Here is a 56467-nt window from a genome sequence, read left to right as displayed (position 1 = left end):
AAATAATCTCGAAGTAAAACGGAAATGTTTAAAGCGATCTCTTTTTCAAGAACTTCTCCATCACCAACCGCACCACCGTCAGCTCCGCCATGACCTGGGTCAATTACGATAATCTTTCCAGAGAGCGGCATGTTCCACGAGCGCCACGAATCATCATCTAAAAAATGATAGGTGAAAATAAAGATAAGGACTGCGCATCCAAGTGCAAATGCGGCTCCCTTCACCCACTTCTTCATGTTTTGTCCCCCTATACAAGCCATATAACATTATGTATATGGGACAAGAAGAAATTTATAACTGATTATTGCAGCTTCATGCGGTAGCGTTTTTCACCGTTTTTATAGCCTTCCATCCACCAAATATGAACGAATGCCTCACAGCAAAGATGAAGGGATTCCATCATCATCTCTGTACCCCAGCACCAGAACTGCCAATATTCAAAAAGACCGTCAGCGATTGCCTTTTGTTTGGCATATGCCCTTTCTTTGATCTTTTCTAACGTTTCCCCATGATAAGCAAACCGGCTATAGCCTGCGCCTAAAAGATAAGAATCGATCGCCATGTCGATGCATGCATCTTCAATGTCATTTTGATAAAGAAGCGAGTATTGAAAAAATGGTTGAAACAAACGCTGAAATTCTTTTTTTATGGTAGCAAGGGATAAGTCCCGAAGTACTTTCCGCTCGAACGTTTCTTTTTTGAAGCGTTGCTTTTCTTTAAAGTTGTTTAAAACGATTGCCATTATTACCTCCCCTTTCATCAAGTTGTGTTTTCCATATCTATATTTTCTCCAGAGATGGCTTCACGACACTTCATAAAAGATGGGAATAAACTTACTGCGAGAAGATGTAATGGTGAGGGGTTGGTAAATATACAGGATTTGCGAAAGACTTAATTTTTCTTTTCTAGACTTAATTATTTGTGATCAGACTAATTATTTAAAATCAGATTCAATTTTCTCGAATCAGGCTTAATGATTGGGAATTAGACTCAATCTTCCTAAATCAGAGGTAAATCACATATAAAAAACCCCGCTCTCGAAAAGAGAACAGGGTTTTGATAAACGTAATAAGAATTAACGTTTTGAGAACTGAGGTGCACGACGAGCGCCTTTAAGTCCGTACTTCTTACGCTCTTTCATACGAGCGTCACGAGTAAGGAATCCAGCTGCTTTAAGAGAACCGCGGTACTCAGGATCTGCTTCTAGAAGCGCACGAGAGATACCGTGACGGATAGCTCCTGCTTGTCCAGTGTATCCACCGCCATGAACAGTAACTAATACGTCATACTTGTCAGTTGTTTCAGTTGTGTTAAGTGGTTGCTTAACGATAAGCTTTAAAGTTTCTAATCCGAAAAATTCGTCAATGTCACGTCCGTTGATTACGATACGGCCTTCACCAGGAACTAATCGTACACGCGCTACGGAGTGCTTACGACGTCCAGTGCCATAATATTGTACTTGTGCCACGTAAATACCCTCCTTTTTATCCGCGTAACTCGTAGTTTTCAGGTTTTTGTGCTTGGTTGTTGTGCTCAGCTCCAGCGTAAACGTGAAGCTTTTTGAACATTTGGCGACCAAGGCTGTTCTTTGGAAGCATACCTTTGATTGCTAGCTCAAGCATTTGAACTGGACGAGTTGTACGCATTTCTAATGCAGTTCTCGTACGCAGTCCACCTGGGTGACCAGTGTGGCGGTAGTAAATTTTGTCTGTTAATTTCTTACCTGTTAATTCAATCTTCTCAGCGTTGATGATGATTACATGATCACCAGTGTCAACGTGTGGTGTATAAATAGGCTTATGCTTACCGCGAAGGATAGATGCAACTTCACTGGATAGACGTCCAAGTGTTTTGCCTTCAGCGTCGATCACAAACCATTTACGTTCTACTTCAGAAGCTTTCGCCATGAAAGTCGTACGCATGTGTTTTCCCTCCTGTATCTTCAATCAAATTTCATTATATTCATGTGAACATTTCCCGAGATATCTACACGGGGCATGTGGACGATATCTGTAGAAATACCAAATAATATCTTATAATATATAAACAACGATGTCAAGCGTATCCTAAATATTATTCCGTTTTATCTTCGTAATCTACATGAAAGAGATAGAGTCCGTTTGCCGGTGCTGTTTTTCCAGCCAGCGCTCGGTCCTTGCTTTTTATAATCGCTGAGATCTCATGGGGTTTGAGCTTCCCCTGTCCCACTTCTAATAGTGTACCAACAAGAATGCGAACCATGTTATATAAAAATCCACTGCCTCTTACCTTCAGCGTTAGGACATTTCCCTCTTCTTCAACATCAAAAGCAAAGATCGTACGAATTTTGTCTTCCACTTCCGACTTCGCTGATGAAAAAGAAGTAAAGTCATGTGTACCTAAAAATAACGATGCAGCTTGTTTCATATCCTCTATGTTTAAAGGATAGGGAAAATGAAACATATGATTTCTTTGGAACACGTCTGGTTGCTTACTTCGTAGAATTTTATAGTGATACTCTTTGCCTGTTGCAGAGAAACGAGAGTGAAACGAATCGCTGACCATCTCAATGTCTTTTATTAGAATATCATTTGGAAGCATCGCATTCAATGCCTTACCCCAAGCTTCTACAGCTAAGTCCATAGGTGTATTAAAATGAAACACTTGACCGATGGCATGAACACCCGCATCTGTTCGACCTGAGGCATAAATCCCTACAGGTTTCCCTTTATGCATCTTTTGCAGGACGGTCTGAATCGTTCCTTGCACCGTTCTGCCACTAGGCTGTATTTGGTATCCGGCAAACTCAGTACCATCATAGGCCACGGTTACTTTCATACGAGCCATGTCCAATCTCCTTTTAATTGCGTAATAAGAATAGCGAAAGTGTCAGCAATGCTAATAACAGCAGTGCAAACGTATCACGCTGATGCCACTCTAGAGCACGAAGTCTCGTTCTTCCTTCACCACCGCGGTATCCTCTCGCTTCCATCGCAAGAGCGAGTTCTTCAGCCCTCTTAAACGAAGAAACAAATAACGGTACCAACAGCGGTACAAAAGCCTTTGCTCGTTCTTTGATCGGTCCGCTCGTGAAATCAGCACCACGTGCCATCTGTGCCTTCATGATCTTTTCCGTCTCTTGTAAGAGCGTTGGAATAAACCGGAGTGAGATCGACATCATTAACGCGAATTCATGTACAGGGAGTTTCCACTTCTTCAAAGGTCCTAATAGATGCTCCAACCCGTCGGTAATATCAATCGGTGTTGTCGTTAATGTCAAAAGTGACGTCATCATTACAAGGAGCAAAAGCCTTAGTGCGATGAATATCCCTTGAATCACTCCGCCTTCGTAAATTTCAAGAAAGCCTGCTTTATAAAGCAGATCGCCTTCCTTCGTTAAGAAAATATGCAATAGCATCGTAAACACGACGAGTAAAAGGATCGGCTTTAATCCTTTATACAAAAAGCGTAGTGGCACTTTTGATAAACGGATCGTTACAAACGTAAAAGCGATCAGTACACCATAAGTCACCCAGTTGTTCGCCAAAAAGACGATAAACAAATAAAAGAAAGCAGCAATAAGCTTCGAACGTGAATCCATTCGATGAAGTGGAGAGGAAGCTGGATAATACTGCCCGATGATTACATTCTGCAGCATATTAGTTCCCCCTCTTCTTCAGACTCTGACTAACTTGTTTAGCCAGCTCTTCCACTGTAAACTTCGATAATGCAAGATTCAGTCCAGACTTCTCGTTCCACTTTTGTAAAAATTGAACGGTCTCTGGCACATCTAATCCTGCTTTCTGGAGAGCTTCTCGCTCACTAAAGATGTCAGTCGGTTTACCATGCAGATATAGTTCACCTTTATGCATCACAGCGATCTCATCGGCGTACCTCGACGCATCCTCCATACTGTGAGTAACAAGTATCGTAGTGAGGTTGTTTCTTTCATGAAGTGAATAGAACAACTCCATAATTTCAACACGCCCCGCTGGATCTAGTCCTGCTGTAGGCTCGTCCAAAATCAGCACTTCAGGATTCATAGCGAGAACACCTGCAATCGCCACACGGCGCATCTGGCCACCGCTTAAATCAAAAGGAGACTTACTTAAAACACTCTCAGGAAGTCCTACCATCTCAATTACTTTAGCAGCTGTGCGTTTCGCTGTTTCCTCTGACACACCAAAATTCCGCGGACCGAACATGATATCTTTTTCAACCGTTTCTTCAAAAAGCTGATGCTCAGGATATTGAAAGACGATTCCCGCTTTTTTTCGAAGTGATTTTAAATCTTGCTTCTTTCCGCCAGCTTTAAGTTCAGTACTGCCCATCTTTATCGAGCCTGCTGAAGGCTTTAACAGTCCATTAAGATGCTGAATAAGCGTCGACTTTCCAGAGCCGGTATGTCCGATCAAAGCAAGGAATGTACCATCCGGGATATCGAGGTTAATATCATGTAGCGCCCGTCTCTCGAACGGTGTTCCCTCCATGTATTTATGCTCTAGACGGTTTATGCTAATTTCCATAATGCATTCACCAGCTCTTCCTGCGTTAAATAGCTTTTATCGAGCTCCACACCTTGTTGGCGAAGAGCCTCACTTAACTTTAGTGAAAACGGTAAATCCAGACCGGCCGATTTCAACAGTTCACGCTGTTGAAAAATGTCTTCAGGTACGCCCTCAGCTGCCTTCTCTCCCATTTTCATAACGACAACTCTGTCTGCACTTAGCGCTTCCTCTAAATCATGAGTGATGGAAATGACAGTGATGCCCTCTTTTTTATTCAGTTCGCGCACGGTCTCGATAACTTCAATCCGACCGATCGGATCAAGCATCGATGTCGCCTCATCCAAAACGATTACAGAAGGTTTCTGCGCCAATATTCCAGCGATCGCGACTCTTTGCTTCTGACCACCGGATAACTGATGAGGTTCTTGGTTTAAGAAAGCTTCCATTCCCACTCTTGCTACACTTTCATTGATACGCTTAACCATCTCTTCACGCGGTACGCCGAAATTTTCAAGCCCAAACGCAATATCATCTTGTACGCTTGTGCCTACGAACTGATTATCAGGATTTTGAAAGACCATCCCTACAAGTCTTCTTACTTCCCAAATGTCATTTGGAAGGCCTGTCGTGTACTGTGAGACATAAACAGTCCCTTCGCTAGGCAACAACAGTCCGTTAAGCATTTTTGCCAACGTGGACTTCCCAGAGCCGTTATGACCCACAATCGAAAGCCACTCCCCTTTGTGTACGTCTAGCGTTACACCTTTAAGTGTGGGTGTCTCTTCTCCTGGATAATTAAAGGTCACATCTTTAACGGTAATGATGTTTTCCATGTGACATCCTCCTCTTAACTGCTGCTCATTCTAAGCTGCTCTCTGCTCAATATTAGTCTTATAGCATTGTTACTTTGTTACTTTTAGCGAGGTTTTCTCAACAAACCTCTTTTCCATCGGAGGCTTGAAATCCGCTAATTTCTTTCTGTGGATTCAATTCTGCTATTTTTCCTTAAAAAAATTCCGACTCGGCTCTTATAACTAGTTATCACTTATACCAAATGGGGTATTTTAGCCATTAATTCGAGATTTTTTCGGAATAATCCTAGAAATTTCATAATTAATCCCGCGAGTTTTGGCTATATTCCCGCGAGTTAGGCTCATATATCGGCGAGTCGACACAACACGACAACACTCAAACACTGTATACCCTCAACCTCAATACAAATACCCAATCCACTCACACATTTCTAACATTCCTGATACAACTTAAATGTTCAGGATAAAATAAAAAAGGGCAAGATTGTCATTGAAGACTTGATCCCGCCCTTTCATACGTTTTATTAAACTAATTCAATGATAACCATTGGTGCACCATCACCACGGCGAGGGCCGATTTTTGCGATGCGAGTGTAACCACCGTTACGCTCTGCATAGCGAGGTGCAAGATCACTGAAAAGCTTTTGTAGAGATCTTTGTCCAGACTCAGCGTCTGCTACTTCGTTACGAAGGAACGATGCAGCTTGACGGCGAGCATGAAGGTCTCCACGCTTACCAAGCGTAATCATTTTCTCAGCAAATTTACGAACTTCTTTTGCACGTGCTTCTGTAGTTTCAATACGCTCGTTGATGATTAAATCAGTAGCTAAATCACGAAGCATTGCTTTACGAACCGCAGATACACGACCTAACTTTTGGTATCCCATGCTTGTATTCCCTCCTCTGCGCGTTTCTCTCTCGTCTTGAAAAAGCGCGTATTACGAATTAATCGTCAGCGCGTAATGAAAGACCTAGCTCTTCAAGTTTCTCTTGAACTTCTTCAAGAGATTTCTTTCCAAGGTTGCGTACTTTCATCATGTCTTCTTCAGACTTATTCGCAAGTTCTTGAACTGTATTAATGCCAGCACGCTTTAGGCAGTTATAAGAACGAACAGAAAGATCAAGTTCTTCGATCGTCATCTCAAGTACTTTTTCTTTTTGGTCTTCTTCTTTTTCTACCATAATCTCAGCGTTCTGAGCTTGATCTGTTAAGCCAACAAAAATGTTTAAATGTTCGCTAATGATCTTCGCACCAAGAGAAACTGCTTCCTCTGGACGAATGCTCCCATCTGTCCATACATCAAGCGTTAGCTTATCATAGTTTGTTACTTGTCCTACACGAGTGTTTTCCACTTGATAGTTTACACGAGAAATTGGCGTGTAAATGGAATCAACAGGAATTACTCCGATCGGCAGGTCTTCGCGTTTATTGCCTTCTGCCTGTACATAACCACGACCACGTTTAGCATGAAGCTTCATTTGGAAATGAGCTCCTTTTGCTAGTGTTGCGATATGAAGATCCGGGTTAAGGACTTCAACATCGCTGTCATGCGTAATGTCGCCAGCTGTTACAACACCGTCACCTTGTACATCGATTTCAAGTGTCTTCTCTTCATCAGAGTAAATCTTCATTGCAAGTTTCTTTAGGTTTAAGATGATGGTTGTAACATCTTCAACTACACCTTCAACTGTAGAGAACTCATGCAATACGCCATTAATCTGAATAGATGTAACTGCTGCACCAGGTAGTGAGGACAACAAGATACGACGCAAGGAGTTGCCTAGTGTAGTCCCGTATCCACGTTCAAGTGGTTCAACAACAAACTTTCCGTATGTGGCATCGTCGCTGATTTCAACCGTCTCAATTCTTGGCTTTTCGATTTCGATCATTCAACTGAACCCTCCTTCAAACGTCGAATCTCGGCTGGAGATTTCCAGCCGAAATTCCCCATAGGCATTCCGACTTATCATTTACCAAAACTTTCACTATAACCATTATAGACAAGTTATAGAAATATATACCGTGTATATTGTTACACGCGACGGCGTTTTGGCGGGCGGCAACCGTTGTGAGGTACAGGAGTAACGTCACGAATAGCTGTTACTTCTAAGCCTACCGCTTGAAGGGCACGGATTGCTGCTTCACGTCCAGCACCAGGTCCTTTAACGGATACTTCCAACGTTTTCATACCATGTTCCATTGCAGTTTTACCAGCTGTTTCAGCTGCCATTTGTGCTGCGAACGGAGTAGACTTACGAGAACCTTTAAATCCTAGGTGACCAGCAGTCGCCCAAGAGATTGCGTTCCCGTGCGTGTCAGTGATCGTAATGATCGTGTTGTTGAATGTAGAACGGATATGTGCTACGCCGACTTCAACATTCTTTTTGACACGACGTTTACGTGTATTAGTCTTACGTGCTTTTGCCATTTAGAGTTTACCTCCTTTACTTACTTTTTCTTATTCGCTACTGTACGACGAGGTCCTTTACGAGTACGGGAGTTGTTCTTCGTGTTTTGACCACGTACTGGTAATCCACGACGATGACGAACACCACGATATGCTCCGATCTCGATTAGACGCTTGATGTTTAGTGATACTTCACGACGAAGGTCACCTTCCACTTTGTGTCCATCGATGACTTCGCGGATTTTATTTAATTCATCTTCAGTAAGATCACGAACGCGTGTATCTTCAGAAACTCCAGCTCCAGCAAGAATTTGCTGTGCTTTTGTTTTACCGATACCGAAGATGTATGTTAAAGAGATTACTACTCGCTTATCACGAGGAATATCTACACCTGCAACACGTGCCATAATTTTTGCACCTCCTGTATATTAACCTTGTTTTTGTTTATGTTTCGGATTTTCACAGATCACCATTACAGTGCCTCTGCGGCGAATCACTTTACATTTTTCACATATTGGCTTGACTGATGGTCTTACCTTCATTGTTTATAACCTCCTTATGTCACGGAGTACATTGATTATTTAAAACGATACGTTATACGACCACGTGATAAGTCATACGGAGACAATTCTACGGTTACTTTATCCCCTGGAAGAATTCGAATGTAGTGCATACGAATCTTTCCAGAAACGTGCGCTAGAACTTTGTGTCCGTTTTCTAGTTCAACACGAAACATGGCGTTCGGAAGAGGTTCAATTACTGTACCTTCGACCTCAATAACATCATCTTTAGCCATCGACTTGATCTCCCTTCTTCAGAGCAATGACTTTCTCGTCGGAAAACTTCGCTACTGCATAACGCAATTTGCCATTGGTTACACGACCTGTTTCAAGAATGCTTTTAACAACTTCCGGAGAAGTAAAATCCAGCAGTTCTAAGTGGTTTAGGTTCTTGCGCTTGGCTCGATCAAACTTTCTCTTGTCACCATCTGCTACGAGGACGAAACGCCCATCGAGAATACCGACAATCACACCTAACCGATCTGCGTCTCTTCCTTTTAGTATCCGAACCAGTTGACCTATGTTCGGTACCGAATCAGATTCGCTTACCATCTCATCACCTTCACTTAGATCTTTGTTAAGATTTCAAAGCCTTCTTCCGTAATGACAACCGTGTGTTCAAAGTGAGCACACCATTTGCCATCCGTTGTGACAACCGTCCAGTTATCGGATAATGTTCGAACATAGCGAGTTCCCGCATTAATCATAGGCTCTATTGCTAGAACCATGCCCTTTTTTAGCACCGGCCCTTTACCAGGCGGTCCATAATGAGGAATTTGCGGGTCCTCATGTAAGTCCTGGCCTATTCCGTGTCCGACATATTCGCGAACAACAGAAAACCCTTCACCCTCAGCATACTTTTGTATCTCATGAGAAATGTCAGTTAACCGGGCACCGGCTTTTGCTTTTTCAAGTCCTTTATATAAAGACTCTTCGGTTACATCCAGAAGTTTTTGAGCTTCATCTGAAATCTCGCCAACTCCATACGTCCAAGCGGAGTCACCGTGGTATCCTTTGTACTTCGCCCCAATATCTATAGAGATAATGTCGCCATGGTTGAGTACGCGTTTACCTGGAATTCCGTGCACAAGTTCTTCATTTACAGAAGCACAGATGCTTCCACTAAAACCATTATAGTTTTTAAATGAAGGAATTGCACCTTGGCTGCGGATAAACGTATCAGCAATTTTATCCAGTTCCTTAGTAGTTATGCCAGGCTTAATGTGTTTTTTTAACTCTTGATGAGTTAAGGCAACAATGCGACCTGCCTCCCGCATGATTTCAATCTCTCGCGGTGTTTTGCAGATTATCATTTCGCCAATCCCCCAATAAGTTGGTCAATGTCTTGAAAGACTTTGTCGATATCCTGATCACCATTCATGTTTTTCAGGTAACCTTTTTCACCATAAAAATCAAGCAGTGGTTTAGCCTGCTTCATGTTTACATTTAAACGGTTTCGAACGGTCTCTTCATTATCATCTTGACGTTGGATAAGCGTACCGCCGTCTTTATCACATACTCCTTCAACCTTTGGCGGGTTGAATATTACATGATACGTGCTTCCGCATGTTTGGCAAATCCGACGACCTGTTAATCGCTGCATAAGCTGATCAGAATCTACTGAAATGTTTAACACATAATCAATTGTTCTTCCTAGCTCAGTTGTGATTTCTTCCAGTGCTTCCGCTTGGGCAACTGTCCGAGGGAATCCATCTAGTAAATATCCTTTTTCGCAGTCCTTTTTAGAAAGTCGGTCACGTACGATACCGATTGTAACTTCGTCAGGAACGAGGTTACCCGCATCCATATACGATTTTGCCTCAAGTCCAAGAGGAGTCTCCTCTTTAATTGCTGCTCGGAACATATCTCCAGTAGAGATATGAGGTATTCCGTATTTCTCAACAATTCTTTCTGCTTGAGTACCCTTACCTGCTCCGGGTAATCCCATTAAGACTAGATACATCTAATCCCTCCATAAATCACAATCGTCTTTTTTTAAGAGCATGATGGGAAGATGAATCTTCCCGTGCTCTTATTTTATGAAGCCTTTGTAGTGTCGCTTGATCAGCTGACTCTCAATTTGCTTCATGGTGTCTAGTGCCACACCTACAACAATCAGCAAGCTTGTTCCACCAATTTGAATGGCTGGCGGAAGGTTCAAACCTGGAATTGCTGTAAAGACAACTGGCAGGACTGCAATTGCAGCCAGGAATAGAGATCCAACAAATGTTAATCGATACAGAATTCTTGTTATATAAGTTTGAGTGTTAGCTCCTGGACGAATGCCAGGAATGTATCCACCCTGCTTCTTTAAGTTTTCCGCCATTTGCTCCGGATTAACTTGGATGAACGTATAGAAATACGAGAATCCAATAATAAGGAGCGCATATATAATCATTCCGACTGGTTTCGTGTAGTCAAACGTGTTGATAATCCAAGTCGTTACATCATTCTGTCCGAAGAAGCCAGCAACAGTTCTTGGCGTGATGATCAAGGAAATCGCGAAGATAACCGGGATAACACCTGCTGCGTTTACTTTAATCGGAAGATGAGTTGACTGGCCGCCAACAGGCTTTGTTCCAACGACTCGCTTTGCATACTGAATCGGGATTTTCCGAACACCTTGTTGAATAAAGATAACACCCATAATAATGAGTACAATCGCAAGAGCAAGCAGTACAATCGTTACAATATGCATGAATAACTGATCGTTACCACCTTCAAATTGCGTTGTGAAAAGCTGGTTAACTGCTGTAGGAATAGCTGCGGCAATCCCCGCAAAAATCAGAACTGAAATTCCGTTTCCAATCCCCTTAAGGGTAATCTGCTCACCTAACCACATTAAGAATGCAGTACCTGCAGTTAAAACTAACGCGATAAAAAGATACGTAGACATACTAGGGTTTTGAATAAGTCCTGGGAAAAGATTGTTAAAACCGATAGACATACCGATTGCCTGGATAAAACCAAGAACAATAGTTCCATAACGAGTGAATTGAGCTAACTTCTTACGCCCAACTTCACCTTGCTTACTCCACTCCGTAAATTTAGGAACAACGTCCATCTGCAGAAGCTGCACGATGATCGATGCTGTAATATACGGCATGATACCCATAGCGAAAATGGAGAAGTTCTGTAAAGCTCCACCGCCAAACGTATTCAAAAAACCAAAAATGTTAGCACTGTCGCCTGTACTGAATTTCAGTACATCGCGATTTACGCCTGGTACTGGGATAAATGTTCCTAGACGGAACACTACCAGCATAGCAAGTGTAAACAATATCTTGTTTCTCAGATCACCCACACGCATAATGTTGGAGATTGTCTGGAACATTAGATCACCTCAGTAGTTCCGCCCGCTGCTTCAATTGCTTCTTTAGCAGAAACAGAGAATTTGTGCGCCTTAACTGTAAGCTTAGCTTCTAACTTGCCATTTCCTAGAACTTTAATTCCGTTTTTAAGACTGCTAACTACTCCTGTTTCGATAAGAAGTTCCGGAGTAACTACTGTGCCCTCTTCAAAACGAACTAGCTTCTCAAGATTTACAACTGCATACTCTTTACGAGTAGGGTTTGTGAATCCGCGTTTCGGTAAACGACGTGCTAGTGGATTTTGTCCACCTTCGAATCCAGGTCTAACACCACCGCCTGAACGAGAGTTTTGACCTTTATGACCACGACCACTTGTTTTACCATTGCCTGATCCGATACCGCGACCTACACGGTTGCGAACTTTACGGGATCCTTCTGATGGCTTCAACTCATGAAGTTTCATCTGAGCACCTCCTCATGATTTATTTATCTTATTAAGCTTCTAATTCTTTCACTGTTAAAAGGTGAGACACCTTGTTAACCATACCGCGGATAGCCGCGTTATCTTCGTGTACAACCGTCTGGTGCATTTTGCGCAAACCAAGTGTCTTAACAACGATACGTTGGTTTTCAGGACGGCCGATAACACTACGAGTGAGGGTGATTTCTAATTTCTTAGCCATCTAAAGTTCCCTCCTTAACCTAAAAGCTCTTGTACTGATTTACCGCGAAGTTTCGCAACGTCTTCAGCACGCTTTAAATTTTTCAAACCTTCGATAGTTGCACGAACCATGTTGATTGGGTTGTTAGATCCAAGTGACTTAGAAAGGATGTCACCTACACCAGCAAGTTCCAATACTGCACGTACAGGTCCACCAGCAATTACCCCAGTACCTTCAGATGCAGGCTTAAGAAGTACGTTACCTGCTCCAAAGCGTCCAATTACTTGGTGAGGAATTGTTGTTTTTACGATCGGTACAGTTACTAAGTTCTTCTTAGCATCTTCAATCGCCTTACGGATCGCTTCTGGTACCTCTTGGGCTTTACCAGTACCGAATCCAACGTGACCGTTTTTGTCACCAACTACAACTACTGCAGCAAAGCGGAAACGACGTCCACCTTTTACTACCTTAGCTACACGGTTAACGGTAACGACGCGTTCTTCAAGTTCAAGTTTGTTAGGGTCGATACGCATCAGGTTCCCTCCTTCGATTAAAATTCTAACCCAGCTTCACGAGCTGCGTCTGCTAATGCTTTAATACGTCCGTGATATAAATATCCGCCTCGGTCAAATACTACCGATTTGATTCCTTTTTCAACTGCGCGCTTAGCGATTTCTTGACCAATCGCTTTAGCAGCATCTACGTTTCCACCGTTTTCTACACTTACACCTTTATCAAGGGAAGATGCAGATACAATTGTTACACCTGCTTGATCATCGATCAATTGAGCATAGATGTGCTTTGTAGAACGGAATACGTTCAAACGAGGACGTTGTGCTGTTCCGCTTACAACGCGGCGAACACGAGCATGTCTTTTCTTACGAGCGACATTCTTATCTGCTTTCGTGATCATCCTTTGCACTCCTTTCCGCTACCTAACGGCTTTATTTACCAGTCTTACCTTCTTTACGGCGAACGAATTCACCTTCGTAACGAATACCTTTACCTTTGTAAGGCTCAGGTGAACGAACTGAACGGATGTTTGCAGCAACTTCACCAACACGTTGCTTGTCAATACCCTTAACGATTACCTTCGTGTTAGAAGGTACTTCGATGTCGATTCCTTGCTCAGGAACGATTTCAACAGGATGAGAGTAACCTACGTTAAGTACAAGCTTGTTACCAGCTTTGGAAGCACGATATCCAACCCCGATAATTTCTAGAGCTCTTTCATAACCGTTAGTTACACCGATAACCATGTTGTTTAGTACGCTACGAGTTGTACCATGCAATGCACGGTGCTCTTTGTGGTCGCTCGGGCGTTCCACAGTAATTTCGTTATCTTGAACATTAATCTTAATGTCAGCATTGAATTTGCGAGAAAGTTCACCTTTAGGGCCTTTTACAGAAACCGTGTTGTCAGTTGCAACATCGATCGTAACGCCACCTGGAACTTCAATCGGTTTGTTACCTACGCGAGACATGTTGACACCTCCATTCGCTATTTATTACCAAACGTACGCTAGTACTTCGCCACCCATTTGTGATTGGCGAGCTTCTTTATCAGTCATAATGCCTTTAGAAGTAGATACGATCGCAATACCAAGTCCTCCAAGTACACGTGGAAGATCAGTTGATTTTGCATAAACACGTAGACCAGGCTTAGAGATACGCTTAAGACCTGAGATTACACGCTCATTGTTAGAACCGTACTTAAGGAAGATACGAATCATTCCTTGTTTGCTATCCTCTACATATTCCACATCGCGAACAAAACCTTCACGCTTTAGGATTTCTGCGATTTCTTTTTTCATATTAGAAGCAGGAAGCTCCAATTTATCGTGACGAACAGTGTTTGCGTTGCGGATACGAGTAAGCATATCTGCAATTGGATCTGTCATAACCATTACTAGTTACCTCCTTCCCTTTTTTCAGGGTATTACCAGCTGGCTTTTTTAACGCCAGGAATTTGACCTTTGTAAGCAAGTTCTCTGAAACAAATACGGCACAGTTTGAACTTGCGGATTACTGAATGAGGACGCCCGCAACGTTCACAGCGCGTATATTCTTGCACTCCGAACTTTTGCTTGCGTTGTTGCTTAGCAATCATGGATTTCTTTGCCACGGGTAAACCTCCTTTGGCTAAAGGTTATTTTTGGAATGGCATTCCGACTTGTGTAAGAAGCTCACGTGCTTCTTCGTCAGTGTTCGCAGTCGTTACGATAACGATGTCCATTCCGCGAACTTTGTTTACTTTATCATAGTCGATCTCTGGGAAGATCAATTGCTCTTTAACTCCAAGCGTGTAGTTACCGCGGCCGTCGAAAGACTTCTTGGAAACCCCGCGGAAGTCACGTACACGTGGAAGGGAAACGCTGATTAACTTATCAAGGAAGTCATACATGCGCTCTCCGCGAAGTGTAACTTTTGATCCGATCGGCATACCTTCACGAAGTTTGAATCCAGCGATAGATTTCTTAGCACGCGTGATCACAGGCTTTTGACCAGCGATTGCTGTAAGTTCCTCTACTGCTGTATCTAACACTTTAGAGTTGGATACTGCTTCACCAACACCCATGTTGATAACGATTTTTTCGATCTTTGGTGCTTGCATTACTGAAGTGTAATTAAACTTTTCCATTAGAGATGGTAAGATCTCTGCTTTATATCGCTCTTGTAGACGGTTCATTATGTGTCCTCCTTTCACTCTGAGACTTATTTATCTAGGGTTTCACCAGATTTTTTGGCCACACGAACTTTTTTCCCATCAACTACATTGTAGCCTACACGAGTAGGAGCACCAGTTTTAGGGTCAAGAGGCATTACGTTAGAAGCATGAATTGGTGCTTCTTGGCTAAGGATTCCACCTTGTGGATTAGCTTGAGAAGGTTTTGCGTGTTTCTTAACAACGTTCACGCCTTCAACAAGCACTCTGTTTAGCTTCGGATAAGCTTCAAGGATAACACCTTGTTTACCTTTATCCTTGCCGGAAATAACTTGTACTTTATCGCCTTTTTTCACATGCAATGGCATTGTGATGTTGCACCTCCTTACAAGACAATAAACGCCTTGCTAGTAAATATATTAAAGAACTTCTGGAGCAAGAGATACGATTTTCATAAATTGCTTGTCACGAAGTTCACGTGCTACTGGTCCGAAGATACGAGTTCCTCGAGGACCTTTATCATCCTTAACGATTACAGCCGCGTTCTCATCAAAGCGGATGTAAGATCCGTCGTTACGGCGCATACCACGCTTAGAACGTACCACTACCGCTTTAACAACGTCACCTTTCTTAACAACGCCACCTGGTGTTGCGGACTTAACCGAACAAACGATAATGTCACCAACGTTAGCGTACTTACGACCAGAACCACCAAGAACTTTAATGCAAAGTAACTCTTTCGCACCGGAGTTATCAGCTACTCTTAAACGGGATTCTTGTTGAATCATGCGAATGGACCTCCTTTCGGATATGAGTATAATCCGAACAATTTATTAAATAATTACTGCTTCTTGTACTACTTCAACTAGACGGAATCGCTTGTCTTTAGAAAGCGGACGCGTTTCCATAACCTTTACGATATCGCCAATTTTAGCAGTGTTGTTTTCATCATGCGCTTTTAACTTTTTAGAGTATTTAACGCGCTTGTTATATAAAGTGTGAGTCTTGTAAGTTTCTACAAGCACTGTAATCGTTTTGTCCATCTTGTCAGAAACAACACGACCAGTGTACACCTTGCGCTGGTTACGTTCACTCATTGTGCGAACCTCCTCTCAAGATTTAACCGTTAGTAATCCCAAGCTCTCTTTCACGTAAAACCGTTTTTGCACGGGCAATTGCTTTACGAACTTCACGAATGCGGGCCGGGTTTTCAAGTTGACCTGTCGCTAGTTGGAAACGAAGGTTAAAAAGCTCTTCTTTAAGTGCTTTTGCTTTTTGTTCAACTTCTGCAGTGGTCAGGTTACGAATATCATTAGCCTTCATTTGTGTCACCACCCACTTCTTCGCGTTTAACAAACTTACATTTTACAGGAAGTTTGTGTGCTGCAAGACGCAACGCTTCGCGTGCCACTTCTTCAGAGACACCTGCGATTTCAAACATAACTTTTCCTGGCTTAACTACAGCTACCCATCCTTCAGGAGCACCTTTACCAGATCCCATTCGGACTTCTAGAGGCTTTGCAGTGTAAGGCTTAGACGGGAAAATTTTAATCCATACTTTACCGCCACGCTTCATATAACGAGTCATCGCAATACGAGCTGCTTCGATCTGACGGTTAGTAATCCAGCTAGCTTCAAGAGCTTGCAAACCGAATTCTCCGAAATGAACTTCAGTACCGCCTTTTGCGTTCCCACGCATTTTACCGCGGTGTTCACGACGATATTTAACACGTTTTGGCAATAACATAATTATTTGCCTCCTTCCTCTTTTTTCGTTCCTCTTGTTGGAAGGACCTCACCACGATAAATCCAGATTTTAACTCCAAGCTTACCGTAAGTTGTGTCTGCTTCAGCAGTACCGTAATCGATGTCTGCACGAAGTGTGTGAAGAGGAACTGTACCTTCACTATAATGTTCAGCACGAGCGATATCAGCTCCGCCAAGACGGCCTGACACTTGTGTTTTGATACCTTTCGCACCCATACGCATTGCACGTTGGATCGCCTGCTTCATAGCACGACGGAAAGATACACGGTTTTCAAGTTGACGAGCGATGTTTTCAGCTACTAGCTTAGCATCAACGTCAGCTTGTTTGATTTCAAAGATGTTTACGTGAACTCTTTTACCAGTGATGTCGTTAAGGGCTTTACGAAGTGCTTCTACTTCAGATCCACCTTTACCGATAACCATTCCTGGTTTAGCAGTTTTAATTGTGATATTCACACGGTTAGCTGCACGTTCGATTTCAACACCTGATACAGCAGCGTCTTTTAAACGCTTTTCAATATAAGAACGGATCTTAAGGTCTTCATGTAAAAGATTAGCGTAATCCTTTTCAGCGTACCATTTTGAATCCCAGTCACGGATGACGCCAATACGTAGACCTATTGGATTTACTTTTTGACCCACGTCTTAACCCTCCTTCTTTTCAGAAACAACGATTGTGATGTGGCTAGTACGTTTGTTGATACGGCTTGCGCGACCCATCGCACGAGGACGGAAACGCTTAAGAGTAATACCTTCATCAACGAACGCTTGCTTAATCACCAAGTTGTTCGGTTCCATTTCATAGTTGTGTTCTGCGTTTGCGATAGCAGACTTAAGCACCTTTTCAATTACAGGAGAAGCTGCTTTAGGCGTCAAACGTAGAATCGCAAGTGCCTCACCTACTTGCTTGCCTCGAATCAAGTCGATTACGATGCGAGCTTTACGAGGAGCAATACGCACTTGTTTAGCAATTGCTTTTGCTTCCATTTTGTGTACCTCCCCTCAATTAACGTCTTGTTTTCTTATCATCAGCTGCATGGCCTTTGTAAGTACGAGTAGGTGCAAACTCACCTAACTTGTGACCGACCATATCTTCTGTACAATAAACCGGCACGTGCTTACGACCATCATAAACAGCGATTGTGTGACCGATGAAGTCAGGGAAAATCGTAGAACGACGAGACCAAGTTTTAACTACTTTCTTGTCGTTAGATTCATTAAGTGCCTCGACCTTTTTCATCAAGTGGTCATCTACAAAAGGCCCTTTTTTCAAACTGCGACCCATTTGAGAACCTCCCTTTGTGTTTGCGCTACGGCTCGATTGAACCGTAGTACAATCACATTATTTTTTGCGACGACGTACAATGTACTTGTCAGTTTGGCTATTTTTCTTACGAGTTTTATATCCAAGAGTTGGTTTACCCCATGGAGACATTGGTGATTTACGTCCGATTGGAGCGCGTCCTTCACCACCACCGTGTGGGTGATCGTTAGGGTTCATTACAGAACCACGAACTGTTGGGCGGATACCCTTCCAACGAGAACGACCTGCTTTACCAACGTTTACAAGTTCATGCTCTAAGTTTCCAACTTGACCGATTGTTGCACGGCAAGTAAGAAGGATCATACGAACTTCACCAGAACCTAGACGAACTAGCGCATACTTTTCTTCTTTACCAAGAAGTTGAGCTTCAGCACCAGCTGAACGAGCCAATTGTCCACCTTTACCAGGCTTAAGTTCGATGTTGTGAATTGTAGAACCTACAGGAATGTTAGCTAATGGAAGTGAGTTACCTACTTTAATATCAGCTTCAGTACCGGACATGATTTCTTGCCCTACTTTAATTCCTTTTGGAGCTAGGATATAACGCTTCTCACCATCTGCATAGTGGATTAGCGCGATGTTAGCTGTACGGTTCGGATCGTACTCGATTGTAGCAACGCGACCTGGTATTCCGTCTTTGTTACGTTTGAAATCGATAATACGATACTTACGCTTGTGTCCTCCACCTTGGTGACGAACAGTTAGTTTACCTTGGTTGTTACGCCCAGCTTTTTTGCTAAGAGGAGCAAGCAAGGATTTTTCTGGTTGGTCAGTTGTAATTTCAGCAAAGTCAAGCTGAGACATGTTACGACGACCGTTAGTTGTCGGTTTAAACTTTTTGATACCCATTGTAATTTCCCTCCTTTACGAGTTCTTTTTAAACTCCTTCAAAAAAGTCGAGTTCTTTGCTTTCTGGAGTTAATGTAACTACAGCTTTTTTACGTTTAGAAGTGTAACCAGTATGACGGCCTACACGCTTAAACTTACCTTTGTAGTTAGCAGTGTTAACAGATTGAATTTTCACGCCAAAGATTTCTTCTAGTGCGCCTTTGATTTGAGTCTTAGTAGCACGAGGGTTTACTTCGAACGTGTATTTTTTGTCAGCCATTATTTCAGTAGAACGCTCTGTAATAACGGGGCGCTTAATCACATCACGAGCTTCCATTATGCGAGCACCTCCCCTACTTTTTCCACAGCGTCTTTAGTCATAAGAAGCTTGTCGTGGTTTAACACGTCAAGAACACTAACGCCGTTAGCCGTAACAACTGTTACGCCAGGGATGTTACGTGCAGACAATGCAACAGCGTCATTGTAATCAGCAGTTACAACTAATGCTTTACGATCTGCGGATAGATTTGCAAGAACTTGCATCATTTCCTTTGTTTTAGGAGCTTCGAATGCAAGACCTTCTAAAACGATCAAGTCGTTATCTAGAACCTTAGAAGATAGCGCTGATTTAATAGCTAAGCGACGAACCTTCTTAGGTAATTTGTAAGAATAGCTTCTTGGTGTTGGTCCGAAAACCACTCCACCGCCAACCCATTGTGGAGAACGGATAGATCCTTGACGAGCACGTCCAGTACCTTTCTGTTTCCAAGGTTTGCGTCCACCACCAGCAACTTCAGAACGGTTCTTTACATCGTGCGTTCCTTGGCGCTGTGATGCTTGCTGCATAATAACAGCGTCGAAAAGCACGCTTTTATTTGGTTCAATACCGAAAACGGAATCGTTTAATTCGATATCGCCAGCTTGAGTACCATCTTGTTTAAATAATGCTACTTTTGGCATCAGATTGTCCTCCTTCCTTATTTAGCATCCTTTGCTTTAACAGCAGAGTTAATTGTAACGTAGCTCTTTTTCGCTCCAGGTACGTTACCTTTGATTAGTAGAAGATTACGTTCTGCATCAACTCTTACAACTTCTAAGTTTTGTACAGTTACTGTATCTCCGCCAGTACGTCCAGGCAATGCTTTCCCTTTGAAAACACGGTTAGGGTCAACTGCACCCATTGAACCAGGACGACGGTGGTAACGGGAACCGTGGCTCATTGGCCCGCGTGATTGCCCGTGACGTTTGATAACACCTTGGAATCCTTTTCCTTTAGATGTACCAGTAACGTCTACAGCGTCACCTTCTGCAAAAATGTCAGCTTTGACTTCCTGACCAACTTCGTATCCCGCAACATCAACATTACGGAATTCTTTAACGTAGCGCTTAGGGCTCGTGCTAGCTTTAGCCGCATGTCCTGCTTGTGGCTTGTTAGAACGAGAGTCTTTTTTATCATCAAATCCAAGTTGGATAGCTTCGTAGCCATCATTCTCAACGGATTTCTTTTGAAGAACAACGTTAGGAGTTACTTCTACTACAGTAACTGGAATTAGATCTCCGTTTTCTGCGAAAACTTGAGTCATACCAATTTTTCTACCTAAGATTCCTTTGGTCATTCGTCACACCTCCTATTAGTAAGTAAAATATTTATAAGCAAACGTGAAATTATAGTTTAATTTCGATGTCTACACCAGACGGTAGATCCAAACGCATTAACGAATCAACTGTTTGTGGTGTTGGCTCGATAATATCGATCAAGCGCTTATGAGTACGCATTTCGAACTGCTCACGAGAGTCCTTGTACTTATGAACCGCACGAAGGATCGTGTAGATCGCTTTCTCAGTAGGTAGTGGGATAGGACCAGATACCTTTGCTCCTGAACGCTTAGCAGTTTCTACGATTTTTTCAGCTGATTGATCAAGAATTCTGTGATCATACGCCTTTAAACGGATACGAATCTTTTGCTTTGCCATTTTTTTCCCTCCTTTATTCGCCTATTTTGATAAACAGACATTGCTCCGCGGAAATTCAACCTGATATCACCAGCCATGGCAAAGGGGCCTAGTGTGTCAGCAACCTTCCGGATCATCGCAGTGAATGACCAACATTACTTATTATAGAGAAAAGCAACGCCCAATGCAAGTGTTATTTGCATTTATTTATTGCTAATCGCACTTTTTCTATTATAGAGACTTTATCTGCGGATTTCAACTTTCTTTTTAATCTTTTGTGCAGTTGAATGTGTTTCTTCTATATATATAGAAGAAATGCAATTGGTGGTGGAGATCCAGTTGATGCGTTTCTGATCGCGCGTATGGTTATTCAGTTTTTAGCCGACTGTGATCGCATGTATATATATTTTACTATTTGTGGATTCACGACCAAAACTCGTGGATTCAAGGGCCAAACTTTTGGATTCAGCTATTAAATTTCTGGATTCATCATCTTTATTTTTGGATTGGATGTGTTTCAAGCTATTTCAGGCACATTCTGACACTCAGGATCAGCTGCTCAATGCTAATTGGATAGAGCTTTTTTCACTATCGATTCATTTATACTTAAAAATCAATTTTTTTCTTACTGCATGTTTCAATTGGGGTATTTGTTATTACTCTTCTTTGATCAGTTGATTGGAGTGGAGGATGCGAGACTCCTGGAACGGAAATCAACCTCATTCAAAAACTTCAGTATGGAAAATCACATAAAAAAACACCCTCCAAAAGGAGAGTGTTTTTTTATAAAAGAGTAATAAGATTACTCAGTGATTGTTGCAACTACGCCTGCACCAACTGTACGTCCACCTTCACGAATAGAGAACTTAGTTCCTTCTTCGATAGCGATTGGAGCGATTAGTTCTACAGTCATCTCAACGTTATCTCCAGGCATAACCATTTCTACGCCTTCAGGAAGTTGGATGATACCAGTTACGTCAGTTGTACGGAAGTAGAACTGAGGACGGTAGTTAGAGAAGAATGGAGTGTGACGTCCACCCTCTTCTTTTGAAAGAACATAAACTTCTGATTTGAACTTAGTGTGAGCTTTAACAGTACCTGGCTTAGCAAGAACTTGTCCACGCTCAACATCTTCACGAGAAACCCCACGAAGAAGTGCACCAATGTTGTCACCAGCTTCAGCATAGTCAAGAAGCTTACGGAACATTTCAACACCTGTTACAGTTGTTGATTTTGGCTCTTCAGTAAGACCAAGGATCTCAACTACGTCACCAACTTTTACTACACCACGCTCAACACGTCCAGTAGCAACTGTACCACGACCAGTGATTGAGAATACATCCTCAACTGGCATCATGAATGGCTTTTCAGTGTCACGTGGAGGAGTTGGGATATAAGAATCTACAGCGTCCATTAGCTCGTAGATTTTAGCTTCCCAATCAGCGTCTCCTTCAAGAGCTTTAAGAGCAGAACCTTTGATTACAGGAATGTCATCTCCTGGGAAGTCATACTCAGAAAGAAGGTCACGAACTTCCATTTCTACTAGCTCAAGAAGTTCTTCGTCGTCTACCATGTCACACTTGTTCATGAATACAACAAGGTAAGGTACACCTACTTGACGAGAAAGAAGGATGTGCTCACGAGTTTGTGGCATTGGGCCGTCAGCAGCAGATACTACTAGGATCCCACCATCCATTTGTGCTGCACCAGTGATCATGTTCTTAACATAGTCAGCATGTCCTGGGCAGTCTACGTGTGCATAGTGACGAGAATCAGTTTCATACTCAACGTGTGCAGTTGAGATTGTGATTCCACGCTCGCGCTCTTCTGGAGCACCGTCGATTTGGTCATAAGCCATTGCTACACCCTTACCGTTTTTCTTAGCAAGAACAGTAGTGATAGCAGCTGTTAAAGTTGTTTTACCATGGTCAACGTGACCGATAGTACCAATGTTAGCATGCGTTTTGGAACGATCAAATTTCTCTTTACCCATGAGAAAGATTCCTCCTTAAATATGTTTACATATAGTAGATTTTTTTATTTAAAACAGACAGTTTGTACTGCCCATTTTAGATTACATGAAAAAGTTGTTTCTTACAACCGAAGAGATTAAGCTCCAGTTGCTTTTTTGATGATTTCTTCAGAGATTGACTTAGGTACTTCTTCGTAGTGATCGAAGTGCATTGAGTAAGTACCGCGGCCTTGTGTACGAGAACGCAAGCTAGTTGCATATCCGAACATCTCAGCAAGTGGAACCATCGCTTTAACGATTTGTGCGTTACCACGAGCTTCCATACCTTCAACACGTCCACGACGGGAAGTTACGTCACCCATGATATCACCCATGTACTCTTCAGGAACCGTTACTTCTACTTTCATGATCGGCTCTAGAATTGCAGGGTCACACTTTGATTTAGCGTTCTTAAGAGCCATTGAACCGGCAATCTTAAACGCCATTTCGTTGGAGTCAACATCATGGTATGATCCATCAACGATACGAGCTTTAAGGTCAAGTAATGGGAAACCAGCAAGCATTCCGTTTTTCATTGATTCTTCGATACCAGCTTGAACTGCAGGGATGTATTCACGAGGAACTGCCCCACCAACGATTTTGTTTTCAAATACGAATCCAGATCCTTCATCACCTGGCTCGAATTCGATCCAAACGTGACCGTATTGTCCACGACCACCAGACTGACGAACGAATTTACCTTCAACTTTAGCAGCTTGGCGAATTGTTTCACGGTAAGCAACCTGAGGAGCACCCACGTTAGCTTCTACCTTGAATTCACGGCGCATACGGTCAACTAGGATGTCAAGGTGAAGCTCACCCATACCTGCGATGATCGTTTGTCCAGTTTCTTCGTTTGTTTCAGTACGGAATGTTGGATCTTCTTCAGCAAGCTTAGCAAGCGCCATACCCATCTTGTCTTGGTCTGCTTTAGACTTCGGCTCGATAGATAGTGAGATAACTGGCTCTGGGAATACCATGGATTCTAAGATAACAAGGTTCTTTTCATCACAAAGTGTATCACCAGTTGTAGTGTCCTTAAGACCTACAGCAGCTGCGATATCTCCAGCGTATACGATAGAGATCTCTTCACGGGAGTTTGCGTGCATTTGAAGGATACGTCCAACACGCTCGCGCTTTCCTTTAGTAGAGTTCTGTACGTATGATCCAGAGTTTAGTGTACCAGAGTACACACGGAAGAATGTTAACTTACCAACATAAGGGTCAGTCATAACTTTAAATGCAAGTGCAGAGAATGGAGCTTCGTCACTTGATTCACGAGTTACTTCTTCTTCAGAGTCAGGAAGTACACCTTTAATAGCTGGTACATCGATTGGCGATGGAAGGTAATCAAGAACTGCGTCTAGCATAAGCTGAACACCTTTGTTCTTAAATGCCGAACCACACATTACTGGATAGAACTCAACGTTACAAGTTCCTTGACGGATACCTGCTTTAAGTTCTTCGTTCGTGATTTCTTCGCCTTCTAAGTACTTCATCATCATTTCTTCATCTAGCTCAGCAACCGCTTCGATAAGTTTTCCACGGTATTCTTCAGCTAAAGGCATGTGCTCTTCCGGAATATCACGAACTTCGATATCAGTACCAAGGTCGTTTCCGTAGAATACAGCTTTCATTTCGATAAGGTCGATGATTGCTTCGAATTGGTCTTCCGCACCGATCGGTAATTGGATCGGGTGAGCGTTAGCACCAAGGCGGTCATGAATCGTTTTTACGGAATATAAGAAATCCGCACCGATCTTGTCCATTTTGTTTACGAATACTACACGAGGTACCCCGTAAGTAGTCGCTTGACGCCAAACTGTTTCTGTTTGTGGTTCAACACCTGATTGAGCATCAAGTAATGCAACCGCTCCGTCTAATACACGTAATGAACGTTCTACTTCAACTGTAAAGTCTACGTGTCCTGGTGTATCAATGATGTTGACACGGTGACCTTTCCATTGAGCAGTAGTAGCAGCGGAAGTAATCGTGATTCCACGCTCTTGTTCCTGCTCCATCCAGTCCATTTGTGAAGCTCCTTCATGAGTTTCACCAATTTTGTGGATACGGCCAGTATAGTAAAGAACACGTTCAGTAGTCGTTGTTTTACCAGCATCGATGTGAGCCATGATACCGATATTACGAGTATTTTTTAAGGAGAATTCTCTAGCCATGAATTTCTCTCCTTCCCTTTTTAAAAGGAATTTTTATAGTGTTTTAGAGACAGTCCGAGAACTGTCTCTATAATTTTACCAGCGGTAGTGAGCAAACGCTTTGTTTGCTTCTGCCATTTTGTGCATATCTTCGCGCTTCTTAACTGAAGCACCAGTGTTATTAGCAGCATCCATGATCTCATACGCAAGACGTTCTTCCATTGTCTTTTCTCCGCGTAGACGAGAGTAGTTCGTTAGGTAACGAAGTCCTAGTGTTGTACGACGCTCTGGGCGAACTTCAACTGGTACTTGGTAGTTAGCTCCACCAACACGGCGAGCACGAACTTCAAGAACTGGCATGATATTTTTAAGAGCTTGTTCAAACACTTCCATAGGATCTTGGTTCGTACGTTCTTTAATAAGATCGAACGCATTGTACAAGATTGTTTGAGCTACCCCTCTCTTACCGTCAATCATAATTTTATTGATTAGACGAGTTACAAGCTTAGACTTGTAAATTGGATCAGGTAACACATCACGACGAGCAACAGGTCCTTTACGTGGCATGTGGTCCCCTCCTTTCTGATAGTTGTTTTAGTTTATTTTAAAAATATTACTTCTTAGCTTCCTTTGGACGCTTCGTTCCGTATTTAGAACGACCTTGCATACGGTTGTTAACACCAGCCGTATCAAGAGCACCACGAACGATGTGGTAACGTACCCCCGGTAAGTCTTTTACACGTCCTCCACGGATAAGAACAACACTGTGCTCTTGAAGGTTGTGGCCAATACCAGGAATGTAAGCTGTAACTTCGATTCCGTTAGTTAGACGAACACGCGCATACTTACGAAGCGCCGAGTTCGGCTTCTTAGGAGTCATAGTACCAACACGTGTACAAACTCCACGCTTTTGCGGAGATGAAACGTTAGTTTGGGACTTCTTGAAGCTGTTGTAACCTTTGTTTAACGCAGGAGAGTCAGATTTCTTTGATTTAGAAACACGACCTTTGCGAACTAATTGGTTAATTGTAGGCATTTTGTATTTCCTCCTCTCTTTTTTCGTAATACCACCGACCCAGGTGGTTCATTTTAGGACAAAAGAAAGTTTTTGCGAGAGGAGCGATATTGATGCCCATCGCAAAAACATGAATTTTATCCTTTTATCGCAACAGTTGCGGCCCCGACATCTATACCGCATGCTTTTCCAAGCTTTTTCATGGAATCAACCTTTACGATCGGTACGTGCTTCTCTTCGGCAATTTGCAATACTTTGCTCGTCACTCGAAAATCTGCGTCTTCCGCAACGACCAGCTCTTTGACCTCGCCGTTCTGTAAAGCTTTGATTGTTTGCTTAGTACCTACGATAATTTCAGAAGCCTGTGTCACTTTTTCATAAGACATACGAATATCCTCCAAAGTAACAAATCTTAGGAGCACATCCGTAATCATATCACCGATGCGCTCCCGATGTCAACATTTCATTTATTAATCTTGAGAAACAAGTTCTGTAGGCAATTCTGCCTCTTCATTGTTCTCATCTTCAACTACTGGAGAGTTGATTCCGATGTTTCTGTAACGGTTCATACCCGTTCCAGCCGGGATCAGCTTACCAATAATAACGTTTTCCTTAAGTCCGAGTAATTCGTCACGCTTACCTTTGATGGCAGCATCTGTAAGAACTCGAGTTGTTTCTTGGAATGATGCAGCAGATAAGAATGATTCTGTCTCAAGAGATGCTTTTGTAATACCAAGAAGCACTGGACGACCTGTAGCAGGCGTTCCACCTTCAAGAAGTACACTACGGTTAACATCCGTAAAGGCATGAATATCCATAAGAGCTCCCGGAAGTACTTGAGAATCACCAGAATCGATGATGCGCACTTTACGAAGCATCTGGCGAACCATTACTTCAACGTGCTTATCTCCGATTTCTACCCCTTGCATACGGTAAACTTTCTGAACCTCACGCAATAGGTATTCTTGTACGCCTTCTGCACCACGTACTTTAATTAATTCTTTAGGATCGATCGAACCTTCCGTCAATACTTGACCGGCAGTTACCTTATCGCCTTCGACCGCTTTAATGCGGGCACCGAAAGGAATCGTGTAAGATCTAGATTCAATTTCACCTTGAACGACTACTTCACGCTTATCTTTATTGTCGTTCACGCCAACAACCGTACCTTCAAGCTCAGAGATAACGGCTTGACCTTTCGGGTTACGCGCTTCAAACAATTCTTGGATACGCGGAAGACCTTGTGTGATATCGTCCCCTGCTACCCCACCTGTATGGAAGGTACGCATTGTAAGCTGTGTACCTGGCTCACCGATGGATTGAGCAGCGATAATTCCAACTGCTTCCCCAACTTCAACGTCAGAGCCTGTTGCAAGGTTGCGTCCGTAACATTTCTTACAAACACCGTGACGAGTGTCACAAGTAAATACAGAACGGATCGTTACTGCTTTCACGCCTACTTCTTCAATATGAGCGGCCATGTCTTCAGTGATCAGCTGATTAACGTCTGCAAGAAGTTCTTTTGTTTCAGGATGGTATACCTTTTTATAAGCAGTACGACCGATCAAACGCTCATGAAGAGGCTCGATAACTTCGTTGCCTTCTTTAATAGCTGCAACTTCTAAGCCGCGGTCCGTTCCACAGTCATCTTCACGTACGATAACATCTTGCGCAACGTCAACCAAACGACGAGTAAGGTAACCTGAGTCAGCTGTTTTAAGGGCTGTATCGGCAAGACCTTTACGTGCTCCGTGAGTAGAGATAAAGTACTCGAGTACTGTTAGACCTTCACGGAAACTTGATTTGATTGGAAGCTCGATGATTTTACCAGCCGGGTTGGCCATCAGACCACGCATACCAGCTAGCTGCGTAAAGTTAGATGCGTTACCACGGGCACCGGAGTCACTCATCATGAAGATTGGGTTTCGCTTATCAAGTGTACCCATCAATTTATTTTGGATTTCGTCTTTCGCCAAACTCCAAACATTAATTACACGCTCATAGCGCTCTTCTTCCGTGATCAAACCACGTCTGAATTGCTTTGTAACGTTAACTACTTTTTCTTCGGCAACAGCAAGGATCTCTTGCTTTTCAGGTAATACAACGATATCGGATACACCGATCGTGATACCAGCGCGCGTAGAATATTTAAATCCTAAGTCCTTCATACGGTCAAGCATCTTAGACGTTTCAGTAATCTTAAAGCGTTTGAATACTTCCGCGATAATCTTACCTAGGATCCCTTTCTTAAATGGAACAATTTCCTCATGCTTCTGAATTTCTTCTTTTACATTAGCAGCCGGATCTAAGAAGTACTTTTCAGGTGTTTCCACTTGAAGGTTCGTCGTAGTCGGTTCGTTAATGTAAGGGAATGACGGTGGCAAGATTTCGTTGAATAACAACTTACCTACTGTCGTCATAAGAAGCTTAGATTGCTGCTCATCTGTGAAAGTTTCTTTATTTAAGCTGGATACCGGTACTGCAATACGAGAATGCAGGTGCACGAATCCATTTTCATAAGCGATGATCGCTTCATTGATGTCTTTAAATACAGACCCTTCACCAATAGCTCCTTCACGTTCAAGAGTTAGGTAATAGTTACCTAAAACCATATCCTGTGACGGTGTTACTACCGGCTTACCATCTTTCGGGTTCAAGATGTTTTGGGCAGCTAGCATTAAAATACGAGCCTCTGCTTGTGCTTCAGCAGATAGAGGAACGTGGACCGCCATTTGGTCACCGTCAAAGTCAGCGTTGTAAGCTGTACATACGAGCGGGTGAAGACGGATTGCACGGCCTTCTACAAGCGTTGGTTCGAATGCTTGGATACCAAGTCTGTGAAGTGTAGGTGCACGGTTTAGTAGAACCGGGTGTTCACGAATAACTTCTTCTAAAACATCCCAAACTTCTGGCTGAACGCGCTCTACTTTGCGTTTTGCACTCTTGATGTTGTGTGCAAGACCTTTTGAAACTAGCTCTTTCATAACAAACGGTTTGAAGAGCTCAAGTGCCATCTCTTTAGGCAGACCACATTGGTACATCTTTAAGTTCGGACCTACTACGATAACCGAACGTCCAGAGTAGTCAACACGTTTACCTAGCAAGTTTTGACGGAAACGACCTTGTTTCCCTTTCAGCATGTGTGAAAGTGATTTTAACGGACGATTTCCTGGTCCAGTAACCGGACGGCCACGACGACCATTATCGATTAATGCATCGACTGCTTCTTGAAGCATACGTTTTTCATTTTGAACGATAATGTTAGGAGCACCTAGGTCTAATAGACGCTTCAAACGGTTGTTACGGTTGATAACACGACGGTAAAGGTCGTTAAGGTCAGATGTGGCAAAACGTCCACCATCAAGCTGAACCATCGGACGCAATTCCGGCGGAATAACCGGAAGTACTTCAAGAATCATCCAGTCAGCATGGTTGCCAGAATGACGGAATGCTTCTAGTACTTCTAAACGCTTAATCGCACGTGTACGGCGTTGGCCTTGTGCTGTTTTAAGCTCTTCTTTCAACATCTCAACTTCTTTTTCAGCATCGATGTCTTCTAAAAGACGCTTGATCGCTTCTGCACCCATTTGTGCAGTGAAACCTTTTCCATACTTTTCACGGTATGTGCGGTATTCCTTCTCTGAAAGCAGTTGTTTCTTCTCAAGAGGTGTATCCCCTGTATCAGTAACAACGTATGAAGCAAAGTAGATTACTTCTTCTAATGCTCTTGGAGACATATCCAAAACAAGACCCATACGGCTTGGGATACCCTTGAAGTACCAGATGTGAGAAACAGGAGCAGCAAGCTCGATGTGACCCATACGGTCACGTCGAACTTTAGCTCTTGTTACTTCAACACCACAACGGTCACAAACCACACCTTTATAACGGACGCGCTTATACTTTCCGCAATGACATTCCCAGTCTTTTGTTGGACCGAAAATTCTTTCACAGAACAAGCCGTCTTTTTCAGGCTTAAGTGTACGGTAGTTGATTGTTTCAGTTTTTTTTACTTCCCCTCTTGACCACGACCGGATTTTGTCCGGTGAAGCAAGACCAATTTTCATATATTCAAAATTATTTACGTCTATCAAGGAGCGTACCTCCCTTTTGATATCCTGTTTTAGTCATTCGAAGTGTAAGACTCAAGATTTAGATTTAATTTCTCGCTTGCCTGATCGTCTTCATCATCAAGCTCTCTCATTTCAATTTCCTTGTCATCTCCAGAACAGATCTTAACGTCCATTCCAAGAGATTGAAGTTCTTTGATCAATACTTTAAATGATTCTGGAACACCTGGTTCAGGAACGTTTTCACCTTTAACGATGGCTTCATACGTTTTCACACGGCCGACAACATCATCGGATTTAACCGTAAGAATTTCCTGTAGTGTGTATGCAGCACCATATGCTTCAAGCGCCCATACCTCCATCTCACCGAAACGCTGACCTCCAAATTGAGCTTTACCACCTAGAGGCTGCTGTGTAACAAGTGAGTAAGGTCCAGTAGAACGAGCATGTAGCTTATCATCAACCATGTGAGCAAGCTTGATCATATACATGACCCCAACTGATACACGGTTATCAAATGCAGCACCTGTACGTCCATCATAAAGTACCGTTTTACCATCGCGAGCCATTCCAGCTTCTTCGATCGTAGACCAAACATCTTCCTCACGCGCTCCATCGAATACCGGTGTAGCAACATGAATGCCTAGCTGACGTGCAGCCATTCCAAGGTGAAGCTCCAATACCTGACCGATGTTCATACGGGAAGGTACCCCTAGCGGGTTTAACATGATGTCAACTGGTGTTCCATCTGGAAGATAAGGCATATCTTCTTCAGGCATAATTTTAGAAATTACACCTTTGTTTCCGTGACGGCCGGCCATCTTATCTCCTTCATGAATCTTACGTTTTTGCACGATGTATGCACGAACGAGTTGATTCACTCCTGGAGGAAGTTCATCGCCATCTTCACGGTTAAACACTTTAACGTCAAGGATGATTCCATCTCCACCGTGAGGTACACGCAATGATGTATCGCGGACTTCACGAGCTTTTTCACCGAAGATCGCATGCAATAGACGTTCTTCAGCTGTTAATTCAGTTACACCCTTAGGGGTTACTTTACCAACTAAGATATCTCCATCTTTAACTTCTGCACCAACACGGATGATTCCGCGTTCGTCCAGGTTGCGTAATGCATCTTCTCCGACGTTTGGAATATCACGAGTGATTTCTTCCGGTCCAAGTTTTGTATCACGCGCTTCTGACTCATATTCTTCAATATGGATCGAAGTATAAACGTCGTCTTTAACGAGACGTTCACTCATGATAACAGCATCCTCGTAGTTGTAACCTTCCCAAGTCATGAAGGCAACAAGAACGTTACGACCTAAAGCAAGTTCACCTAGTTCCATTGAAGGTCCATCCGCTAAGATTTCCCCTTTCGTCACACGGTTTCCTGTGCTTACGATCGGACGCTGGTTATAACACGTTCCTTGGTTGGAACGAATAAACTTAAGCATGTTGTAAGTGTCAAGGTCGCCTGAAACTTCCTTGCCATCTACTTCTTTAATGCGGCGTACTTGAACTTGTTTTGCTGTAACGCGCTCAACAATTCCTTCGTGCTTACAGATAACTGCAGCTCCAGAGTCTTTTGCTGATACGTGTTCCATTCCTGTACCAACGATCGGTGATTCAGGAACAAGTAGAGGTACAGCCTGACGTTGCATGTTCGCTCCCATTAGGGCACGGTTGGAGTCATCATTTTCTAAGAACGGAATACAAGCTGTCGCGGCAGATACTACCTGTTTCGGCGATACATCCATATAATCGATGCGTTCGCGTTTAACAACAGTGTTATCACCACGGAAACGTGCGATTACGTCTTCGTTAATGAACTCTCCGTTATCACCTAAGATTGAGTTCGCCTGTGCAACTACGTATAAATCTTCTTCGTCAGCAGTCAGATAATCAATACGGCTCGTTACACGACCTGTTTCAGGATCAACCCGACGGTATGGTGTTTCGATAAATCCATATTGGTTCACTTTTGCATATGAAGAAAGTGAGTTGATCAAACCGATGTTCGGACCCTCTGGCGTCTCAATCGGACACATACGACCGTAGTGAGAGTAGTGAACGTCACGAACTTCAAAGCCTGCACGTTCACGTGTAAGACCACCTGGCCCTAGTGCAGATAGACGACGTTTATGCGTCAATTCTGCTAGCGGGTTCGTTTGATCCATGAACTGTGAAAGCTGAGAGCTTCCGAAGAACTCTTTAATAGAAGCAATAACAGGACGAATATTGATCAATGCTTGTGGTGTGATTGCATTTGTGTCTTGGATCGACATACGCTCACGCACAACACGTTCCATTCTGGAAAGTCCGATTCTGAATTGGTTTTGAAGAAGCTCACCAACTGAACGTAGACGACGGTTTCCAAGATGGTCAATATCATCTGTCGTACCTACTTGATGCAATAAGTTAAAGAAGTAGTTGATTGAAGCGATAATGTCAGAAACCGTGATGTTTTTAATTTCTTTATCAACAAGTCCGTTTCCGATAACATTAATGATTCTTTCTCCTTCTTGATCATCTGGCGCATAGATTTTGATAGATTGAAGAGCGATATCTTGATCTTCAGCCACTCCTCCTGCTGGTGTTACGGTTTTAAAGCCTACACCACTCTCAAGAGCAGGGATAATCTTGTCTAGCGTTCTGCGGTCAAGAAGCGTACCTTCTTCAGCAATCACTTCACCAGTTTCAGCATCAACAAGCGTTTCAGCTAGTTTCTGGTTGAAGAGACGATTCTTTATATGAAGCTTTTTATTGATTTTGTAGCGTCCAACGTTAGCTAAGTCATAGCGTTTAGGATCAAAGAACCTAGAATCTAATAAACTTTTTGCATTATCTACTGTTGGAGGCTCTCCCGGACGAAGACGCTCATAGATTTCGAGAAGGGCTTTTTCTGTTCCTTCTGTATTATCCTTATCCAGCGTGTTGCGAAGATACTCGTCTTCTCCAAGCAAATCAATGATTTCTTGATCAGACCCAAACCCTAAAGCACGAAGCAATACGGTAATAGGGATTTTTCTTGTGCGGTCAATACGCACATAAACTACGTCCTTAGCATCTGTTTCGAACTCCAGCCAAGCACCGCGGTTTGGAATGACAGTAGCGGTAAAACCTTTTTTACCGTTTTTGTCGATTTTCTCACTATAGTAAACACTTGGTGAACGAACGAGCTGTGATACAATTACACGCTCTGCCCCGTTGATCACAAAGGTTCCCGTATCTGTCATTAACGGGAAATCTCCCATAAATACTTCCTGCTCTTTTACTTCGCCCGTCTCTTTATTGATCAGACGCACTTTCACACGAAGCGGAGCAGCGTAAGTAACATCGCGCTCTTTTGATTCATCTACAGGATACTTCGGCTCACCTAAGTTATAATCAATAAACTCTAAAACGAGGTTCCCTGTAAAATCTTCAATCGGCGAAATGTCTCGGAACATTTCACGTAACCCCTCATCAAGAAACCATTGATAGGAAGCGGTTTGAATTTCAATTAAGTTTGGTAATTCAAGCACTTCGCTAATCCTTGCATAACTTCTTCGTTGGCGGTGGCGTCCAAACTGAACTAGTTGACCTGTCAACTGCTTCACCCCTCAAATCCAGCGTTTTTTTCGTGTATCATATTTCTATCTAACATTCTATTAAGAAGGTTAGAAAACAAAAAGAAAAAGGGTTTCATATTTTTAAAACCGCAGTTTTCCTATTTTGATAAAAGCTATTATATAATTTTGTCCAACTTTTTCGCATTCTATACGTCTAAACATGAGTAAAAAACGTTGATTTATCAACGTTTTTTCGCTTACCACGAAAAATAAGCAGCAAAATGCGAATCCATTGGCATTTTATAATACTAACATACGGAATTTATCAAGTCAAACTTTTATTGCGCGTAAAATATAGTAACCTTTTTTCTTCGCAACCGTTTCAACTTGGCCGAATATTTGTTCCATTTTATCCATAGCAGATGGCGCACCTTGTTTCTTTTGAATCACTACCCATAACTCGCCACCAACGCAAAGTTTGTGGTATGCTTCTTCAAAAATTTGGTGAACGACTGTCTTACCTGCACGGATCGGAGGATTTGTAATAACAGCAGCAAACTCGTTATCCTTCACTTCCGCAAATAGATAGCTTTTATAGATCTTAACGTTATCGACCTTGTTCTTATCTGCGTTCAGTTTAGCGAGTTCAATTGCTCTTTCATTGATATCCACCATTTGAACAACACGATCTTGTTCCGCTCTAGCAAGCGAAAGTCCGATCGGTCCGTATCCGCATCCTACATCTATATAATCACCAGGTACTTCTGGAGGTACAAAGGACTCTATTAAAACTCGACTGCCAAAATCTACTTCTTTCTTCGAAAAGACACCAGCATCCGTCGTAAAGCGAAACTTTTCGCCGTTTAATAAAAAATCCCACGTCTCTCTTTTACTTTCTGTACCAGGTGTTTCAGAATAATAATGGTTTTTCATCGTATTTAAACTCTCCTTACCTTCTGATAAAGACAGTATTCCCGTTCCGAAATTCTCTAACGGTCTATCTATAAAACGCTTTTACAATGTCGCCTTTGAAAGTAGCTGATTTCCGTTACAGGTGCTCGCTTTCCGCGGGGCAGGCGGTGAGCCACATTCGAACGTTTCACTCTTAAGTGTCTCACCCGCCCGCCTGTCCCGCAGGAGTGTCGCACCTTTCACTTCAATCAACTGTTCAAAGAAGCGACAAGAATAAAAGCAGCAAGATTTTAGAATAGTTCATTCTAAAAAGATTAAGCGAAACAAACAAAAAGGTCCGCCATCGGGCGAACCTTTTCTTTTGAATTACTTAACTTCAACAGAAGCTCCAACTTCTTCAAGCTTAGCTTTGATTTCTTCAGCTTCGTCTTTAGATACGCCTTCTTTAACTGGCTTAGGAGCACCGTCAACAAGTTCTTTCGCTTCTTTAAGTCCAAGACCTGTAAGTTCACGAACAACTTTGATAACTTTAATTTTTGAAGCTCCACCGCTTGCAAGAATTACGTCGAATTCAGTTTTTTCAGCAGCAGCGTCTCCACCAGCAGCTCCACCAGCTACAGCTACAGGAGCAGCAGCAGTTACACCAAACTCTTCTTCGATTGCTTTTACTAGGTCGTTAAGCTCTAAAACAGTCATTGTTTTTAAGCTTTCAATGATTTGCTCTTTAGACATTATAATTTCCTCCTTATGGAATGTAAGTTATTGGTTGAAGGTAAGGCTTATGCGCCTTGCTCTTCTTTTTGTTCTGCAACAGCCTTAGTAGCCAACGCAAAGTTGCGGATAGGTGCTTGAAGCACGCTGAGTACCATTGAAAGAAGACCATCTCTTGATGGAAGTTCAGCAAGAGCTTTCACTTCTTCTAGAGACGCAACGCGTCCTTCGATTACACCAGCTTTAATTTCAAGCGCTTCGTGTTTCTTAGCGAAGTCGTTAAGGATCTTAGCCGGAGCTACAACATCTTCATTTGAAAATGCGATCGCTGTAGGACCAGTTAAGTGTTCAGCTAATTCTTTAAGGTCATTCTCTTCAGCAGCGCGAACTACCATTGAGTTTTTGTAAACTTTAAACTCGATGCCAGCATCACGTAGTGACTTACGAAGTTCAGTAACCTCAGAAACAGTAAGACCACGGTAGTCAACAAGGATTGTTGATTGGCTATTTTTGATTTTCTCAGAAATAGTGGATACTAACTGCTTTTTTGTTTCTAAAATGCTGCTCATTATTACACCTCCTGTAAAATGATTGCATCACCGCAGGTTTTGTCCAAAAACAAAGCCTCCATGTCGAGACATGGAGGCGTGAGTATCTAAAGTCATAAGTAATTAACTAATGAGCTTATCGATGCTTCACCTCGGCAGGAAGATTTAAGCCAGTTGGCTCCTGCTGTCTACGGCATTCATCTGATGCGTTTGTGTTTAACAGTATATAATATAACGGGTCGAAACCCGTTTGTCAACTATCGTTTTACAGCAAATGAAGATGGATTAACTTTGATCCCAGGTCCCATAGTTGAAGAAACAGCAACGTTCTTCATGTAAGTTCCCTTTGCAGCTGCAGGCTTAACTTTCAACAATGTTTCGATGATTGTGTTAAGGTTTTCTGCAAGCTTCTCAGCTTCGAAAGATACTTTACCGATTGGAACGTGAACGTTACCAGTCTTGTCGACACGGTATTCTACTTTACCAGCTTTGATTTCGTTAATCGCTTTTTCAACTTCAAATGTAACTGTTCCTGTTTTAGGGTTAGGCATTAAACCTTTAGGTCCTAGAACACGTCCAAGTTTACCAACTTCAGCCATCATGTCCGGAGTAGCAACGATTACGTCGAACTCGAACCAACCTTGTTGGATTTTGTTGATGTAGTCAGAATCGCCAACGTGATCTGCTCCAGCAGCTTCAGCTTCTTTTGCTTTTTCACCTTTTGCGAAAACTAATACACGTTGAGTCTTACCAGTTCCGTTTGGAAGCACTACTGCTCCACGAACTTGTTGGTCAGCTTTCTTCGTGTCTACACCTAAACGAACTGCAACTTCTACAGACTCGTCAAATTTTGCAGGAGCAGTCTTTTTAACTAGCTCGATCGCTTCTGCAGCATCATATGCTTTTGTGCGGTCTACTAATTTAGCCGCTTCTTGGTACTTCTTACCTTTGTTTGCCATTGTATTGTCCTCCTTATGTGGTTTAGCGGATATTCCTCCCACTTATTGCACTTAAAAGATTCAAGTGCAATCACACGCATTGCATGAATAAAGGTTGCGAACCGTTTGACGGGTAGGATATCAATCCATTTACTCGCAACCTAATAGACATCAAACACAGGGATTAGTCTTCGATAACAATTCCCATGCTGCGTGCAGTACCTTCAACCATACGCATTGCAGCTTCAACGCTAGCAGCGTTTAGGTCAGGCATTTTTGTTTCTGCGATTTCGCGAACTTTATCACGCTTTACAGTCGCAACTTTTTTCTTGTTAGGCTCACCAGAACCTGACTCGATTCCTGCAGCTTTCTTTAAAAGAACAGCAGCCGGAGGAGTTTTAGTGATGAATGTAAATGAACGGTCTTCGAAAACCGTGATTTCTACCGGAATGATTAAACCAGCTTGATCAGCAGTACGAGCGTTGAATTCTTTACAGAATCCCATGATGTTTACCCCAGCTTGTCCTAGTGCAGGTCCAACTGGCGGTGCCGGGTTTGCTTTACCAGCAGGGATTTGCAATTTTACCATCTTAATAACCTTTTTAGCCACGCGACACACCTCCTTAAGTCCGTGATGTGGTATTATGGGCCGAAACCCTCCCACTCAAAAATACGCTTCCCCTCCTAAAAGAGAGGAAGCAGTTGATTAGTAATATCAAACATAAAAAATTCTATCACCTTTTTGAAGTGATTACAAGTCTTTTTCCATTATAACTTGCTAACTTGGGTAAACTCAAGTTCAACTGGCGTCTCACGACCAAACATGTTGACGTGAACTTTCAGCTTCTGTTTTGTTGCATCGATCTCTTCAATCGTACCAACAAAGTCAGCAAAAGGACCTTCTTTTACTTTTACAGATTCCTTGATTTCGAAATCAACTTCAACGCGCGGAGCTTCCATACCCATACCTTTAAGAATATGTTCTACTTCCTCAGGCAAAAGTGCCGTTGGCTTTGAGCCCGCTCCAGCAGAACCGACAAATCCTGTTACCCCAGGCGTATTACGTACAACGTACCAAGAATCATCTGTCATGATCATCTCCGTTAATACATAACCAGGGAAAACTTTCTTCATGCTTGTTTTTGTCTTACCGTTCTTTGTTTCGGTCTCTTCTTCTACAGGTACAAGTACACGGAAAATCTTATCTGTCATCCCCATAGATTCCAAACGCTTTTCCAAGTTTGCTTTTACTTTGTTTTCATAACCTGAATAGGTATGAACTACGTACCAATTTTTTTCCATACGATGGGACCCGTGTCCTTTCCCTCCTAAAATGGATATACTCTAGCATTCTATCCAAAAGAAGCTATATCTAATCTACCCTAAAATAAGCTCAACTAATTGTGAAATCCCTAGATCCACAACCCAGAAGAACAAAGCCATAATCACTACAGTTGACAGTACAATCCCCGTATAGCGAAATAATTCTTTTCGCGAAGGCCAGCTTACACGCTTCATTTCCTTATTTACATCGGAAAGAAACTTTGCTGGTGATTTTTTTGTCTTTTCTGCAACATCCGCCATCTTCATAAACCCCCATGCCTTTTGATCAATTAACATTTATAAAAAAAGCTTGTTTCGCTTACTTCGTTTCCTGGTGAATGGTATGAGCATTGCAGTAGCTGCAAAACTTTTTAACCTCGACTCGTTCAGGATTGTTTTGCTGGTTCTTCATCGTTGTATAATTTCGTTTTGAGCATTGTTTACAGGCTAAAAAAACTTTTTTTCTCATGCTAAATAAACACCTTTCGTGCGACAAAGCCACTCATCCACGTTACAATGTTACTTTTAAAACCTTAACATAGGGGTATACGCTTGTCAATAAAGGGAAAATGGTGTTTTGAGAGCTAATTGTGTTGGAAAGGTAAGTGGTTGATTACCGTTTTAGATGCTTCGCTTTGCTAGTGATGCAACTCAATCTTGTACTGGAGACAGCTTGCTTGATGGTAGCGTAATGAAACAAAATTTACGCTAAAAGGCATCTCTCATCGATAAAATTGGGTGAAAAGTCAGCTGAAATTGATTTAGCTGGTCTTTTTGTTCTTGTAAGAACGAAAATTCATGCGTTTTTTCACTTACAGGTAGCCATAAACATATACCCTGTCCGGTATTCTTAATGCTAATCCTTGAAATATCAGCCATAATCCTAGAAATTATTCCATTAATTCCGCGAGTTTCAGCTATATTCCCGCGAGTTTTGAACATATATCGGCGAGTTGACAAATTCGACTACTATTACCCCGCTCCGATACCCCCACACATCAGCTCAACATCCACTCAAAGCCAAAAGAAAAAGAGCAGGAACAATCCCGCTCTTAAGATGATATTTCTCTTAGCTCTAAATAACGCTCTAATTTACGTTTCACTCGCTGAAGCGCGTTGTCGATTGACTTCACGTGCCTGTCGAGATCCACTGAGATTTCCTGGTACGATCTTCCGTCAAGATACAGCATCAGAACTTTACGTTCCAGGTCACTTAATATTTCTCCCATCTTCACTTCAATATCATCAAATTCTTCTTGATTGATAATCAGTTCTTCTGGATCAGTGACTTTTGTACCGCATATGACATCCATTAGTGTACGGTCAGACTCCTCATCATAGATCGGCTTGTCCAACGACACGTAAGAATTTAACGGAATGTGCTTTTGTCTAGTTGCCGTTTTGATAGCGGTAATCATTTGCCTTGTTATACATAGTTCGGCAAAAGCTTTAAAGGATGACAGCTTGTCCTCTTTAAAATCGCGAATGGCTTTATACAGCCCGATCATGCCTTCTTGAATAATATCTTCACGGTCTGCACCGATCAAAAAGTATGATCTTGCTTTCGCACGAACAAAGTTTTTATATTTGTTGATCAAATATTCAAGTGCTGCGCTGTCCCCCTCATGAACCAGTTCCACAAGGCTTTCATCTTCCATGAGCTCGTAATCGCTTACTGACCGTTCCTTGAGATCTATGTTCACGACAAATCCCCCCACCAGGTTTTTACCGGCAAAATATAGCAATATTATAGCTCATAGTTCACAAAAGCGTCAAGATTCCTTATTTTTGCCCTCTTCTCCATCTTTCAAATATTTCGGCAATTTCGTCTGAAAGAAGGATAGAGGAGGAGGTTTGCTTCCTTTTCCGCTCGCCAACGGACACATGAATATGCTTTTCTATTTCATCCATCTCATTCTTTAATTCTCGCGCAGATTTTCGCAATGCGCCTTTACCAAAAATCTGCCACTGTTCGGTTGAATCTGAAGTTGCTACGTAAATTCGCGTATCGATTGATTTTAACTCTCCGACTAAACGTTCGATCCGCTCATCTGCCGTTTCGTTCTCTCTTGTAAAAATGACTTCAACGCGGTGGTTTTTCGTTTTTTTCTCTGTGCCAGGTGTGAGATGGGCATCAAATACGACGATCACTTGATACCCAGTCGTTCCCTGGTATTCTGCCATATATTCAATCAGCAGATCTCTTGCTTTGGCAAAATCTGATGTTTTTAAGCTCCGTAGTTCGGGCCAGGCGCCAATGATGTTGTAGCCATCAACAATCAAATAGTGGCGTGTTTTCATTTTCGCGCTTCTAACGGATTGCGGTTACGGTACACTTCATACATCAAGAGACTAGCAGCAACCGATGCATTAAGTGAGGTAACCTTCCCTTTCATCGGAAGCTGAACAAGGAAATCACACGTTTCTGAAACAAGTCTTCCCATCCCTTTTCCTTCGCTTCCGATCACAAGACCTAAAGGCATGTCCCACTTTGCTTGTCTATAGTCATCTTTCCCTTTCATGTCAGCGCCGGCAAACCACATACCGCGGTCTCTTAACTCTTTCATCGTTTGGACAAGGTTCGTTACACGAACGACCGGAATGTACTCGATCGCACCCGTTGAAGCTTTTGCTACTGTAGCTGTTAATCCTACTGAACGTCTTTTTGGAATGATGATGCCATGTGCACCGACTGCATCAGCCGTACGCATGATCGAACCTAGATTATGCGGATCTTCAAGCTCGTCCAATAGAATAAAGAACGGCTCTTCTCCTCTTTCTTCAGCAATTTTAAACAGATCATCGATATCTGCATAAGAGTAGGCTGCTACGCCAGCGATCACACCTTGGTGATTGCCGCCCCCGCTTAATGAATCGAGCTTTTGCTTCGGTACATATTGCACAAGGACATTTTGCTTTTTCGCCATAGAGACGATCGTACTTACAGGTCCTTTTTGAGATCCTTCACCTACGAAAATTTTATTAATATCACGGCCGGAGCGCAGTACTTCCATAACCGGATTTCGGCCAATGATCAGTTCTTGTTCTTTTTGTTCTTTTGCTTCACTCATCTTTAAACCTCCCCCTTTTTATTTTCGGATAACACATATTCCATCATGTTCGTTAATCGTTCATGGTTGTTTAACAGATAGAGATAACCGATGATCGCTTCAAAGCTTGTTGCATGTCGATACGTTTGAACATCCGTATTTTTCGGAACGGTTCCTTGGTTCGCATTGCGGCCACGCTTAATTACTGCGACCTCTTCTTCTGTAAAATAGTTTTCTTCAAGCAGCTGAACGACCATGCTTGCTTGCGCTTTTGCTGAAACAAACTTTGTTGCAGATACGTGGAGCTTATTCGGCTTCACCTGTCCGTTACGGATAAGGTGTTCACGCACGAACTGCTCCATTACTGCATCTCCCATATAAGCAAGCGTGGTTCCATTCAGTTGTTTAATATCTGAGTCCGTCATCTTCATTTACTTATCTCTTTTCCACCGAACACCCTGTGCGGTATCTTCCAAAATGATGTTCTGTTCTTTTAAATGATCACGAATTTCATCAGCGCGAGCAAAGTTCTTTTCTTTACGCGCTTGATTACGTTCTTGAATAAGAGCATCAATCTCTTCATCCAACAATTCCTCTTCTTTATGAAGAGTAAGTCCAAGCACACCAGCCAGCTCATCAAAAAGAGCGATAAATTCTGTAATAACGGCTTTAGAAGTGTTCTTTTCTTGCAGATAAACGTTCGCTTCTCTCGAAAAATCGAAAAGATTAGAGATAGCATTCGCTGTGTTAAAATCATCATCCATATCAGTGATAAATTTCTCTCTTGTTTCTTTCACGAGCTGACTCCATTTTTCTGTATCAAGCGAAAGGTCAGCCGATACACTCAAGCGGTGTTTTAAGTTTTCATAAGACGTACGGATTCTATTTAATCCTGCCTCTGCTGCTTCCAACAACTCTTGACTGAAGTTGATCGGATTACGGTAGTGGACGGCCAGCATAAAGAAGCGGATAACTTGTGGATCCTGCTGTTTTACAAGATCATGAACAAGTACAAAGTTCCCAAGTGATTTGGACATTTTTTCGTTATCAATATTAATATACCCATTATGCATCCAATACTTAGCCATCGGAGCTTCATTTAATGCTTCCGATTGTGCGATCTCATTCTCATGATGCGGAAAAGCTAAATCTTGACCGCCGCCATGAATGTCGATCGAATCACCTAAGTATTTTTTAGCCATTGCCGAGCATTCGATATGCCAGCCTGGACGACCTTTGCCCCACGGGCTCTCCCAATAGATCTCTCCTTCTTTCGCTGCTTTCCATAGCGCGAAATCAAGAGGATCTTCTTTTTTCTCTCCTACTTCAATTCTCGCACCAGATCTTAAATCGTCGATCGATTGATGAGAAAGCTTGCCATAACCGTTGAACGAACGCGTTTTAAAATAAACATCCCCCGCTGCTTCATAAGCAAACCCTTTTTTGATGAGGTTCTCGATAAACTCAATGATCTCTGGCATCGTTTCTGTTACACGCGGGTGTGCGTCCGCTTTTTGTACGCCTAGTGCGCAAGTATCCTCATGGTAGGCGTTGATAAATTTCTCAGCGATCGTTGGGACATCGCTTCCCATCTCGTTCGCCGCTTTAATGAGCTTATCATCAACATCCGTAAAATTGGAGATGAATTGCACTTCATAATTTCTGTATTCCAAGTACTTTCTCACTGTATCAAAAACAATAGCCGGTCTTGCGTTTCCGATATGGATATAGTTATATACAGTCGGTCCACACACGTACATCTTTACTTTTCCTTCTTCTAACGGAACAAAAAGCTCTTTTTGACGTGTCATCGTATTATAGATTTTAATACCCATTTATACTTCACTCCCTTTTTTCAATGTTTCCAGTTCTGCACGCATTCGTTTCATCTCGTTATGCATTTCTCTAAATTTGTCGGCTACCGGGTCAGGCAGATCGCGATGATCAAGTTCGCATCCTATTTTGATTCCGTCTTTAATCACGACTCTTCCTGGAATTCCAACTACGGTCGCATCAGGCGGCACATGTTGAAGAACAACCGAGCCTGCACCCACTTTTGAATTTTTGCCGATGGTAATGTTACCTAGCACTTTGGCTCCTGTAGCAACAAGAACGTGATCTTCAAGCGTGGGATGCCTTTTTCCTTTTTCTTTTCCCGTACCTCCGAGCGTAACACCTTGGTAGAGCGTTACATCATTTCCGATGATACACGTTTCGCCGATCACAACACCCATTCCGTGATCGATAAAGAAGCGTCTGCCGATCTGTGCTCCTGGGTGTATTTCGATACCAGTAAAAAAACGGCTGATCTGTGAGATCAAACGGGCTAAAAACAGCCAGTTTCGTTTGAATAATTTATGTGCTAATCTATGGGCCCAAACCGCATGCAGTCCAGAGTAGGTTAGGACTACTTCGAATGAACTTCTAGCCGCTGGGTCTTTCTCAAAAACAACCTGAATGTCTTCTTTCATGGCTGAAAACATGTTCTCCAACCTCCTTGCCTTTTTATAAAAGGGACTTGCCTGTTACGCGTGATGTCTCAGGCATTTTTTATTTTCTTCATCGCAAAGTTGATTGGAGTGTAAGGTGCGAGACTCCTGGGGGATCAGCGGGACAGGTGAGACTCTTAACAGCGCTAAGAGGCTCACCGCACGCCCCCCGGAAAGCGAGTACCTGTAACGGAAATCAACTACTTTCAAGAGCGACGAAGACTACAAATAAAAAACGCCCCTGTGCCAAATATGACACAGAGACGTACGGATAGACGCGGTTCCACTCTGTTTAACAGGCTTATTAAAAATTACCTGTTCCCTTAAGCTCCATAACGGGGAGTTGCCGCCCAAACCTACTCAACTTTCGGCACGGGACTCCGAGGGGCACTTCAGCAAGCATTTTCATGAACCACTTTCAGCCGGTGATGGTTCTCTCTATTATGAAAAGGCGCTAGCCTACTTTCCTCATCTGCGTTTTTACGTTTAATATAAGTTTCTTTTACTATATTATAATCTTTGCAAAATGTGTACTTTTATTACTTTTTAATTTGAGTCAGTACAGCATTTACGCGCTTAGTAATAACATCTTTTCCTAAAAGAGAAACAGCAGCAGGGAGATCTGGACCATGTTGCTGACCAGTCGTTGCCACACGGATCGGCATGAACAAGTTCTTTCCTTTTTGGCCCGTTTCCTTCTGAACAGCTTTCATCATCGCTTTGATGTCTTCCGCTTCAAAAGAATCACTGCTTTCGATCTGAGTTAAGAACGATTCCATAACGGATGGAACACCTTCACCTTGCAAGACTTCAAGTGCTTCTCCTTCATACTCGATCTCTTCTTTAAAGAAAAGTTCCGTTAAGTCTACGATCTCAGCACCATAGCTCATTTTTTCCTGATGAAGAGCGACAAGCTTTGTGATCCACTCTTGTTCTTCAGGGCTTGGGTTCTCAGAAACTCTACCCGCTTTTACAAGGTGAGGCATACATAACTCAACAATGCGAGCTACGTCTTGCTGTTTCATATACTGGTTGTTCAGCCACTCTAACTTTTGTGTATCAAAAACAGCAGGTGCTTTTGACAAACGGTTCGGGTCAAAGATCTCAATAAACTGCTCACGACTGAAGATCTCTTCTTCTCCACCCGGAGACCAGCCTAATAGCGCGATAAAATTAAACAGCGCTTCTGGCAAGTATCCTAGATCTTTGTATTGCTCGATAAACTGAACGATCGATTCGTCACGTTTACTCAATTTTTTACGGTTTTCATTCACGATCAATGTTGTATGACCGAACTTCGGATGCGAAAATCCTAAAGCATCATAGATCAATAGCTGTTTCGGAGTGTTTGAAATGTGATCATCTCCACGCAGTACGTGAGTGATCGCCATTTCATGGTCATCGATAACAACAGCGTAGTTGTAAGTTGGGATCCCGTCTTTTTTTACGATAACAAAATCACCAAAGCCGCTCGATTCAAAAGATACTTCACCTTTAACCATGTCATCAAACGTGATCGTACGGTCTTGCGGAACTTTAAAACGAATACTCGGACGGCGACCTTCTTCTTCTAATGCCGCTTTTTCTACAACTGATAAGTTTAGACAGCGTCCATCATAAACGGGAGTATCCCCTTTTGCCATCTGCTCTTCACGAGAAGCCTCAAGCTCTTCTTCTGTACAATAACAAGTGTATGCAAGACCTTTTGAAAGTAGTTCATCTGTATACTTTTCATACAGATCTAAACGTTCCATCTGACGATACGGACCGTAATCTCCTCCGATATCAACACTTTCATCCCAATCCATACCGAGCCATTTCAAATGGTTCAGCTGGCTCTCTTCTCCACCTTGAATGTTACGCTTTTGATCTGTATCTTCAATACGAATAATAAATTTTCCGCCAGTGTGGCGTGCATATAGATAATTGAATAGAGCTGCACGTGCATTCCCTATATGTAAGTGTCCCGTTGGACTTGGTGCATAACGCACTCGAACTTCGTTTGCCATCATGTTTCACCTCTAAAAATATTTTTTACTTAAACGATGATGCTTTTGGAAGTGGTTCATTTCCGTTCCAGATACTCGCTTTCCGTGGGGCAGGCGGTGAGCCACATTCGTACGTTTCACTCTTAAGTGTCTCACCTGCCCGCCTGTCCCACAGGAGTCTCGCATCTTCCACTCCAATCAACTTTATCAGAGAAGATAATGAACGGAATGCTCCCAAAGCAACAATTTTTTTAAAGAACCTTCTCTATCAAAACAACCGCTTGAGCTGCGATTCCCTCTTCGCGTCCAGGGAATCCTAGCTTTTCAGTCGTCGTCGCTTTCACGTTGATTCTCTCTACATCAACACCAAAAATACCAGCGATCACTCCACGCATCTCTTCAATGTACGGAAGCATCTTTGGTTTTTGAGCAATGATCGTACAATCTATATTACCTAAAGAATAACCTTTTTTCTCAACCAATTTCCAAGAATCGAGCAACAAACGCTTTGAATCTGCGCCTTTGTAAGCTGGATCTGTATCTGGAAAATGCTTGCCGATATCTCCTTCACCCGCTGCGCCTAATAATGCATCTGTAATCGCATGTAAAAGAACGTCAGCATCAGAATGTCCTAAAAGTCCCTTCTCATAAGGAATCGTTACACCGCCAATGATTAGCGGGCGACCCTCACTGAAGGCATGTACATCAAAACCCTGTCCGATGCGCATCATGCTTTTTCCCCCTGTCTCTCTAACAAAATGGCTTGTCCAAACAACAAGTCATCAGACGTAGTTAATTTTATATTATGATAGTCTCCCATTACAATAGCGACTGTTTGTCCAATTCGTTCCACCAGGCTGGCGTCGTCTGTTCCTACAAAGCCTTCTTCGTCTGCCTTTCCGTGTGCTTCCATTACGATAGAAAGACGAAAAGCTTGCGGGGTTTGAACAGCCCACAAGCTGGAACGGTCGATCGTTTCTTCCACTTGATTCTCTACTACCCGCTTAACCGTATCCTTTACAGGAACAGCTAATACGGCAGAGCCCGTTTCTCGTGCCGTGTTAACAAGTTGTGAAATAGAATCTTGTGTGATGAAAGGCCGTGCAGCGTCATGAATGAGAACAAAATCCGTATCGATCGGTACGACCTTTAGACCCTCATATACACTTTGCTGACGTTCTTTTCCGCCTGGAACGATTTTGCGCACTTTTTTGTATTGGAACGACTCTACAAAATCTTGCATCTGTTTCAATTCCTTTTCACTACCGACCAAGATCACACCTTCGCAATGCGGATCGTTTTCAAACACATGTAGTGTGTGTGCGAGGACTGGTTTTCCTAAGAGCTCGATCCACTGCTTAGAGATGCCAGCATTCATGCGTTTACCTTGTCCAGCAGCAGGAATGACTGTCCAATAATTCACGTGCTTCCCCACCGTTCGTTACAATGCTTTTTCTAATAGTTTCTTTTTAGCAAAAATCATTCTGCCCGCTGATGTTTGGAGTACAGAAGTTACCACAACATCAATCGTCTTACCTACATAATCACGACCATCTTCTACGACGATCATCGTTCCGTCATCCAGATAACCTACACCTTGACTCTGTTCTTTTCCGTCTTTGATCACTTGTACAACAAGCTCTTCACCAGGAAGAACAACTGGTTTTACCGCATTTGCAAGGTCATTAATATTCAGTACTGCAACGTTTTGCAGTTCACATACTTTGTTTAAGTTAAAATCATTCGTTACGACAACTCCGGATAATAACTGAGCGAGTTTTACAAGCTTGCTATCAACCTCTGTTACCTCTTCAAAATCACCTTCATAGATTTCAACTTTCATAGATAGCTCTTTTTGAATACGATTAAGGATATCAAGCCCACGGCGTCCTCTGTTTCGCTTTAAAACATCTGAAGAATCAGCAATATACTGCAATTCTTCTAAGACAAAACGAGGAATGATAAGCGGACCTTCTAAAAAGCCGGTTTGACAGATATCAGCCACTCGGCCATCGATAATGACGCTCGTATCTAAAATCTTATATTTACCACTCGGCTTATCGATCTCAGCCTCTTTTTTACGTTCTTTTCCTTGGCTTTTTAAAGAGAACAGCTGAATCAACTCATCTCTCTTTTTAAAACCTACCTGAAAGCCTAAATAACCGAGCAGGAATGTGATAGCGATCGGCAGGATCGAGCTAACCACAACAATATCCATAGAACTTAACGGTGACTGGATCAAAAATGCGACGATCAGTCCGATGATCAGCCCCATTGTCCCGGATAAAAGATCAGTTGCCGGAGCTTTTACAACCGTTTCCTCAGCCCAGCGGATTAAACCTACTACGTAATCTGACAGCCAAAATGTAGATAAAAAAAGTATAAGTGCACCAATTACTGCCCCGACATATGGGGATGTTACTTGATTCGGTAGATCACCGAAGTTAAGTACACGAATGAGATCTGGTATATATAGATAGCCGAGCATGCCACCTATTACAATAAAAAATAGTTGAACAATTCTTTTTAGCATGCCTGATTCACCTCCCCTAATCATTATTTACAAAATGATCGTATTAAAAACGTGCAAAAAATAGAAAATTCCTTTTTTTACTGAGGATGTTTCATTTAGATATGACGATCTACAAAAAGCTGTTCCTGAATGCGTTTTAGACCTTCTTTTACTTTTCTGGCACGAATCTCACCGATACCCTCTACCTCGTCCAATTCATCAATAGACGCACGTAAAATTTGCGGAAGGTTCTCAAAAGCATCTGTTAAATTCTCGATAATAACAGCTGGAAGCCTTGGAATCTTACCAAGAATACGATATCCGCGTGGATGAATCGTCTCATCCTGCATATTCATACCGGCTGAGAACCCTAAAAGTTTCATAATTACGGATTCATCAAACAATTCTTCAGATGATAGTTTGTTCAATTGGCGAAGAATCGCATAAGGATCACTTTCACGATCTTTCATATAGTCCTTGATCAAAAGCAGTGCTTCTTCCTCGATGTTAGAAACAAGCTCCTCCATCTGGATTCGAATCAGTCTGCCTTCAACACCAAGTTCATTAACATATTTAATAATCTCATTTTTTATGCGTAAAACCATCTCAATTCTGTGAATAACTTGTGTAACTTCTTGGAAAGTCACTAATTCTTCAAATTCAAGTGCGCCAAGGTTCGTTACACTTTGGTCGAAAACCACTTTATATTTCTCAAGCGTTTGAATCGCTTGATTCGCTTTCGTTAAGATGACACCGATCTCTTTTAACGAATAGCGAATCATCCCTTGATATAGAGTGATGACGTTACGACGTTGAGAAATGGAGATCACAAGGTTGCCTGTTTGTCGCGCAACACGTTCTGCCGTTCTGTGACGGATCCCCGTTTCTGTAGACGGAATAACCGTATCTGGAATCAGCTGTGTGTTCGCATACAGAATCTTAACAGCATCTTCGTTTAAAATGATCGCACCATCCATCTTGGCAAGTTCATATAGTGATGCTGGTGAGTATTTGCAGTTAATAGAGAAACCTCCATCAACGATTTCTTTTACTTTATCGTTGTATCCAACAACGATCAGTCCGCCCGTGTTCGCTCGTAGTACGTTGTCGATTCCTTCCCGAAGTGGTGTTCCGGGAGCAACTAGTTGTAACATTTGGCTTATGATTGCTTCTTTTATCGCATGATCCATAATATACTTTACCCTCCTAACGCTGCTTGTAATGCCTCATAAACGGTCGATACGCCGACGACTTGTATTCCTTTTGGAACTGTCCAGCCGCCGATATTTTTATCAGGTATAATAGCTCGCGTAAAACCTAACTTCGCAGCTTCATGTACGCGCTGCTCGATACGGGAAACTCGTCTAACCTCTCCCGTTAATCCTATTTCTCCAATCATAACATCTGTTGGCTTGGTTGGTGAATCGCGAAAGCTTGAAGCGATGCTGATCGCAACAGCAAGATCGATCGCCGGCTCATCCAGTCTGACTCCGCCTGCTACGTTCAAATAGGCATCCTGATTCTGAAGCAGCAGCCCAACTCGCTTTTCTAAAACCGCCATAAGCAGCGAAACACGGTTATGATCGATTCCGGTGGCCATCCTTCTAGGATTACCAAAGCTCGTTGGTGATATTAACGCCTGAAGCTCTACTAGCATCGGACGCGTTCCCTCTAGAGAAGCAACTACTGTCGAACCCGCTGCTCCTTTCGAGCGCTCTTCTAAGAAGATTTCAGAAGGGTTTAATACTTCTTCCAGCCCTACTTCTTTCATTTCAAAAACTCCGATTTCATTCGTAGAGCCAAAACGGTTCTTAACGGCACGCAAGATCCGGAATGTATGATGTCTTTCTCCTTCAAAGTACAATACCGCATCTACCATGTGCTCTAAAAGACGCGGACCGGCAATGTTACCTTCTTTCGTAACATGTCCAACGATAAATACAGCAATACCTTTTGTTTTTGCCATACGCATCAAATGCGAGGTACACTCTCGTACTTGCGATACACTCCCTGGAGCAGACGTTACTTCAGCTCGATAGACGGTTTGAATCGAGTCGATGATCATCACAGAAGGCATCACATCAGCCATCGCCTGTTCAATCAGTTCTAAATCTGTTTCTGCTAAAACAAACAAGTCCTTCGCGTCGATATCTAAACGATCGGCACGCAGCTTCGTCTGTTTCACAGATTCCTCACCAGATATGTATAGAACACGCTCTCCTTTTTGTGCAAGCTGTGCTGATGTTTGCAGCAACAACGTGGACTTACCAATTCCGGGGTCTCCACCAACTAAAACCATAGAGCCTGGAACGATTCCTCCACCTAGTACACGGTTGAATTCCTGATAGTTTGTAGGTATGCGTGGTTCTTGCTCGCTTTTCACATCCGCTATTGACTGAGGTTTTTGCTTTACGTTCTTATCTCCGCCAGAGCTTAATCCTCTTATATTTTTTTCAGGTCGAATCGTTTCCTCCACCATCGTGTTCCACGCATGGCAACCGGGACATTTCCCCATCCATTTCGGTGATTCATAACCGCAATCTTGGCAAAGAAAGATTGATTTTACTTTAGCCATCTATAAAAACTCCTCTTCAAAACTTAACACTTTAATATCTATCTATTTCATAACCTTTAGTTTCTAGTTTCAGATGCTTAGTGAATTGATGCTTCTAAAGTATTCCTGAAAAGACTTCATTGAAAGGTTGATTGGAGTGGAAGGTGTGAGACTCCTGCGGGACGAGTGGGCAGGAGAGACCCCTAAAGGCGCAGAGCGGCAGGGGGCTCACCGCACGCCCCGCGGAAAGCGAACACCTGTAACGGAAACCAACCACTTTCAAGGCATCATTGTAAAGGAAAAAATAGGTTTACTATTTTAATTAGTTAAATACTGAAAATATCAAGATTTCTTCACTAATATCATAACATAAAACCTAACAACTACTTCCATTTGAGCTCTGCAAAAAAAGGCGAACAGCTAAGATTATTTCGACAAAAACCCGGAGGACATGTCTGTCTTCCGGGTCTTTTGTAGGATATTCTCATATGTGGTAAAAGTTAGACCGTTTGAACGACAAAATCGTTCTCTTCCACATCGATCTTAACGGTCTGCCCTTTGTTGATATTTCCTCTTAAAAGCTCTTCAGATAATCGATCTTCAATCTTACGCTGTAGGGCACGACGCAATGGACGAGCTCCGTAATCTGGATCGTATCCTTCTTCTGTAATCTTCTCGAGAGCAGCTTGAGTCAACTCGATCTCGATACCTTGATCACTTAAACGTTGTTTCAGTGATGCGGCCATCAGGCTAACGATTCTTAGCAAGTGCTCTTTTTCTAGAGAATGGAACACGATGATCTCATCAATACGGTTCAAGAACTCTGGACGGAATGCACGCTTTAGTTCATCCATTACTTTAGACTTCATATCGTTGTACTTTTGACCTTCGTTATGAACAGCAAACCCTAGTGAACGGTTACGCTTAAGCGTGCTCGCTCCTACGTTTGAAGTCATGATTACAACTGTGTTGCGGAAATCGACCGTACGTCCCTTAGAATCAGTAAGACGACCATCTTCTAGCACTTGAAGCAAGATGTTGAATACTTCCGGATGCGCTTTTTCGATCTCATCAAGCAAGATAACAGAGTAAGGCTTTCTTCTTACTTTCTCTGTTAACTGGCCGCCCTCTTCGTGTCCAACATAGCCTGGAGGCGAACCAACGAGACGGGATGTTGTATGCTTCTCCATGTATTCAGACATATCGATACGGATAATCGCATCTTCATCACCAAATAGTGTTTCGGCAACAGCTCTTGCAAGCTCCGTTTTACCTACACCTGTTGGTCCTAAGAAGATGAACGAGCCGATCGGACGCTTCGGATCTTTGAGTCCAGCACGTGCTCTTCGGATCGCTTTAGAAATTGCCGTAACCGCCTCAGACTGACCGATAACACGATCATGCAGAATCTCTTCCATCTTCAGAAGGCGTTCTGTTTCTTCTTCAGCAAGCTTAGAAACTGGAACTCCCGTCCAAGAGGATACAACTTGTGCGATATCTTCTGGCGTTACTTCTGTGTTTTCTTTACCTTGCTTCTCTTTCCAAACATCCTTCGTTTTTTCTAACTCTTCGCGAAGGCGTTGTTCAGAATCTCGAAGTGAAGCTGCTTTTTCAAATTCTTGACTTTGAACAGCCGCATCCTTCTCCTTACGAACTTCCTCTAGCTTTTGCTCAAGCTCTTTTAAATTTGGCGGTGCTGTATAAGAACGAAGACGAACTTTTGACGCCGCTTCATCAATGAGATCGATCGCTTTATCTGGTAAGAAACGATCTGAAATGTATCGATCAGATAACTGAACAGACGCTTCAATCGCTTCATCCGTAATCGTCACACGGTGGTGAGCTTCATACCGATCGCGCAGTCCTTGAAGAATTTGAATACTTTCATCCTTTGTTGGCTCGTTAACCGTGATTGGCTGGAAACGACGCTCAAGCGCTGCATCTTTTTCAATATATTTTCTGTATTCATCAAGTGTTGTAGCACCGATACATTGAAGCTCGCCGCGAGCAAGAGCTGGCTTCAGAATGTTGGATGCATCAATCGCACCTTCTGCTCCACCTGCACCAATCAGCGTATGAAGTTCATCGATGAATAGAATGATATTCCCTGCCTGTCGGATCTCATCCATTACTTTTTTCAGACGATCTTCAAATTCACCTCTGTACTTCGTTCCTGCTACAACTGTACCCATATCAAGCGTCATAACACGCTTATCACGAAGTGTTTCTGGCACTTCGTTATTAATGATCTGCTGAGCTAGACCTTCTGCGATAGCTGTTTTACCAACACCTGGTTCCCCAATCAAAACTGGGTTGTTCTTCGTACGACGGCTTAGAACCTCGATAACACGCTGAATTTCTTTAGCACGCCCGATTACAGGGTCTAATGTACCTTCACGAGCAATCGCCGTAAGATCACGTGCTAAGCTGTCTAACGTTGGTGTGTTAGCACTCGCAGATGAACCTCTATGACTTGAAGAAGATTCATTGCTTCCTAGTAACTGCAGCACTTGCTGACGCGCTTTGTTAAGGCTGACACCAAGGTTGTTTAGAACACGAGCTGCAACACCTTCTCCTTCACGGATCAAGCCTAATAGAATATGTTCTGTTCCCACGTATGAATGTCCGAGTTTACGAGCCTCATCCATGGAAAGTTCGATCACTTTTTTAGCACGAGGGGTATAGTGAATCGTTTGAACAGCTTCCTGACCGCGGCCGATCAATGTTTCCACTTCTTTTTGAATCTTTTCTGGCCCTAGACCAAGAACTTGAAGAGCTTTCGCTGCAATTCCTTCTCCCTCACGGATTAATCCCAGTAGGATATGTTCTGTTCCCACGTTATTATGACCTAATCGAATTGCTTCTTCTTGTGCTAAAGCTAAAACTTTTTGTGCTCTCTCTGTAAAACGACCAAACATCATACTCGTCACGCTCCTTATCGGTTTTCCAATTTTATTCTTTCTCTGATTAAAGTGGCTCTTCTTATGTCACGTTCTTCTGGAGTTAGAACTTCACCTGCATATTGTTGAAGAAAACCTGGTTGTGTAAGTATCATAAGTTCATTTAGTATCGTTTTTGAAATCCCAGGTAAAATCTCTAAATCAATACCAAGCCGCACATCTGATAAACATTTGGCAGCTTCTTTTGACTGGATAATCCTGCAGTTCTCTAACGTTCCTAATGAACGGAATAACTTGTCTTCAAGCTGTAATTTCAATCCATCCTGCAGCTGTTTGCGAGCTGCTCGTTCTTGTTGGATGACCTGCATGACGACACCTGCGAGATCTTCCATAATATCCTCTTCCGACTTGCCCAGTGTCATCTGGTTTGAAATTTGAAAAATGTTTCCTTGTGCCTCGGTACCTTCTCCATATATGCCTCTCACCGCTAACCCTAGCTGATTGATTGCTGGGATGATACGACTCATCTTTTTTGAGAGTACGAGCGCTGGAAGATGCATCATGACAGAGGCTCGAAGTCCAGTTCCTACATTCGTCGGACAGCTTGTTAAATATCCTCTTTTTTCATCAAACGCATAATCAACGTTTTTTTCAATGGAATCATCGATCTCATTCGCCCGATGAAGCACTTCTTCTAGTTGAAAGCCTGGTGCTAAACATTGGATGCGTATATGATCTTCTTCGTTCACCATGATGCTCACTGATTCATCTGCATTCATGAGAACCGCACCGTACTTCGCTTGCTCTGCTAAATTGGGACTAATCAGATGTTTCTCAACAAGTACCCGTTTTTGAACAGGTTTTAACTCCTCCATCATCAGCATTTCCAGCTTTTCTGCTTCTTCATTATCTTCGACCATACAAGTTGAGATCGCTGATATGACTTCATGAGCCGATTCTTTATCTGCTGCGATGGGAAAAACATATTGATGAATATTCCTTGCAAGTCGGACACGGCTCGAAAGAACTATATCCGATTCTGGCCCCTCCCGTTTCATCCAGGGACTGATCGCGTCACTGATAAATCGTTCCAAAGACATCGGTTACGTATCCCTCCCCTGTTGTAAGCGGTGCTCGATCTCTCTGATGACATCCCTTGTTTCAGCAGCTTTTTCAAATTCCTCATTTAATATATACTGCTGCAAAGCTTGCTTTAATTGCTGAAGCTGCTTTTTTTCTTGAATACTGCTTCCTGCACGGAGTGGAATCTTCCCTGCATGCAAGGTATTACCACCATGAACTCTTTTAAAAATCGGATTAAGCTTTGAATCAAATGCCTTGTAGCAATTCTCACACCCAAAGCGGCCGATCTTCGCAAACTGATAATAACTCATTCCGCATTTTTCACAGGTTAATGAGGGCGGAATGAAGTTGGATGATGGTGTGTTCGGGACATGTCCATCACCGTGTAAAAGACCAGAAAGCAATTGGTGAATGGAGAAAGAATTCGACCCCGGCAAGAATTCTCCTTTTTCTTTGGCACAATGTTCACAAATGTGAAATTCGGTTTTTTCTCCATTTATGATTTTGGTAAAATGCAATGAAGCTTCACGTTCATGGCACTCTTCACAATTCATTCTGCTCCCTCCCTTTATATAGAATGAAAAAAAGGGCTATGTGGTTCGATATTTTAACGTTTTTATCATAGCTTTTAATAATTCTGCTCGTAATTCGTCTCGTTCTGGAAGGTTAAGCTTTAAAATAGATCTGTCCATCACACTCAGCATAAGTCTTGCTTCTCGTTCTGAAACGATCGTTTCTTCCATAAGTCTCTTTATTACATTTTCTGCGTTGCCTTGCGATATCCTTTCACCAATCAAGGTGGTTAAGTGATCAATTAAGTGAGCGGAGCTTTCGGTACGGACTTTCATAATCCGAATATAACCTCCTCCACCTCTTTTACTTTCCACTACGAACCCTTTTTCAATCGTAAATCTCGTGTTAATAACGTAGTTTATTTGAGAAGGCACGCATTGAAACCTTTCAGCAATATCCGTCCGCTTAATTTCAATGGACGGATCATTAGAGCTTGAGAGAATTTGCTTTAAGTAATTTTCAATTACATCTGAAATATTCCTCATTTCCCCTCCCCCTTCTGACTTTGACTAACTTTGACTATAGTTATATTATAGCCTGCCTTTTTCCGAAAATGCAAATCTCTATTCCCCATTATTGCCTCATGATAATCTTCTTAACCTGTATGATTCTGTCGAAAAGATGATGCTTTTGGAGGAGGATGGATGTGCGGGGATCGAGGATTTTTTTTGAGGTTCGACGATGGGTTTGTTGTGTTGTGTTGTGTGCTAACGGAAAATGTTGTGCGGTCGCGTTGATGAATTTTGAAGGCGAGAACTGCGGAGTTTTGGTGAAGTTTTGGCTTGGGTGATGTTTGTAAGAGCTGCTATAGGTTCTTTTTGGTGGATCTTGAGCTTTTGTTTGTGGAATATAGCGTGATGGAAGATGGCTGTGGCCATCTTTTTCCTAATTTGAGGCTTGTGAGAGGGTTATTGGTGTTGACACAGGTTTTTGAAGAATACGAGCCGGGGTATGTTTCACATCTAATTAAGTCTAAATGAACAAAATTAAGTCAAAATGTGAGCGAATTAAGTCGAAACGAACCTCAATTAAGTCTAAAACCAAAAATAAAGGCTGTTCGCTAAATCTCGACAACCAATCTCTGCCCGATCCAAGCTCTATACCCTCCACCCTTCACACCCCAGTCACCCATAATCAGAAGTTTGGCATGCGCCAAACCACCTTATTTGATTTTCTTCTTTTTAAAAGCACAAAAAAAGAAGATGGATTTTCATCCATCTTCCTCATTGCCTAGCGACGTCCTACTCTAACAGGGGGAAACCCCCAACTACCATCGGCGCTAAAGAGCTTAACTTCCGTG

General features: G+C 42.6%; 70 protein-coding genes, 1 rRNA gene and 2 other annotated features (1 of these 73 cut by a window edge). All 71 genes read right to left on the bottom strand.

All coding sequences use genetic code 11. The features are described 5' to 3' along the window. A protein-coding gene (gene cwlD / locus I5J82_RS19705; RefSeq protein ID WP_198769423.1) for an N-acetylmuramoyl-L-alanine amidase CwlD crosses the window boundary here: on the bottom strand, nt 1–236 show its 5' portion. It extends 490 nt beyond the left edge of the window; 236 of the gene's 726 nt are visible here — the first part of the coding sequence; it begins with the start codon at nt 234–236; its stop codon lies off the left edge, out of view. 65 nt (nt 237–301) lie between these two features. Next, on the bottom strand, nt 302–742 hold the full coding sequence (locus I5J82_RS19700; RefSeq protein ID WP_066390704.1) for a DUF2521 family protein: 441 nt from the start codon (nt 740–742) through the stop codon (nt 302–304). Nucleotides 743–1075: 333 nt separating this feature from the next. Continuing rightward, on the bottom strand, nt 1076–1468 hold the full coding sequence (gene rpsI, locus I5J82_RS19695; protein WP_066237857.1) for a 30S ribosomal protein S9: 393 nt from the start codon (nt 1466–1468) through the stop codon (nt 1076–1078). 16 nt (nt 1469–1484) lie between these two features. Beyond that, complete coding sequence (gene rplM / locus I5J82_RS19690) at nt 1485–1922, bottom strand: 50S ribosomal protein L13 (RefSeq protein WP_066237860.1); 438 nt, start codon at nt 1920–1922, stop codon at nt 1485–1487. Nucleotides 1923–2073: 151 nt separating this feature from the next. Continuing rightward, nucleotides 2074–2826: a tRNA pseudouridine(38-40) synthase TruA gene (gene truA / locus I5J82_RS19685; protein ID WP_198769422.1), complete on the bottom strand. Its 753-nt coding sequence runs from the start codon at nt 2824–2826 to the stop codon at nt 2074–2076. Nucleotides 2827–2839: 13 nt separating this feature from the next. Then, nucleotides 2840–3637 carry an energy-coupling factor transporter transmembrane component T family protein gene (locus I5J82_RS19680; RefSeq protein ID WP_198769421.1) on the bottom strand — a complete coding sequence of 266 codons (798 nt, stop codon included), beginning with the start codon at nt 3635–3637 and terminating at the stop codon, nt 2840–2842. Between the two features lies 1 nt (nt 3638). Continuing rightward, on the bottom strand, nt 3639–4505 hold the full coding sequence (locus I5J82_RS19675) for an energy-coupling factor ABC transporter ATP-binding protein (RefSeq protein WP_198769420.1): 867 nt from the start codon (nt 4503–4505) through the stop codon (nt 3639–3641). After that, nucleotides 4490–5320, bottom strand: coding sequence for an energy-coupling factor ABC transporter ATP-binding protein (locus I5J82_RS19670; RefSeq protein ID WP_198769419.1), 831 nt, complete (start codon nt 5318–5320; stop codon nt 4490–4492). Before I5J82_RS19670 ends, I5J82_RS19675 begins: the two co-directional genes overlap by 16 nt. Before the next feature lie 503 nt (nt 5321–5823). Next, nucleotides 5824–6186, bottom strand: coding sequence for a 50S ribosomal protein L17 (rplQ, locus tag I5J82_RS19665; RefSeq protein WP_066237878.1), 363 nt, complete (start codon nt 6184–6186; stop codon nt 5824–5826). Between the two features lie 58 nt (nt 6187–6244). Then, on the bottom strand, nt 6245–7189 hold the full coding sequence (locus I5J82_RS19660) for a DNA-directed RNA polymerase subunit alpha (RefSeq protein ID WP_066390697.1): 945 nt from the start codon (nt 7187–7189) through the stop codon (nt 6245–6247). 143 nt (nt 7190–7332) lie between these two features. Then, nucleotides 7333–7728 (bottom strand): 30S ribosomal protein S11, encoded by a 396-nt coding sequence (rpsK, locus tag I5J82_RS19655; protein ID WP_066237883.1) that lies wholly within the window; start codon nt 7726–7728, stop codon nt 7333–7335. Between the two features lie 20 nt (nt 7729–7748). Then, nucleotides 7749–8114 (bottom strand): 30S ribosomal protein S13, encoded by a 366-nt coding sequence (gene rpsM, locus I5J82_RS19650; protein ID WP_066390695.1) that lies wholly within the window; start codon nt 8112–8114, stop codon nt 7749–7751. A gap of 21 nt (nt 8115–8135) precedes the next feature. After that, nucleotides 8136–8249 (bottom strand): 50S ribosomal protein L36, encoded by a 114-nt coding sequence (gene rpmJ, locus I5J82_RS19645; RefSeq protein WP_007203526.1) that lies wholly within the window; start codon nt 8247–8249, stop codon nt 8136–8138. Between the two features lie 35 nt (nt 8250–8284). Beyond that, on the bottom strand, nt 8285–8503 hold the full coding sequence (gene infA / locus I5J82_RS19640; protein WP_066237890.1) for a translation initiation factor IF-1: 219 nt from the start codon (nt 8501–8503) through the stop codon (nt 8285–8287). Beyond that, a complete protein-coding gene (locus I5J82_RS19635) occupies nt 8496–8819 on the bottom strand; it encodes a KOW domain-containing RNA-binding protein (protein WP_066390694.1) in 324 nt (107 codons plus the stop codon). Before I5J82_RS19635 ends, infA begins: the two co-directional genes overlap by 8 nt. Before the next feature lie 14 nt (nt 8820–8833). Continuing rightward, nucleotides 8834–9580: a type I methionyl aminopeptidase gene (gene map, locus I5J82_RS19630; RefSeq protein ID WP_197134178.1), complete on the bottom strand. Its 747-nt coding sequence runs from the start codon at nt 9578–9580 to the stop codon at nt 8834–8836. After that, nucleotides 9577–10230: an adenylate kinase gene (locus I5J82_RS19625; protein WP_198769418.1), complete on the bottom strand. Its 654-nt coding sequence runs from the start codon at nt 10228–10230 to the stop codon at nt 9577–9579. Before I5J82_RS19625 ends, map begins: the two co-directional genes overlap by 4 nt. A gap of 69 nt (nt 10231–10299) precedes the next feature. Continuing rightward, on the bottom strand, nt 10300–11601 hold the full coding sequence (secY, locus tag I5J82_RS19620) for a preprotein translocase subunit SecY (RefSeq protein WP_066390690.1): 1302 nt from the start codon (nt 11599–11601) through the stop codon (nt 10300–10302). Then, a complete protein-coding gene (gene rplO / locus I5J82_RS19615) occupies nt 11601–12041 on the bottom strand; it encodes a 50S ribosomal protein L15 (RefSeq protein ID WP_066390689.1) in 441 nt (146 codons plus the stop codon). Before rplO ends, secY begins: the two co-directional genes overlap by 1 nt. Before the next feature lie 31 nt (nt 12042–12072). Further along, entirely contained in the window at nt 12073–12261 is a 189-nt protein-coding gene (gene rpmD, locus I5J82_RS19610) for a 50S ribosomal protein L30 (protein WP_066237910.1), read from the bottom strand. Nucleotides 12262–12275: 14 nt separating this feature from the next. Then, complete coding sequence (gene rpsE, locus I5J82_RS19605) at nt 12276–12776, bottom strand: 30S ribosomal protein S5 (protein ID WP_066237913.1); 501 nt, start codon at nt 12774–12776, stop codon at nt 12276–12278. Between the two features lie 14 nt (nt 12777–12790). After that, the gene (rplR, locus tag I5J82_RS19600) at nt 12791–13153 is read right to left on the bottom strand and encodes a 50S ribosomal protein L18 (RefSeq protein WP_066237916.1); all 363 of its coding nucleotides are present in this window, start codon (nt 13151–13153) and stop codon (nt 12791–12793) included. A 31-nt stretch (nt 13154–13184) separates the two neighbouring features. Further along, nucleotides 13185–13724, bottom strand: a complete 540-nt coding sequence (gene rplF / locus I5J82_RS19595; RefSeq protein WP_066390685.1) for a 50S ribosomal protein L6 — start codon at nt 13722–13724, stop codon at nt 13185–13187. A 24-nt stretch (nt 13725–13748) separates the two neighbouring features. After that, a complete protein-coding gene (gene rpsH, locus I5J82_RS19590; protein WP_066390683.1) occupies nt 13749–14147 on the bottom strand; it encodes a 30S ribosomal protein S8 in 399 nt (132 codons plus the stop codon). 32 nt (nt 14148–14179) lie between these two features. Next, on the bottom strand, nt 14180–14365 hold the full coding sequence (gene rpsN, locus I5J82_RS19585) for a 30S ribosomal protein S14 (protein ID WP_066390681.1): 186 nt from the start codon (nt 14363–14365) through the stop codon (nt 14180–14182). Nucleotides 14366–14389: 24 nt separating this feature from the next. Then, entirely contained in the window at nt 14390–14929 is a 540-nt protein-coding gene (gene rplE, locus I5J82_RS19580; RefSeq protein ID WP_066390678.1) for a 50S ribosomal protein L5, read from the bottom strand. A gap of 26 nt (nt 14930–14955) precedes the next feature. Continuing rightward, the gene (rplX, locus tag I5J82_RS19575; protein ID WP_066294477.1) at nt 14956–15267 is read right to left on the bottom strand and encodes a 50S ribosomal protein L24; all 312 of its coding nucleotides are present in this window, start codon (nt 15265–15267) and stop codon (nt 14956–14958) included. 57 nt (nt 15268–15324) lie between these two features. Further along, on the bottom strand, nt 15325–15693 hold the full coding sequence (gene rplN, locus I5J82_RS19570) for a 50S ribosomal protein L14 (RefSeq protein ID WP_066237936.1): 369 nt from the start codon (nt 15691–15693) through the stop codon (nt 15325–15327). A gap of 45 nt (nt 15694–15738) precedes the next feature. Next, on the bottom strand, nt 15739–16002 hold the full coding sequence (gene rpsQ / locus I5J82_RS19565) for a 30S ribosomal protein S17 (protein ID WP_066390676.1): 264 nt from the start codon (nt 16000–16002) through the stop codon (nt 15739–15741). 22 nt (nt 16003–16024) lie between these two features. Next, complete coding sequence (rpmC, locus tag I5J82_RS19560) at nt 16025–16228, bottom strand: 50S ribosomal protein L29 (RefSeq protein ID WP_066237940.1); 204 nt, start codon at nt 16226–16228, stop codon at nt 16025–16027. Further along, complete coding sequence (gene rplP, locus I5J82_RS19555; protein ID WP_066237943.1) at nt 16218–16652, bottom strand: 50S ribosomal protein L16; 435 nt, start codon at nt 16650–16652, stop codon at nt 16218–16220. Before rplP ends, rpmC begins: the two co-directional genes overlap by 11 nt. A 2-nt stretch (nt 16653–16654) precedes the next feature. Continuing rightward, entirely contained in the window at nt 16655–17314 is a 660-nt protein-coding gene (gene rpsC / locus I5J82_RS19550; protein WP_066237945.1) for a 30S ribosomal protein S3, read from the bottom strand. Nucleotides 17315–17317: 3 nt separating this feature from the next. Further along, nucleotides 17318–17659 carry a 50S ribosomal protein L22 gene (gene rplV / locus I5J82_RS19545; protein WP_066237948.1) on the bottom strand — a complete coding sequence of 114 codons (342 nt, stop codon included), beginning with the start codon at nt 17657–17659 and terminating at the stop codon, nt 17318–17320. Between the two features lie 19 nt (nt 17660–17678). Then, nucleotides 17679–17957, bottom strand: a complete 279-nt coding sequence (rpsS, locus tag I5J82_RS19540) for a 30S ribosomal protein S19 (RefSeq protein ID WP_066237951.1) — start codon at nt 17955–17957, stop codon at nt 17679–17681. A 57-nt stretch (nt 17958–18014) separates the two neighbouring features. Then, nucleotides 18015–18845 (bottom strand): 50S ribosomal protein L2, encoded by an 831-nt coding sequence (gene rplB / locus I5J82_RS19535; protein ID WP_066390675.1) that lies wholly within the window; start codon nt 18843–18845, stop codon nt 18015–18017. A gap of 28 nt (nt 18846–18873) precedes the next feature. After that, complete coding sequence (rplW, locus tag I5J82_RS19530) at nt 18874–19161, bottom strand: 50S ribosomal protein L23 (protein WP_066390671.1); 288 nt, start codon at nt 19159–19161, stop codon at nt 18874–18876. Then, the gene (rplD, locus tag I5J82_RS19525) at nt 19161–19784 is read right to left on the bottom strand and encodes a 50S ribosomal protein L4 (protein ID WP_066390669.1); all 624 of its coding nucleotides are present in this window, start codon (nt 19782–19784) and stop codon (nt 19161–19163) included. The genes rplW and rplD overlap by 1 nt, the downstream gene beginning before the upstream one ends. Before the next feature lie 17 nt (nt 19785–19801). Beyond that, nucleotides 19802–20440, bottom strand: a complete 639-nt coding sequence (gene rplC, locus I5J82_RS19520) for a 50S ribosomal protein L3 (RefSeq protein ID WP_066390667.1) — start codon at nt 20438–20440, stop codon at nt 19802–19804. 49 nt (nt 20441–20489) lie between these two features. Beyond that, on the bottom strand, nt 20490–20798 hold the full coding sequence (rpsJ, locus tag I5J82_RS19515) for a 30S ribosomal protein S10 (RefSeq protein ID WP_053356198.1): 309 nt from the start codon (nt 20796–20798) through the stop codon (nt 20490–20492). A 781-nt stretch (nt 20799–21579) separates the two neighbouring features. Next, nucleotides 21580–22770, bottom strand: coding sequence for an elongation factor Tu (gene tuf / locus I5J82_RS19510; RefSeq protein WP_066390665.1), 1191 nt, complete (start codon nt 22768–22770; stop codon nt 21580–21582). Between the two features lie 116 nt (nt 22771–22886). Beyond that, a complete protein-coding gene (gene fusA / locus I5J82_RS19505) occupies nt 22887–24965 on the bottom strand; it encodes an elongation factor G (protein WP_198769417.1) in 2079 nt (692 codons plus the stop codon). Between the two features lie 75 nt (nt 24966–25040). After that, nucleotides 25041–25511, bottom strand: coding sequence for a 30S ribosomal protein S7 (gene rpsG, locus I5J82_RS19500; RefSeq protein ID WP_066237973.1), 471 nt, complete (start codon nt 25509–25511; stop codon nt 25041–25043). A 46-nt stretch (nt 25512–25557) separates the two neighbouring features. Beyond that, complete coding sequence (gene rpsL / locus I5J82_RS19495) at nt 25558–25980, bottom strand: 30S ribosomal protein S12 (RefSeq protein WP_066390653.1); 423 nt, start codon at nt 25978–25980, stop codon at nt 25558–25560. Nucleotides 25981–26096: 116 nt separating this feature from the next. Continuing rightward, complete coding sequence (locus tag I5J82_RS19490; protein WP_066237983.1) at nt 26097–26345, bottom strand: 50S ribosomal protein L7ae-like protein; 249 nt, start codon at nt 26343–26345, stop codon at nt 26097–26099. Between the two features lie 84 nt (nt 26346–26429). Then, nucleotides 26430–30053, bottom strand: a complete 3624-nt coding sequence (gene rpoC, locus I5J82_RS19485) for a DNA-directed RNA polymerase subunit beta' (RefSeq protein WP_198769416.1) — start codon at nt 30051–30053, stop codon at nt 26430–26432. A 29-nt stretch (nt 30054–30082) separates the two neighbouring features. After that, nucleotides 30083–33625 (bottom strand): DNA-directed RNA polymerase subunit beta, encoded by a 3543-nt coding sequence (gene rpoB, locus I5J82_RS19480; RefSeq protein WP_198769415.1) that lies wholly within the window; start codon nt 33623–33625, stop codon nt 30083–30085. 291 nt (nt 33626–33916) lie between these two features. Further along, nucleotides 33917–34519, bottom strand: coding sequence for a class I SAM-dependent methyltransferase (locus tag I5J82_RS19475; protein ID WP_198769414.1), 603 nt, complete (start codon nt 34517–34519; stop codon nt 33917–33919). 345 nt (nt 34520–34864) lie between these two features. Then, nucleotides 34865–35230 carry a 50S ribosomal protein L7/L12 gene (rplL, locus tag I5J82_RS19470; RefSeq protein WP_198769413.1) on the bottom strand — a complete coding sequence of 122 codons (366 nt, stop codon included), beginning with the start codon at nt 35228–35230 and terminating at the stop codon, nt 34865–34867. A gap of 47 nt (nt 35231–35277) precedes the next feature. Next, entirely contained in the window at nt 35278–35778 is a 501-nt protein-coding gene (rplJ, locus tag I5J82_RS19465) for a 50S ribosomal protein L10 (protein ID WP_198769412.1), read from the bottom strand. A 39-nt stretch (nt 35779–35817) separates the two neighbouring features. Next, nucleotides 35818–35969 (bottom strand) — a sequence feature (ribosomal protein L10 leader region). A 45-nt stretch (nt 35970–36014) separates the two neighbouring features. Continuing rightward, nucleotides 36015–36716 carry a 50S ribosomal protein L1 gene (gene rplA, locus I5J82_RS19460; protein WP_198769411.1) on the bottom strand — a complete coding sequence of 234 codons (702 nt, stop codon included), beginning with the start codon at nt 36714–36716 and terminating at the stop codon, nt 36015–36017. A gap of 163 nt (nt 36717–36879) precedes the next feature. After that, a complete protein-coding gene (rplK, locus tag I5J82_RS19455) occupies nt 36880–37305 on the bottom strand; it encodes a 50S ribosomal protein L11 (RefSeq protein ID WP_066238005.1) in 426 nt (141 codons plus the stop codon). A gap of 158 nt (nt 37306–37463) precedes the next feature. Beyond that, entirely contained in the window at nt 37464–37997 is a 534-nt protein-coding gene (gene nusG / locus I5J82_RS19450; RefSeq protein WP_198769410.1) for a transcription termination/antitermination protein NusG, read from the bottom strand. A gap of 75 nt (nt 37998–38072) precedes the next feature. Further along, nucleotides 38073–38279: a preprotein translocase subunit SecE gene (gene secE / locus I5J82_RS19445; RefSeq protein WP_082861218.1), complete on the bottom strand. Its 207-nt coding sequence runs from the start codon at nt 38277–38279 to the stop codon at nt 38073–38075. 58 nt (nt 38280–38337) lie between these two features. Further along, on the bottom strand, nt 38338–38487 hold the full coding sequence (gene rpmG / locus I5J82_RS19440) for a 50S ribosomal protein L33 (protein WP_077365486.1): 150 nt from the start codon (nt 38485–38487) through the stop codon (nt 38338–38340). Between the two features lie 583 nt (nt 38488–39070). Beyond that, nucleotides 39071–39721, bottom strand: coding sequence for an RNA polymerase sporulation sigma factor SigH (gene sigH, locus I5J82_RS19435; RefSeq protein WP_066390628.1), 651 nt, complete (start codon nt 39719–39721; stop codon nt 39071–39073). Between the two features lie 79 nt (nt 39722–39800). Next, nucleotides 39801–40319, bottom strand: coding sequence for an NYN domain-containing protein (locus I5J82_RS19430; RefSeq protein ID WP_137792248.1), 519 nt, complete (start codon nt 40317–40319; stop codon nt 39801–39803). After that, a complete protein-coding gene (rlmB, locus tag I5J82_RS19425; RefSeq protein ID WP_066390621.1) occupies nt 40316–41089 on the bottom strand; it encodes a 23S rRNA (guanosine(2251)-2'-O)-methyltransferase RlmB in 774 nt (257 codons plus the stop codon). The genes I5J82_RS19430 and rlmB overlap by 4 nt, the downstream gene beginning before the upstream one ends. Before the next feature lie 2 nt (nt 41090–41091). Beyond that, complete coding sequence (locus I5J82_RS19420) at nt 41092–41493, bottom strand: Mini-ribonuclease 3 (RefSeq protein ID WP_408610429.1); 402 nt, start codon at nt 41491–41493, stop codon at nt 41092–41094. Nucleotides 41494–41499: 6 nt separating this feature from the next. Further along, nucleotides 41500–42903, bottom strand: a complete 1404-nt coding sequence (cysS, locus tag I5J82_RS19415) for a cysteine--tRNA ligase (protein WP_198769408.1) — start codon at nt 42901–42903, stop codon at nt 41500–41502. Beyond that, entirely contained in the window at nt 42904–43560 is a 657-nt protein-coding gene (cysE, locus tag I5J82_RS19410; RefSeq protein WP_332873690.1) for a serine O-acetyltransferase, read from the bottom strand. Between the two features lie 253 nt (nt 43561–43813). Next, nucleotides 43814–44041 (bottom strand) — a binding site (T-box leader). Between the two features lie 55 nt (nt 44042–44096). Continuing rightward, nucleotides 44097–45566 (bottom strand): glutamate--tRNA ligase, encoded by a 1470-nt coding sequence (gene gltX, locus I5J82_RS19405; protein WP_198769406.1) that lies wholly within the window; start codon nt 45564–45566, stop codon nt 44097–44099. 230 nt (nt 45567–45796) lie between these two features. Then, on the bottom strand, nt 45797–46276 hold the full coding sequence (ispF, locus tag I5J82_RS19400; protein ID WP_198769405.1) for a 2-C-methyl-D-erythritol 2,4-cyclodiphosphate synthase: 480 nt from the start codon (nt 46274–46276) through the stop codon (nt 45797–45799). Further along, the gene (gene ispD / locus I5J82_RS19395; RefSeq protein ID WP_198769404.1) at nt 46273–46968 is read right to left on the bottom strand and encodes a 2-C-methyl-D-erythritol 4-phosphate cytidylyltransferase; all 696 of its coding nucleotides are present in this window, start codon (nt 46966–46968) and stop codon (nt 46273–46275) included. The genes ispF and ispD overlap by 4 nt, the downstream gene beginning before the upstream one ends. 18 nt (nt 46969–46986) lie before the next feature. Next, nucleotides 46987–48078: a PIN/TRAM domain-containing protein gene (locus I5J82_RS19390; protein ID WP_198769403.1), complete on the bottom strand. Its 1092-nt coding sequence runs from the start codon at nt 48076–48078 to the stop codon at nt 46987–46989. A 95-nt stretch (nt 48079–48173) separates the two neighbouring features. Then, complete coding sequence (gene disA, locus I5J82_RS19385; RefSeq protein ID WP_198769402.1) at nt 48174–49247, bottom strand: DNA integrity scanning diadenylate cyclase DisA; 1074 nt, start codon at nt 49245–49247, stop codon at nt 48174–48176. Between the two features lie 8 nt (nt 49248–49255). Next, nucleotides 49256–50632, bottom strand: a complete 1377-nt coding sequence (radA, locus tag I5J82_RS19380; protein WP_198769401.1) for a DNA repair protein RadA — start codon at nt 50630–50632, stop codon at nt 49256–49258. Between the two features lie 479 nt (nt 50633–51111). Beyond that, nucleotides 51112–53532, bottom strand: a complete 2421-nt coding sequence (gene clpC, locus I5J82_RS19375) for an ATP-dependent protease ATP-binding subunit ClpC (protein WP_137792297.1) — start codon at nt 53530–53532, stop codon at nt 51112–51114. Nucleotides 53533–53546: 14 nt separating this feature from the next. Beyond that, complete coding sequence (gene mcsB / locus I5J82_RS19370) at nt 53547–54611, bottom strand: protein-arginine kinase McsB (protein WP_198769400.1); 1065 nt, start codon at nt 54609–54611, stop codon at nt 53547–53549. Between the two features lie 3 nt (nt 54612–54614). After that, nucleotides 54615–55148, bottom strand: coding sequence for a protein-arginine kinase activator protein McsA (gene mcsA / locus I5J82_RS19365; protein WP_198769399.1), 534 nt, complete (start codon nt 55146–55148; stop codon nt 54615–54617). Between the two features lie 36 nt (nt 55149–55184). Further along, nucleotides 55185–55652 carry a CtsR family transcriptional regulator gene (locus I5J82_RS19360; protein WP_137792299.1) on the bottom strand — a complete coding sequence of 156 codons (468 nt, stop codon included), beginning with the start codon at nt 55650–55652 and terminating at the stop codon, nt 55185–55187. A gap of 743 nt (nt 55653–56395) precedes the next feature. Then, a 5S ribosomal RNA gene (rrf, locus tag I5J82_RS20690) occupies nt 56396–56467 on the bottom strand; the annotation flags it as partial.

Origin of the sequence: Fictibacillus halophilus, assembly GCF_016401385.1 — a bacterium.
GTDB classification, from domain to species: domain Bacteria; phylum Bacillota; class Bacilli; order Bacillales; family Fictibacillaceae; genus Fictibacillus; species Fictibacillus halophilus.
The sequence above is the reverse complement of the archived record's forward strand: the minus strand, read 5'-3'. Positions and strand labels throughout refer to the sequence as shown.

What these genes read in the sequence shown, in the direction of transcription:
- nusG (WP_198769410.1), bottom strand. Translation starts at nt 37,997, where the DNA reads ATGGAAAAAAATTGGTACGTAGTTCATACCTATTCAGGTTATGAAAAC.
- rplL (WP_198769413.1), bottom strand. Translation starts at nt 35,230, where the DNA reads ATGTCTAAAGAGCAAATCATTGAAAGCTTAAAAACAATGACTGTTTTA.
- I5J82_RS19670 (WP_198769419.1), bottom strand. Translation starts at nt 5,320, where the DNA reads ATGGAAAACATCATTACCGTTAAAGATGTGACCTTTAATTATCCAGGA.
- rpsH (WP_066390683.1), bottom strand. Translation starts at nt 14,147, where the DNA reads ATGGTTATGACAGATCCAATTGCAGATATGCTTACTCGTATCCGCAAC.
- rplW (WP_066390671.1), bottom strand. Translation starts at nt 19,161, where the DNA reads ATGGAAGCTCGTGATGTGATTAAGCGCCCCGTTATTACAGAGCGTTCT.
- I5J82_RS19420 (WP_408610429.1), bottom strand. Translation starts at nt 41,493, where the DNA reads ATGACGGACTCAGATATTAAACAACTGAATGGAACCACGCTTGCTTAT.
- rpmJ (WP_007203526.1), bottom strand. Translation starts at nt 8,249, where the DNA reads ATGAAGGTAAGACCATCAGTCAAGCCAATATGTGAAAAATGTAAAGTG.
- disA (WP_198769402.1), bottom strand. Translation starts at nt 49,247, where the DNA reads ATGGATCATGCGATAAAAGAAGCAATCATAAGCCAAATGTTACAACTA.
- secY (WP_066390690.1), bottom strand. Translation starts at nt 11,601, where the DNA reads ATGTTCCAGACAATCTCCAACATTATGCGTGTGGGTGATCTGAGAAAC.
- rplM (WP_066237860.1), bottom strand. Translation starts at nt 1,922, where the DNA reads ATGCGTACGACTTTCATGGCGAAAGCTTCTGAAGTAGAACGTAAATGG.
- radA (WP_198769401.1), bottom strand. Translation starts at nt 50,632, where the DNA reads ATGGCTAAAGTAAAATCAATCTTTCTTTGCCAAGATTGCGGTTATGAA.
- rplQ (WP_066237878.1), bottom strand. Translation starts at nt 6,186, where the DNA reads ATGGGATACCAAAAGTTAGGTCGTGTATCTGCGGTTCGTAAAGCAATG.
- I5J82_RS19360 (WP_137792299.1), bottom strand. Translation starts at nt 55,652, where the DNA reads ATGAGGAATATTTCAGATGTAATTGAAAATTACTTAAAGCAAATTCTC.
- infA (WP_066237890.1), bottom strand. Translation starts at nt 8,503, where the DNA reads ATGGCTAAAGATGATGTTATTGAGGTCGAAGGTACAGTAATTGAACCT.
- rplV (WP_066237948.1), bottom strand. Translation starts at nt 17,659, where the DNA reads ATGGAAGCAAAAGCAATTGCTAAACAAGTGCGTATTGCTCCTCGTAAA.
- rpmG (WP_077365486.1), bottom strand. Translation starts at nt 38,487, where the DNA reads ATGAGAAAAAAAGTTTTTTTAGCCTGTAAACAATGCTCAAAACGAAAT.
- rplB (WP_066390675.1), bottom strand. Translation starts at nt 18,845, where the DNA reads ATGGGTATCAAAAAGTTTAAACCGACAACTAACGGTCGTCGTAACATG.
- rpmD (WP_066237910.1), bottom strand. Translation starts at nt 12,261, where the DNA reads ATGGCTAAGAAATTAGAAATCACCCTCACTCGTAGTGTTATCGGCCGT.
- rplJ (WP_198769412.1), bottom strand. Translation starts at nt 35,778, where the DNA reads ATGAGCAGCATTTTAGAAACAAAAAAGCAGTTAGTATCCACTATTTCT.
- ispF (WP_198769405.1), bottom strand. Translation starts at nt 46,276, where the DNA reads ATGATGCGCATCGGACAGGGTTTTGATGTACATGCCTTCAGTGAGGGT.
- rlmB (WP_066390621.1), bottom strand. Translation starts at nt 41,089, where the DNA reads ATGAGTGAAGCAAAAGAACAAAAAGAACAAGAACTGATCATTGGCCGA.
- I5J82_RS19430 (WP_137792248.1), bottom strand. Translation starts at nt 40,319, where the DNA reads ATGAAAACACGCCACTATTTGATTGTTGATGGCTACAACATCATTGGC.
- rpmC (WP_066237940.1), bottom strand. Translation starts at nt 16,228, where the DNA reads ATGAAGGCTAATGATATTCGTAACCTGACCACTGCAGAAGTTGAACAA.
- I5J82_RS19675 (WP_198769420.1), bottom strand. Translation starts at nt 4,505, where the DNA reads ATGGAAATTAGCATAAACCGTCTAGAGCATAAATACATGGAGGGAACA.
- map (WP_197134178.1), bottom strand. Translation starts at nt 9,580, where the DNA reads ATGATAATCTGCAAAACACCGCGAGAGATTGAAATCATGCGGGAGGCA.
- I5J82_RS19390 (WP_198769403.1), bottom strand. Translation starts at nt 48,078, where the DNA reads ATGCTAAAAAGAATTGTTCAACTATTTTTTATTGTAATAGGTGGCATG.
- mcsB (WP_198769400.1), bottom strand. Translation starts at nt 54,611, where the DNA reads ATGTCTTTGGAACGATTTATCAGTGACGCGATCAGTCCCTGGATGAAA.
- rpsQ (WP_066390676.1), bottom strand. Translation starts at nt 16,002, where the DNA reads ATGAGTGAACGTAACCAGCGCAAGGTGTACACTGGTCGTGTTGTTTCT.
- rplN (WP_066237936.1), bottom strand. Translation starts at nt 15,693, where the DNA reads ATGATTCAACAAGAATCCCGTTTAAGAGTAGCTGATAACTCCGGTGCG.
- rplR (WP_066237916.1), bottom strand. Translation starts at nt 13,153, where the DNA reads ATGATCACGAAAGCAGATAAGAATGTCGCTCGTAAGAAAAGACATGCT.
- I5J82_RS19680 (WP_198769421.1), bottom strand. Translation starts at nt 3,637, where the DNA reads ATGCTGCAGAATGTAATCATCGGGCAGTATTATCCAGCTTCCTCTCCA.
- rplA (WP_198769411.1), bottom strand. Translation starts at nt 36,716, where the DNA reads ATGGCAAACAAAGGTAAGAAGTACCAAGAAGCGGCTAAATTAGTAGAC.
- I5J82_RS19660 (WP_066390697.1), bottom strand. Translation starts at nt 7,189, where the DNA reads ATGATCGAAATCGAAAAGCCAAGAATTGAGACGGTTGAAATCAGCGAC.
- rpsM (WP_066390695.1), bottom strand. Translation starts at nt 8,114, where the DNA reads ATGGCACGTGTTGCAGGTGTAGATATTCCTCGTGATAAGCGAGTAGTA.
- truA (WP_198769422.1), bottom strand. Translation starts at nt 2,826, where the DNA reads ATGGCTCGTATGAAAGTAACCGTGGCCTATGATGGTACTGAGTTTGCC.
- I5J82_RS19625 (WP_198769418.1), bottom strand. Translation starts at nt 10,230, where the DNA reads ATGTATCTAGTCTTAATGGGATTACCCGGAGCAGGTAAGGGTACTCAA.
- I5J82_RS19635 (WP_066390694.1), bottom strand. Translation starts at nt 8,819, where the DNA reads ATGGTAAGCGAATCTGATTCGGTACCGAACATAGGTCAACTGGTTCGG.
- rpsG (WP_066237973.1), bottom strand. Translation starts at nt 25,511, where the DNA reads ATGCCACGTAAAGGACCTGTTGCTCGTCGTGATGTGTTACCTGATCCA.
- I5J82_RS19700 (WP_066390704.1), bottom strand. Translation starts at nt 742, where the DNA reads ATGGCAATCGTTTTAAACAACTTTAAAGAAAAGCAACGCTTCAAAAAA.
- rpsK (WP_066237883.1), bottom strand. Translation starts at nt 7,728, where the DNA reads ATGGCAAAAGCACGTAAGACTAATACACGTAAACGTCGTGTCAAAAAG.
- tuf (WP_066390665.1), bottom strand. Translation starts at nt 22,770, where the DNA reads ATGGGTAAAGAGAAATTTGATCGTTCCAAAACGCATGCTAACATTGGT.
- rpsJ (WP_053356198.1), bottom strand. Translation starts at nt 20,798, where the DNA reads ATGGCAAAGCAAAAGATTCGTATCCGTTTAAAGGCGTATGATCACAGA.
- clpC (WP_137792297.1), bottom strand. Translation starts at nt 53,532, where the DNA reads ATGATGTTTGGTCGTTTTACAGAGAGAGCACAAAAAGTTTTAGCTTTA.
- rplD (WP_066390669.1), bottom strand. Translation starts at nt 19,784, where the DNA reads ATGCCAAAAGTAGCATTATTTAAACAAGATGGTACTCAAGCTGGCGAT.
- rplF (WP_066390685.1), bottom strand. Translation starts at nt 13,724, where the DNA reads ATGTCTCGCGTAGGTAACAAACCGATTGAAGTTCCAGGTGGCGTTACG.
- secE (WP_082861218.1), bottom strand. Translation starts at nt 38,279, where the DNA reads ATGGCGGATGTTGCAGAAAAGACAAAAAAATCACCAGCAAAGTTTCTT.
- mcsA (WP_198769399.1), bottom strand. Translation starts at nt 55,148, where the DNA reads ATGAATTGTGAAGAGTGCCATGAACGTGAAGCTTCATTGCATTTTACC.
- rplO (WP_066390689.1), bottom strand. Translation starts at nt 12,041, where the DNA reads ATGAAACTTCATGAGTTGAAGCCATCAGAAGGATCCCGTAAAGTTCGC.
- I5J82_RS19490 (WP_066237983.1), bottom strand. Translation starts at nt 26,345, where the DNA reads ATGTCTTATGAAAAAGTGACACAGGCTTCTGAAATTATCGTAGGTACT.
- cysS (WP_198769408.1), bottom strand. Translation starts at nt 42,903, where the DNA reads ATGGGTATTAAAATCTATAATACGATGACACGTCAAAAAGAGCTTTTT.
- fusA (WP_198769417.1), bottom strand. Translation starts at nt 24,965, where the DNA reads ATGGCTAGAGAATTCTCCTTAAAAAATACTCGTAATATCGGTATCATG.
- gltX (WP_198769406.1), bottom strand. Translation starts at nt 45,566, where the DNA reads ATGGCAAACGAAGTTCGAGTGCGTTATGCACCAAGTCCAACGGGACAC.
- rpsS (WP_066237951.1), bottom strand. Translation starts at nt 17,957, where the DNA reads ATGGGTCGCAGTTTGAAAAAAGGGCCTTTTGTAGATGACCACTTGATG.
- rplP (WP_066237943.1), bottom strand. Translation starts at nt 16,652, where the DNA reads ATGTTATTGCCAAAACGTGTTAAATATCGTCGTGAACACCGCGGTAAA.
- rplC (WP_066390667.1), bottom strand. Translation starts at nt 20,440, where the DNA reads ATGACCAAAGGAATCTTAGGTAGAAAAATTGGTATGACTCAAGTTTTC.
- I5J82_RS19475 (WP_198769414.1), bottom strand. Translation starts at nt 34,519, where the DNA reads ATGAAAAACCATTATTATTCTGAAACACCTGGTACAGAAAGTAAAAGA.
- rpsL (WP_066390653.1), bottom strand. Translation starts at nt 25,980, where the DNA reads ATGCCTACAATTAACCAATTAGTTCGCAAAGGTCGTGTTTCTAAATCA.
- rplE (WP_066390678.1), bottom strand. Translation starts at nt 14,929, where the DNA reads ATGAACCGTCTACAAGAGCGATATAAAGCAGAGATCTTACCATCTCTA.